The sequence below is a fragment of the Pseudoalteromonas pernae genome (assembly GCF_039831865.1).
Classification (GTDB): domain Bacteria; phylum Pseudomonadota; class Gammaproteobacteria; order Enterobacterales; family Alteromonadaceae; genus Pseudoalteromonas; species Pseudoalteromonas pernae.
The window spans coordinates 57,672-115,342 of record NZ_JBDODM010000002.1 but is presented as its reverse complement, the minus strand read 5'-3'; the positions used below and the strand labels follow the sequence as shown (position 1 = coordinate 115,342).

50 protein-coding genes, 6 tRNA genes and 1 other RNA gene (2 of these 57 cut by a window edge) are annotated in these 57,671 nt (G+C 45.2%); 42 read left to right on the top strand and 15 right to left on the bottom strand.

The window, feature by feature from the left end; genetic code table 11:
- Positions 1 to 302, bottom strand: the beginning of a protein-coding gene (locus V1358_RS04620) for a GGDEF domain-containing protein (RefSeq protein ID WP_347390806.1). It extends 676 nt beyond the left edge of the window; the window shows 302 of its 978 coding nt (coding positions 1–302); the start codon lies at positions 300 to 302; its stop codon lies beyond the left edge, outside the window.
- A 139-nt stretch (positions 303 to 441) separates the two neighbouring features.
- On the opposite strand from V1358_RS04620, the gene V1358_RS04615 reads away from it, so the two are divergent.
- Positions 442 to 2,415 carry a monovalent cation:proton antiporter family protein gene (locus V1358_RS04615; RefSeq protein ID WP_347392757.1) on the top strand — a complete coding sequence of 658 codons (1,974 nt, stop codon included), beginning with the start codon at positions 442 to 444 and terminating at the stop codon, positions 2,413 to 2,415.
- A gap of 162 nt (positions 2,416 to 2,577) precedes the next feature.
- On the opposite strand, the gene V1358_RS04610 is transcribed toward V1358_RS04615, so the two are convergent.
- Positions 2,578 to 3,717, bottom strand: a complete 1,140-nt coding sequence (locus tag V1358_RS04610) for a patatin-like phospholipase family protein (protein ID WP_347392756.1) — start codon at positions 3,715 to 3,717, stop codon at positions 2,578 to 2,580.
- Between the two features lie 145 nt (positions 3,718 to 3,862).
- Here V1358_RS04610 and V1358_RS04605 point away from each other — a divergent pair, with 145 nt between their 5' ends.
- The 9 genes from V1358_RS04605 (at position 3,863) to V1358_RS04565 (ending at position 15,415) form a co-directional block, all read left to right on the top strand.
- Positions 3,863 to 4,720, top strand: a complete 858-nt coding sequence (locus V1358_RS04605; RefSeq protein ID WP_347392755.1) for a DUF3014 domain-containing protein — start codon at positions 3,863 to 3,865, stop codon at positions 4,718 to 4,720.
- A 169-nt stretch (positions 4,721 to 4,889) separates the two neighbouring features.
- Positions 4,890 to 4,986, top strand: an RNA gene (ffs, locus tag V1358_RS04600) — signal recognition particle sRNA small type.
- A 240-nt stretch (positions 4,987 to 5,226) separates the two neighbouring features.
- Entirely contained in the window at positions 5,227 to 6,147 is a 921-nt protein-coding gene (locus V1358_RS04595) for a GGDEF domain-containing response regulator (protein WP_347392754.1), read from the top strand.
- A gap of 139 nt (positions 6,148 to 6,286) precedes the next feature.
- Complete coding sequence (locus V1358_RS04590; RefSeq protein ID WP_347393164.1) at positions 6,287 to 7,555, top strand: ABC transporter substrate-binding protein; 1,269 nt, start codon at positions 6,287 to 6,289, stop codon at positions 7,553 to 7,555.
- A 9-nt stretch (positions 7,556 to 7,564) separates the two neighbouring features.
- Positions 7,565 to 9,835: a hybrid sensor histidine kinase/response regulator gene (locus V1358_RS04585; protein WP_347392753.1), complete on the top strand. Its 2,271-nt coding sequence runs from the start codon at positions 7,565 to 7,567 to the stop codon at positions 9,833 to 9,835.
- A gap of 45 nt (positions 9,836 to 9,880) precedes the next feature.
- On the top strand, positions 9,881 to 13,357 hold the full coding sequence (locus V1358_RS04580; RefSeq protein WP_347392752.1) for an ATP-binding protein: 3,477 nt from the start codon (positions 9,881 to 9,883) through the stop codon (positions 13,355 to 13,357).
- Between the two features lie 125 nt (positions 13,358 to 13,482).
- Positions 13,483 to 14,118, top strand: a complete 636-nt coding sequence (locus V1358_RS04575) for an energy transducer TonB (protein WP_347392751.1) — start codon at positions 13,483 to 13,485, stop codon at positions 14,116 to 14,118.
- Positions 14,119 to 14,168: 50 nt separating this feature from the next.
- On the top strand, positions 14,169 to 14,792 hold the full coding sequence (locus tag V1358_RS04570; protein ID WP_347390798.1) for an RNA polymerase sigma factor: 624 nt from the start codon (positions 14,169 to 14,171) through the stop codon (positions 14,790 to 14,792).
- Positions 14,789 to 15,415, top strand: a complete 627-nt coding sequence (locus tag V1358_RS04565) for a hypothetical protein (RefSeq protein ID WP_347392750.1) — start codon at positions 14,789 to 14,791, stop codon at positions 15,413 to 15,415. The genes V1358_RS04570 and V1358_RS04565 overlap by 4 nt, the downstream gene beginning before the upstream one ends.
- A 94-nt stretch (positions 15,416 to 15,509) precedes the next feature.
- Here the strand turns inward: V1358_RS04565 and V1358_RS04560 are convergent, their stop codons facing one another.
- From V1358_RS04560 to cmoA, 5 genes are all read right to left on the bottom strand, one after another.
- Positions 15,510 to 16,307, bottom strand: coding sequence for a DUF3108 domain-containing protein (locus tag V1358_RS04560; protein WP_347390796.1), 798 nt, complete (start codon positions 16,305 to 16,307; stop codon positions 15,510 to 15,512).
- Positions 16,240 to 16,911 (bottom strand): phosphoribosylglycinamide formyltransferase, encoded by a 672-nt coding sequence (purN, locus tag V1358_RS04555; protein ID WP_347392749.1) that lies wholly within the window; start codon positions 16,909 to 16,911, stop codon positions 16,240 to 16,242. Before purN ends, V1358_RS04560 begins: the two co-directional genes overlap by 68 nt.
- Entirely contained in the window at positions 16,911 to 17,963 is a 1,053-nt protein-coding gene (purM, locus tag V1358_RS04550; RefSeq protein WP_347392748.1) for a phosphoribosylformylglycinamidine cyclo-ligase, read from the bottom strand. The genes purN and purM overlap by 1 nt, the downstream gene beginning before the upstream one ends.
- Positions 17,964 to 18,063: 100 nt before the next feature.
- Entirely contained in the window at positions 18,064 to 19,032 is a 969-nt protein-coding gene (gene cmoB / locus V1358_RS04545) for a tRNA 5-methoxyuridine(34)/uridine 5-oxyacetic acid(34) synthase CmoB (RefSeq protein WP_347390793.1), read from the bottom strand.
- Positions 19,033 to 19,043: 11 nt separating this feature from the next.
- Positions 19,044 to 19,769: a carboxy-S-adenosyl-L-methionine synthase CmoA gene (cmoA, locus tag V1358_RS04540; protein ID WP_347392747.1), complete on the bottom strand. Its 726-nt coding sequence runs from the start codon at positions 19,767 to 19,769 to the stop codon at positions 19,044 to 19,046.
- A 233-nt stretch (positions 19,770 to 20,002) separates the two neighbouring features.
- Between cmoA and V1358_RS04535 the strand changes: the two genes are divergently transcribed.
- Positions 20,003 to 20,683 carry a DUF3334 family protein gene (locus V1358_RS04535; RefSeq protein WP_347390791.1) on the top strand — a complete coding sequence of 227 codons (681 nt, stop codon included), beginning with the start codon at positions 20,003 to 20,005 and terminating at the stop codon, positions 20,681 to 20,683.
- On the opposite strand, the gene V1358_RS04530 is transcribed toward V1358_RS04535, so the two are convergent.
- Positions 20,680 to 21,537, bottom strand: coding sequence for a DUF72 domain-containing protein (locus V1358_RS04530; protein WP_347391117.1), 858 nt, complete (start codon positions 21,535 to 21,537; stop codon positions 20,680 to 20,682). The two genes, V1358_RS04535 and V1358_RS04530, sit on opposite strands and share 4 nt — an antisense overlap.
- Positions 21,538 to 21,730: 193 nt before the next feature.
- Here V1358_RS04530 and aspS point away from each other — a divergent pair, with 193 nt between their 5' ends.
- The 19 genes from aspS to V1358_RS04435 all read left to right on the top strand — a co-directional run bounded on the left by aspS (position 21,731) and on the right by V1358_RS04435 (position 37,946).
- Complete coding sequence (gene aspS, locus V1358_RS04525; RefSeq protein WP_347392746.1) at positions 21,731 to 23,518, top strand: aspartate--tRNA ligase; 1,788 nt, start codon at positions 21,731 to 21,733, stop codon at positions 23,516 to 23,518.
- A 170-nt stretch (positions 23,519 to 23,688) separates the two neighbouring features.
- Entirely contained in the window at positions 23,689 to 24,210 is a 522-nt protein-coding gene (gene ruvC, locus V1358_RS04520; protein ID WP_347390789.1) for a crossover junction endodeoxyribonuclease RuvC, read from the top strand.
- Positions 24,211 to 24,223: 13 nt separating this feature from the next.
- A complete protein-coding gene (gene ruvA, locus V1358_RS04515; RefSeq protein WP_347390788.1) occupies positions 24,224 to 24,844 on the top strand; it encodes a Holliday junction branch migration protein RuvA in 621 nt (206 codons plus the stop codon).
- Positions 24,845 to 24,869: 25 nt separating this feature from the next.
- Positions 24,870 to 25,877, top strand: a complete 1,008-nt coding sequence (gene ruvB, locus V1358_RS04510; RefSeq protein ID WP_347390787.1) for a Holliday junction branch migration DNA helicase RuvB — start codon at positions 24,870 to 24,872, stop codon at positions 25,875 to 25,877.
- A gap of 774 nt (positions 25,878 to 26,651) precedes the next feature.
- Positions 26,652 to 27,353, top strand: a complete 702-nt coding sequence (gene tolQ / locus V1358_RS04505; RefSeq protein WP_347392745.1) for a protein TolQ — start codon at positions 26,652 to 26,654, stop codon at positions 27,351 to 27,353.
- A complete protein-coding gene (gene tolR, locus V1358_RS04500; protein ID WP_347390785.1) occupies positions 27,340 to 27,765 on the top strand; it encodes a protein TolR in 426 nt (141 codons plus the stop codon). The genes tolQ and tolR overlap by 14 nt, the downstream gene beginning before the upstream one ends.
- A gap of 1 nt (position 27,766) precedes the next feature.
- Positions 27,767 to 28,699, top strand: a complete 933-nt coding sequence (gene tolA / locus V1358_RS04495; protein WP_347392744.1) for a cell envelope integrity protein TolA — start codon at positions 27,767 to 27,769, stop codon at positions 28,697 to 28,699.
- 9 nt (positions 28,700 to 28,708) lie between these two features.
- A complete protein-coding gene (tolB, locus tag V1358_RS04490; protein WP_440589866.1) occupies positions 28,709 to 30,064 on the top strand; it encodes a Tol-Pal system beta propeller repeat protein TolB in 1,356 nt (451 codons plus the stop codon).
- 122 nt (positions 30,065 to 30,186) lie between these two features.
- Complete coding sequence (gene pal, locus V1358_RS04485; RefSeq protein ID WP_347392743.1) at positions 30,187 to 30,717, top strand: peptidoglycan-associated lipoprotein Pal; 531 nt, start codon at positions 30,187 to 30,189, stop codon at positions 30,715 to 30,717.
- Between the two features lie 17 nt (positions 30,718 to 30,734).
- A complete protein-coding gene (gene ybgF / locus V1358_RS04480; RefSeq protein ID WP_347391115.1) occupies positions 30,735 to 31,508 on the top strand; it encodes a tol-pal system protein YbgF in 774 nt (257 codons plus the stop codon).
- A gap of 186 nt (positions 31,509 to 31,694) precedes the next feature.
- Positions 31,695 to 31,770: transfer RNA gene (locus V1358_RS04475), tRNA-Lys, on the top strand.
- A 27-nt stretch (positions 31,771 to 31,797) separates the two neighbouring features.
- Positions 31,798 to 31,873 (top strand) — tRNA-Lys (locus tag V1358_RS04470).
- A gap of 22 nt (positions 31,874 to 31,895) precedes the next feature.
- Positions 31,896 to 31,971, top strand: a tRNA-Lys gene (locus V1358_RS04465).
- Positions 31,972 to 31,992: 21 nt separating this feature from the next.
- Positions 31,993 to 32,068: transfer RNA gene (locus tag V1358_RS04460), tRNA-Lys, on the top strand.
- A 35-nt stretch (positions 32,069 to 32,103) separates the two neighbouring features.
- A tRNA-Lys gene (locus V1358_RS04455) sits at positions 32,104 to 32,179 on the top strand.
- Between the two features lie 156 nt (positions 32,180 to 32,335).
- Positions 32,336 to 33,379, top strand: coding sequence for a quinolinate synthase NadA (nadA, locus tag V1358_RS04450; protein ID WP_347390782.1), 1,044 nt, complete (start codon positions 32,336 to 32,338; stop codon positions 33,377 to 33,379).
- Positions 33,380 to 33,485: 106 nt separating this feature from the next.
- Positions 33,486 to 33,576, top strand: a tRNA-Ser gene (locus V1358_RS04445).
- A gap of 339 nt (positions 33,577 to 33,915) precedes the next feature.
- A complete protein-coding gene (locus V1358_RS04440; protein WP_347392742.1) occupies positions 33,916 to 34,884 on the top strand; it encodes a GGDEF domain-containing response regulator in 969 nt (322 codons plus the stop codon).
- Positions 34,885 to 35,087: 203 nt separating this feature from the next.
- On the top strand, positions 35,088 to 37,946 hold the full coding sequence (locus V1358_RS04435; RefSeq protein ID WP_347392741.1) for a M16 family metallopeptidase: 2,859 nt from the start codon (positions 35,088 to 35,090) through the stop codon (positions 37,944 to 37,946).
- A gap of 51 nt (positions 37,947 to 37,997) precedes the next feature.
- On the opposite strand, the gene V1358_RS04430 is transcribed toward V1358_RS04435, so the two are convergent.
- The 5 genes from V1358_RS04430 to V1358_RS04410 all read right to left on the bottom strand — a co-directional run bounded on the left by V1358_RS04430 (position 37,998) and on the right by V1358_RS04410 (position 43,068).
- A complete protein-coding gene (locus V1358_RS04430; protein ID WP_347390779.1) occupies positions 37,998 to 38,936 on the bottom strand; it encodes a LysR family transcriptional regulator in 939 nt (312 codons plus the stop codon).
- Positions 38,937 to 38,997: 61 nt separating this feature from the next.
- Positions 38,998 to 40,692, bottom strand: coding sequence for a bifunctional isocitrate dehydrogenase kinase/phosphatase (aceK, locus tag V1358_RS04425; RefSeq protein ID WP_347392740.1), 1,695 nt, complete (start codon positions 40,690 to 40,692; stop codon positions 38,998 to 39,000).
- A 65-nt stretch (positions 40,693 to 40,757) separates the two neighbouring features.
- Positions 40,758 to 41,243, bottom strand: coding sequence for a DUF4124 domain-containing protein (locus tag V1358_RS04420; protein ID WP_347390777.1), 486 nt, complete (start codon positions 41,241 to 41,243; stop codon positions 40,758 to 40,760).
- Positions 41,244 to 41,360: 117 nt separating this feature from the next.
- The gene (locus tag V1358_RS04415; protein WP_347392739.1) at positions 41,361 to 42,851 is read right to left on the bottom strand and encodes a DUF3413 domain-containing protein; all 1,491 of its coding nucleotides are present in this window, start codon (positions 42,849 to 42,851) and stop codon (positions 41,361 to 41,363) included.
- 4 nt (positions 42,852 to 42,855) lie between these two features.
- Positions 42,856 to 43,068, bottom strand: coding sequence for a YejL family protein (locus tag V1358_RS04410; protein ID WP_347390775.1), 213 nt, complete (start codon positions 43,066 to 43,068; stop codon positions 42,856 to 42,858).
- 65 nt (positions 43,069 to 43,133) lie between these two features.
- Here V1358_RS04410 and yejK point away from each other — a divergent pair, with 65 nt between their 5' ends.
- Positions 43,134 to 44,141: a nucleoid-associated protein YejK gene (gene yejK, locus V1358_RS04405; RefSeq protein ID WP_347390774.1), complete on the top strand. Its 1,008-nt coding sequence runs from the start codon at positions 43,134 to 43,136 to the stop codon at positions 44,139 to 44,141.
- Positions 44,142 to 44,381: 240 nt separating this feature from the next.
- On the opposite strand, the gene rne is transcribed toward yejK, so the two are convergent.
- A complete protein-coding gene (rne, locus tag V1358_RS04400) occupies positions 44,382 to 47,615 on the bottom strand; it encodes a ribonuclease E (protein WP_347392738.1) in 3,234 nt (1,077 codons plus the stop codon).
- Between the two features lie 635 nt (positions 47,616 to 48,250).
- On the opposite strand from rne, the gene rluC reads away from it, so the two are divergent.
- Both rluC and V1358_RS04390 read left to right on the top strand, forming a co-directional pair.
- On the top strand, positions 48,251 to 49,210 hold the full coding sequence (gene rluC / locus V1358_RS04395) for a 23S rRNA pseudouridine(955/2504/2580) synthase RluC (protein WP_347392737.1): 960 nt from the start codon (positions 48,251 to 48,253) through the stop codon (positions 49,208 to 49,210).
- Positions 49,197 to 49,844, top strand: coding sequence for an HAD-IA family hydrolase (locus V1358_RS04390; protein ID WP_347392736.1), 648 nt, complete (start codon positions 49,197 to 49,199; stop codon positions 49,842 to 49,844). Before rluC ends, V1358_RS04390 begins: the two co-directional genes overlap by 14 nt.
- Before the next feature lie 41 nt (positions 49,845 to 49,885).
- Here V1358_RS04390 and V1358_RS04385 read toward each other — a convergent pair whose 3' ends face one another.
- Positions 49,886 to 50,473, bottom strand: a complete 588-nt coding sequence (locus tag V1358_RS04385; RefSeq protein ID WP_347392735.1) for a Maf family protein — start codon at positions 50,471 to 50,473, stop codon at positions 49,886 to 49,888.
- A 120-nt stretch (positions 50,474 to 50,593) separates the two neighbouring features.
- Here V1358_RS04385 and yceD point away from each other — a divergent pair, with 120 nt between their 5' ends.
- From yceD to mltG, 9 genes are all read left to right on the top strand, one after another.
- Positions 50,594 to 51,118 carry a 23S rRNA accumulation protein YceD gene (gene yceD, locus V1358_RS04380; RefSeq protein ID WP_347390769.1) on the top strand — a complete coding sequence of 175 codons (525 nt, stop codon included), beginning with the start codon at positions 50,594 to 50,596 and terminating at the stop codon, positions 51,116 to 51,118.
- Between the two features lie 10 nt (positions 51,119 to 51,128).
- A complete protein-coding gene (gene rpmF, locus V1358_RS04375; protein WP_105190738.1) occupies positions 51,129 to 51,299 on the top strand; it encodes a 50S ribosomal protein L32 in 171 nt (56 codons plus the stop codon).
- 11 nt (positions 51,300 to 51,310) lie between these two features.
- Positions 51,311 to 52,348 (top strand): phosphate acyltransferase PlsX, encoded by a 1,038-nt coding sequence (gene plsX / locus V1358_RS04370; RefSeq protein WP_347392734.1) that lies wholly within the window; start codon positions 51,311 to 51,313, stop codon positions 52,346 to 52,348.
- 73 nt (positions 52,349 to 52,421) lie between these two features.
- Entirely contained in the window at positions 52,422 to 53,348 is a 927-nt protein-coding gene (gene fabD, locus V1358_RS04365; protein WP_347392733.1) for an ACP S-malonyltransferase, read from the top strand.
- 11 nt (positions 53,349 to 53,359) lie between these two features.
- Positions 53,360 to 54,106: a 3-oxoacyl-ACP reductase FabG gene (gene fabG / locus V1358_RS04360; protein WP_347390766.1), complete on the top strand. Its 747-nt coding sequence runs from the start codon at positions 53,360 to 53,362 to the stop codon at positions 54,104 to 54,106.
- Positions 54,107 to 54,349: 243 nt separating this feature from the next.
- The gene (gene acpP, locus V1358_RS04355; RefSeq protein WP_010374019.1) at positions 54,350 to 54,586 is read left to right on the top strand and encodes an acyl carrier protein; all 237 of its coding nucleotides are present in this window, start codon (positions 54,350 to 54,352) and stop codon (positions 54,584 to 54,586) included.
- Between the two features lie 81 nt (positions 54,587 to 54,667).
- Positions 54,668 to 55,906: a beta-ketoacyl-ACP synthase II gene (gene fabF, locus V1358_RS04350; RefSeq protein WP_347392732.1), complete on the top strand. Its 1,239-nt coding sequence runs from the start codon at positions 54,668 to 54,670 to the stop codon at positions 55,904 to 55,906.
- Positions 55,907 to 55,988: 82 nt separating this feature from the next.
- Entirely contained in the window at positions 55,989 to 56,792 is an 804-nt protein-coding gene (pabC, locus tag V1358_RS04345; RefSeq protein WP_347392731.1) for an aminodeoxychorismate lyase, read from the top strand.
- Positions 56,789 to 57,671 carry the 5' portion of an endolytic transglycosylase MltG gene (gene mltG, locus V1358_RS04340; protein ID WP_347392730.1) on the top strand. 107 nt of this gene lie beyond the right edge of the window, so only the first 883 of its 990 coding nucleotides appear in the window; its start codon is at positions 56,789 to 56,791; its stop codon lies off the right edge, out of view. The genes pabC and mltG overlap by 4 nt, the downstream gene beginning before the upstream one ends.

Genomic DNA, 57,671 nt, shown 5'->3' with positions numbered 1-57,671 from the left:
TGGCCAAGATGTTCGCCTTCAACTTCAATATCGAAACGATTGGCAACGTTGGCGCTTCGGCTTTTAGTCATTTCGTTGACACCTAAACTAGAGTGAAGCTGTAAACCACAAAACGTCGCATAAGGGCTAACATACTGAGCAAAGATATCGAGCAAGGTGATCAACTCTAAACTGCGCTGCAATTGTTGCGTTAGACCCGTTGCGTTGAACGAGCTTTGGGTGCGGAAAAAATGTGCCGCTTTTGCTGCATCGTTGCTCGATTGACTGTGGTCATATGTCAAAATGTGGACGTTATCCATCATATTCACTCCAAGACTAAATTCGTATATAACCTATGCGATAAACGTGCCAAAAATTTAAACTGGCCATAAAACAAGCTGTTGCTATAGTTATTTGTAGGGTTTCAGGTCCGAGTCAAGCTGTTGACGCTTAAGGAGTGCCATGCAGGAGCTGTTTATTGAAGTGTTTGGGCTGTTACTCAGCGCCGTAGCGTCAGTGTGGCTATTCAAACGGCTTGGTCTTCCGGTTATCTTAGCCTATCTGGTAACGGGGATTATGGCTGGTCCCCATGGCTTTGATTGGCTTGCCAATGAATCTCAAATGCAGGCGATTGCAGAACTGGGCATTGTGTTTTTGCTTTTTAGCTTGGGGCTAGAGTTCTCGCTTCCTCGATTAATCGCCATGCGCAACATCGTATTTGGTGTGGGGCTACTGCAAGTCCTTTTGTCCTCTGGTGCATTTTTTATATGTCTGCTGATTTTCGGTTTCGATAAGCTCAGTGCCTTTGCTGTAGCGACGCTGGTGGCGCTTTCATCTACGGCTGTCGTGGTTAAATGCCTAAAAGACAGTGGCCAACTACAAAAGCGGCGAGGGCAACTTGCCGTTGGTGTGCTGCTGTTTCAAGACTTAGCCGTAGTGCCATTGCTCATAGCAATTCCGTTGCTTGCTAGTAACACCGATCAATCCTTATTTGTGAGCCTTGGCTTTGCTCTTCTCAAGGGTGCGCTGGTATGTGCGTTGTTATGGGCCATTGGTAAATGGTTATTGCCGCTTATCTTCAATGAAGTGGCACGCATGCGCAATGAAGAGCTTTTTGTGCTCACCACTTTGTTAGTCACGCTGTTTGCAGGCGGACTTACTCACTGGTTTGGCTTGTCCATGGCATTAGGGGCATTTTTGGCCGGGATGATGCTGGGTGAGAGCCAATATCGCCATCAACTTGAAAGTGATATACGACCCTTTCGGGACATCCTTATGGGCTTGTTTTTTGTCACTGTAGGAATGCAGCTAAGCGTCATTTACGTGTTTTCACATCTGCATATTGTGCTCGCTTTGCTGGTCATCATGATGGTGTGCAAGTGCCTGATTTTAGCTGTGGTTGCACAAGCAATGGGAGAGCGTAAAAATGACGCTGTAAGCGCTGGCTTGATGCTGTGTCAGATGGGGGAGTTTGGTTTCGTCTTGGTGGCGCTGGCGAAATCATATGGCATTTTAGACTCGGAATTGTCTTCCTTACTGATTGCGCTTGGCGTGTTATCCATGGCCATCACTCCTTATTTAATCGATTGGGCGCCAGTCTGGGTGAGTCGTTTAGTTTTTGTGCCCGCCGAGCACGTTGATGACCTTCACAGCACCCACGATGAATTATCTGATCATGTGATCGTCTGTGGGTATGGTCGTGTTGGCCAGAATATTAGCCGCTTTTTACAAGCAGAAGCGCTGCCCTTTGTGGCGATTGATCTTGACCCATACTTAGTTCGCCAAGGTCGTCACGCCAATTATCCATTAATGTTTGGCGATGTGACGCAAAAAAGTATTTTAGCAGGCGCCGGTGCCGCGCAAGCGCAATTAGTTGTGATCACCTTCACCGATCTCAACAAAGTGAAATTGGTCACAGAGGTAATCAAAGAAGTCGCGCCCAAGGTGAACATTTTGGCACGCATGCCAGATGACGCGCACTTGGACGAGCTTAAAGAAGCGGGTGTATCTGAGGTTGTGCCGGAGTCTTTAGAGGCCAGTTTGATGCTCGCATCCCATGTGTTGTTTATGAGTGGCGTGCCAATGAAACGCATTATTCGTCGCGTAAGCCAAGAGCGAGAGAATCGTTATTCGTTATTGCACAGTTTTTACATCAGCGACGAAGCGCCTCATAGAGAGGGCAGTACAGATATGTTGGAGTATCTGCATGTGATGGCGTTAGCTGACAACGCCTATGCGGTGGGCAAAAAAATATCAGAGCTAAATCTGACTCAACGGCGGGTGAGTATCACTGCCATGCGCCGAGGGGGGCGCGAAGTTGAAAACCCCAGTTTAGATACTATTTTGCTCGGTCAAGATGTGCTTGTGTTGCGAGGTAAACCTAGGCGGGTAGAGCGCTGTGAGCGTTTTTTACTTAATGGTGGCGAAGCGTTATGAAAACGATCTGAGCCCCCAGAAAGTTGTCGCACTGGGATTGAGTTAAGTGTTTGGCACAAAATTGAGCGTTAATCAAAAACTAGAAATAAAAGCTGTTTGCTGTGTCTGTTTTGCCGCATCTTAATGAGCAAACTGAAAAATAAACTCGCCGTTCGGAATTTATTAGTCCAAACACAAAAAGTGGCGTAATTCCTTTAAGTTGGCGAGGCCATCTTGGTACCCAAGTTCAATGAGATGCTGGGTGTAGCGCTTCTCAAATAACAGGTAACTTGGCAAGCTTGACTCACTGTAACGTTTTACACCTATGCCACGCAGTAAGGTGCGAATTGCTAATGGCATATCATCGTAATACTCACTGCTGATAGCATTAAAGTTATGTGATGGATTAATCACAAAGGTATCGATGTGCTTTAACTCTTGGTGTCTGTCTTTGGCATTGATTAATCCCACCGTACGATTAATACGTTCAACACGCTCTAAATCTGCTTGTATGGTGTCGGCGAACACACTATCTAACAAGTGGCCAGCGATATGCGAAATACCAGGGTAGTGGGGCGCATATTTACGATTTTCATCTTTGGGTTGTTCAACACCAATCACGAAAATACGCTCAGCACCTAAGTGAATGGCGCTCGATAATGGCGACATTTGGTGGATAGAGCCGTCGCCATAGTATTGATGGCGAATTTTAACGCTTGGAAACACCACTGGAATGGCACTGGATGCCATTAAATGTTCAAGATGAATGCGTGTTTTTACGCCTCGCCGTTTTGCTCGTTTCCATGGTTGAGCATCACTACTTTGAAAAAATGTGATTGAGTCGCCAGTGCTGTAGTTAGATGCAGTTACACCCAAGGCATCAATAACGCCACGGTGAATATTGCGATCGATACGCTCCATTGGGAGAACCTCAGCCAGTAACTTCCTCAAGGGGGAGTTGTTGAAGAGGCTACCTGGGGCATGGTTAGCGTGACCGGAGCGAAAACTAGACAGCACATTGCGCAGAATATGCCCATAGACATGGGCGAAATCGCTGCGATAAACATGCGAGGTATGAAATTGCCCCCAAACAGCATCAAGCTTTCGACTAGCAAGATGTGCGCATGAGGCCCAACACGCAAGAGCGACTGAATTTATTGCCCCAGCTGAGGTCCCAGTAATAATACGAAAAGGCAGCGGCGCTGTGCGCGGCATACTATGGGTCAGGGCTTTTATCACGCCGGCTTGATATGCAGCTCGGGCGCCCCCACCACTTAATAATAATGCCGTGCCTTTTCGGCCGCAATTCGTTTGCTTTCGCATAGTATTTGCACTTAAATGGACACTTAACTTAAATGTAAAATATTCTTTAGTAAAAAGAAACGTATAGAAGAAATCTGCTATACCTGAATCGACAAACCGAGAACTATGTGGCACTTTTTATTTACTGTTTACAACGGAGCCTTCAATGAACCAGCAGCCCCATGACCAAGAGACCAAAAAACCAAATCGCAACTCATTACTCTTTGCAGCCATAGTTGTTATTGTCCTTGTCGTAGTAGTGATCATTGCACTAAGTAAACAACCGGGGGAAACTTCAGAGCCGGTAGTAGAGAAGCCCGCGCCTGTCGTTGTGATTGAACCTGAAGATGTACAACCAGAACCTGAACCTGAAGTAACTCAACCTATCGAACAGCCTGAAGAAGTGATGCCCGAACAGCAAACTCAAGAGCCTGTTATTGAGGAGCCGCCACTTCCGACTCTTGACGAAAGTGATGCTGTGGTGAGCGAGCGTGTTGAACAATCACTCGCGCAGGCCAGTGCCGAATTATTAGTAAACGACGACTTGATCCGTCGTACAGTCGTCTTTGTGAATAACCTTGCTGAGGGTAAGGTAGCAGCCAATCACTCACCAGTAACTAAGCCTGATCAACCATTCACTGTAGCGGAAGGTGAAGTGTTAACTATGGACCCTGCCAGCTTTAAGCGTTACGACCCTTATGTTGATATTTTAACTTCATTACAAACGGAGCAACTGGTGAGCTTGTACGAGCGCTATGAACCTTTGATTGAACAGGCGTATGGTGAGATTGGTGCGCCAAATAGCAGTTTTGAAGAACGTTTAGCGCAAGCGATTGACTTACTTTTAGATACACCTGAAATGACGACGCAAATTCCGCTACTCAAAGATTCAGTAACATATAAATATGCGTATTCGGAGTGGGAAAACCTACCACCGGCACAAAAACAGTTATTGCGTATGGGTCCTGAGAATGTCGCAAAGGTGAAAGCCGTACTTAAAGAGCTGCGCAGCCAACTCAATTAATTACGCAAGGCAAGCTAACGGATGGATTAGCTTGCCTCTTTTCCTACTGAATCACTGAAATCTGATTGATTACTAAGCAACTAGCGCATATTTATGGAATTTCCCTTGAAACCCAAGGGTAAAGTCGGGATAATCCATCCTGCGCCCAAGAGGCCCACTATGGTGGCCTTATTGGTCCTCTCGCAACACTAGCAGGTGAACCTGGTCAGGCCCGGAAGGGAGCAGCCACAGCGTGTGATGTGTGTGCCGAGATGTGGCTGGTAAGGCTACCACCCAATTCTTAAAAGAGCATTCAGCTTCTTCTTCAATTCTTCTAAGTTACTATTTAGTCAGCAAATAGACATGTTTTTAAGCCGATATTGGTTATACAAGTCGCACAAAATCACGCTATACTAAAAAAGCTCAAGGCTTTGAAATCACAGCAATAAGCGTTATGACGTCATTATCGTGACTAACAATGCATGAGTAAAACACATTTATAGCCATTATAATAAGCAAGGGAAATCATGCATTTAGACTTAAAGCCGCTCTCAGAATGTCGCGTACTTGTAGTCGATGATGAAGAAGTGAGTCGCATCACCCTGCTAACCCTACTCGGGGAGCATTATACTGTCGAAGCGCTTGTCGACGGTAATCAGGTTATCCCTTATTGCGAACGCCAAAAACCCGACCTTATTTTAATGGACGTCAATATGCCCGGTGTATGTGGCTTGGACGTATGCAAAACATTGAAGTCTCGGGAAGATCTTGCTGATATTCCAGTTGTTTTTGTGACCGCAACTTTTGACCTTGATGCTCAAAATGCGTGTTGGGAGGCCGGGGCTACAGATTTTATCAGTAAGCCGGTCGCAGCCTCCACCTTGATCCATCGCACCCGAAATCACCTTGAAAACAAACTGCATGTTGACCAATTGTTGAAACTCACTTTCAGAGACTCTCTGACAGAGCTATACAATCGCCACTATCTAAATGTGGAAATTGAAAGTGTCATAAAACAGGCGGTCAGAAGCCAAGAACCCATAGGTGTATTGATGATGGACTTGGATTACTTCAAAGCCTATAACGACCATTACGGGCACCAACAAGGTGATCAATGTTTGCGCCAAGTCGCAGCCTGTATCACTAATACAATCCGCCGCCCCCAAGACATTGCAATTCGCTACGGTGGCGAAGAATTTTTGGTTGTCTTGCCGTTCACCAATGAAGAAGGTGTGTCCTGCGTTGCTCAGCAAATATTAGATGCAGTGGCCCAACAAAATATTGCCCATGAAAAATCTCCCCTCAATCGCGTTTCGATTAGTATCGGTGGCGTGTGTTGTACCAATGCGCATGAGTACTCATTATTTCAATTGATCTCAATTGCTGACAAAGCCCTTTATAACGCTAAGCATGAAGGCAAAAACCAAAGCCGAATTAGTCTAGTTTAACTCTACCAATAGAATGCCAATCCATAGTGAATGAGTCATTGTTGGCAGATGAATTCTCCTCTTTGTGTGCATTAATCTAGGTGATTGAAATACCTTGACTATACTTAGTGTCATCGTGATCACACAAGATGGCTTTCGGATGGATAAAGGTATCAATCGTCGACACTTTTTACGTACCCTTGGCACGGGCGCTGCGGTATCTGCAGTAGCGTTAAAGGCCCCTTATGTTTTTGCTAAAAAAACGGTGACCTTGCGAGTGATGGGCACCCATGTAACGCTGCAAGAAGAATTGCGCCAACGGGCTATGCAAGAGTTGGGCATTAACCTCGAATTTACCCCTATGGGCAGTGCAGCGGTGCTAGAAAAGGCTGCTTCTGACCCAAGTAGTTTTGACTTATACGAGCAATGGTCAGACTCAATTAATATTCTTTGGCAAGCGGGCGCGATTCAACCCATTGAGGTCGAACGTTTAACCTATTGGGATGAAATAAACTCCCTCACTAAAACAGGTAAGCTGACCCCCCAAGCAAAAGTAGGCGCTGGCGATGCACCTAATAAAATTTTGTTTATTCAAGAAGATGGCACCTTAGGAAGTAAACCCACTGAGAAAATCAGTTTTATGCCATATGTGCATAACGTTGACTCTTTTGGCTACAACACCCAGCACATAAAGAAAGGCAAGGCCTACGACACAGAATCTTGGGGTTGGTTACTTGATGACACTAATCAGGGCAAAGTGGCGCTCGTGAACGCTCCCACTATTGGTATTTTCGACGCCGCTTTGTCAGCCCAGGCCAATGGTTTAATGACATTTAATGACATTGGCAATATGACAATCGACGAACTGGACACGCTTTTTGCCATCTTGATGCAGAAAAAACAACAAGGGCATTTTGCCGGGTTCTGGACCTCAGTGCCGCAATCCGTTGAATTTATGGCCAGCAATCGTGTGAATATCCAAAGCATGTTTTCCCCAGGTGTAACAGCATGCAGGGGGCAGGGTATTCCGGTCGTGTATGCCTCACCCAAAGAGGGTTATCGCGCTTGGCATGGAGTGATGTGCTTATCTACGAATGCTCGAGGTGCCGTCAAAGACGCTGCCTATGAGTACATGAACTGGTGGCTTTCGGGTTACCCCGGTGCGTTTATTGCGCGCCAAGGTTATTACATCTCTAACCCTCAACGCAGTCGTCCGCTTATGAGTGATGCCGAATGGCAATATTGGTACGAGGGCCAAGAAGCGAGTGTAGCGCTAAAAGGCACGGACGGCAATATTTCTATTCAGCCTGGTGAGCGTCGAGATGGTGGCAGCTATATACAACGATTCTCTAATATCGCTGTGTGGAACACAGTAATGGAGAATTACGATTACAGTTTGGACAAATGGTATGAATTACTTAATGCCTAGGGAATAACGGTGTTTTTTGTAATTAAACGCTCTATCGCTGCAAAAGTGCTGATCATGTTGTCTTTACTCATGGTCACGCTTTTAAGTGTGTATTTGATGCTCGAGTATCGAATAAAAACGATAGAGCAGTCGGTGCAAAGTACCTTAGACATTTCCAGTCAAACCGTGAATATTCTTAGAATTAACAATGATATTGTACAGCTCCAAAGAGATGTGTCGGTGTATGGGTCATCCGGTAGTGAAGCGATTTTTTCTAAGATTGAAAGCAGCTATGCCAGTATTAAATCCCGATTGGAGCAGATCACAGGTCTTGCTCAGCAAGACGATGATATCGCATTATTTACCGCCATGGAGGTGTTGGTGACGCGCTATGGTGAGAACCTCAAGGTGTTACCTCAGCGCTACGAAGTTAAATCCAATCTCATTGATGTTGAGTTGCCGCAATATTACCAAGACATGCTGCTGCAACTAGAAGATTTGGCTAAGAATACCTCTACCAACCAAGACAAACTTTCACTGCTAGAGGCAACTAACACCTGGCACACCATGCATTACAATGCTGGACTGTTTCTCAATAAAAAAGAGTATGCAAAAAGGCGCTATGTACAACAAGCTCTCAATGAATTAGCTAAGCTTGAACAACAGCTGAGCCCAGCATTTGTCACTGGCAATCAAGAAACTCTCGCCAGTGTTGTTGAGGTTATCAAAAACTATCGCGCAGCATTTTCGCAAAGTGTGCAGGCTAATCGCAATTACCTCACCTTAGTGAATGTTGTCATGGCGGGTGATGCCATAGAGTTTACCAATTTAGTCGACACGATAAGGGAGCGCTCACTTGAACGTTTGGATACGATTCAGCAGCAGGGCGCGGCCAATATTATCCGTACTGAGCAAGTGCTTAATGTTTTAGCGTTCGCAGCCATCATTCTTATTATTGCCCTAGGCTACTTCTTCCACACTCACATAACTCGGGCTATCCGTCGCTTAACGACAAGCTTCAAAAGCTTTTTACAAGGTGACTTGTCTGCGCCGATTTATGACACCGATCGGGTTGATGAAATTGGCGTTTTGGCAGGGGCTGCACATCAGTTTCGAGAACTCAGTGAAGATCTTATTGAGGCCAAACAAGAAGCAGATAAAACATCACAAGTTAAGTCTGAATTTTTAGCCAATATGAGTCATGAAATACGCACGCCAATGAACGGCATCCTAGGGATGGTTCATACCTTAGGAACCACCTCATTGGATAAAGAGCAACAACGCATGCTCGAGGTGATTGCCTCGTCAGGTAGGAGCTTGCTGGTTATTCTTAACGATATTCTGGATTTGAGTAAAATCGAAGCGGGTAAAATTGAGTTAGAACAGAGGCCCATAGACTTGGAGGAGTTACTGTATGAACTTCGTCAACTATTTAAAGAGCAAGCGCAGCTCAAAGGCATCGAATTGACTCTTGCCGAGCAATTACCCAATGCTGTCACGACTATTCACACAGATGAAACACGCTTAAAGCAAATACTCATTAATTTGCTCAGCAATGCTATCAAGTTTACGGAGCAAGGCAGTGTGAGCTTAGACATTCATGCGGTCGCCCGTCACGGTGAGGAAGTGACCCTTGAGTTTAATGTTAAAGATACCGGTATCGGTATTCGTGATGAGCAATTGCACACTTTATTTGAAGCATTTTCGCAGGCTGACACATCCATAACTCGGCGATTTGGCGGCACGGGATTAGGGCTCACCATTTCCAGCAAAATGTTGTCATTGATGGGCTCCAAGCTGCACGTTGAAAGCGAATTTGGTAAGGGGTCGCGGTTTTATTTTTCACTGACGTTACAAGCCAGTGAACAGCCAATGCAAAAACAACAGTTCTTAGACGATGTTGATAGCATTGCTGATTTTTCAGGTTTGACGATTCTTGCTGTTGAGGACAACGCAGTTAACCAGTTGGTATTACAGTCATTATTGGAAGAAGCAGGGATTAACAATATTGTGCTTGCCGATGACGGCCAGCAAGCAGTGGAAAAATGCCAACATCAGATGTTTGATTTAATTTTTATGGACATGCAAATGCCAGTAATGGATGGGCCGCAAGCAACCAAGCTCATCAAAGCGATGCCAGCGTTCAATGCGGTGCCTATTGTCGCCCTGACTGCAAATGTATTGGACAGTGATAAACAGGCCTGCTTGGATGCGGGCATGGATGATTTTTTAGCTAAGCCGGTGGAATACAGTGCGTTATTAAAGGTATTGGATCACTGGTGTATCTGTACCCAACCATGATTTCAACGATGCTTTGCTAAACCATAATCAGAAGAGAGTGAAACCGTGACTTATAATCGCAGTTCAGCAATTGCTAAAACAAATCTTACGCTGTTAGGCGCTCTTGTCATTGTTACAGTGTTGTTTACGTTAGCTATCGTCGCTTTTGAGTCGCGGGTCAAAAATAGCGTCTTAGAAGACACCCAAGCACATTTGACTGACACCACATCACAAATGCGAGAGTTGGTACACAATACCATTGCCAACGCCCATGCCGACCTACGCTTTTTACATGCCACACCGCCCATATCAGGTTTGCCACGTGCTCATTATAATGATGGCATTGACCCCTACGATGGCACTGAATATAACCAGTGGAAGAATCGACTGGAGACCATTTTTACAGCGTTTATGCAAAACAAGGCAAGCGTTGATCAACTGAGAGTGATTTCGTCGGTGGGGGAAGGCAAGGAGCTAATTCGAGTTGAGCGTCGCGGCGGTTTAATTGAGGCAGTTCCTGATTACGGTTTGCAGGTCAAACGCAATTCAACCTACTTCTTACCCAGTTCACAACTAATGGCCAATCAAGTTTACATGTCACGGCTAAACCTAAATCGTGAAAATGGTAAAATTGAGTTTCCATATCGTCCAGTCATACGCTATTCGATCCCGATGTTTGCTGTAGATGGACGAAGATTTGGCTTCTTAATTATGAACGTCAATGCCAGCAACTTGCTTGCTGAATTGGCCCAAAGTGTACCGGATTTCGGCGAGCTAGTAATTACTGCGGCAGAGGAGGATATTATCTATCATCCACAGGAAGCCTATCGTTTCACTCGCGACACCGCACCCGAAATAAACTGGGGTTCTTTGTATAAGCCACCAATCAAAAATGATTCAATTTATGTTGTTGAAAGTCAGTTAGATGCCCAGAAAAAGTGGTATGTGCTCTCCAGCCAAGTGGTTACCCGAAACACCGAAGAATCTGGTTATATTAATCTGAATGTCTTTGTTCCTGAATCTTATGTTTTTGATATTATTAATGAAAAAAGGATTACAGTTTATTCTTTTTTGATTGCGGCATTGAGCATTACAGCTATTGTCATGTTTAACTTTCACCGCAGTGCTGTGCGTAGTCAGTTATTAGCTGAGGCTCGTCGAGAGTCATCAGCCATTGTTGAGGGCTCTATTGATGCGATTATAAGTCTCGATATGGCAGGAAGGCTCACTACAATGAACCATGCGGCCGAGGTATTGCTAGGCAGTACAGTGAATGTGAGTAAAGGATTGCACTTTGAGCAAATAGGCTTTTTAAAGCATTTACCCATTTCTACTTACACTCAAGCCTTATCTCACTCTGCACAAAGAGTCACGGATGATTGGCATACCACCACTGATGATGTTGAGCGCTTCTATGCCATATCAGTTAGCCCGATGCGAGCGGAGCAAAATCAGCTTGATGGCATCGCGCTTATCATTCGTGATATCACCAAAGAAAAGCAAGCCGATAAAAGCATCAGAAAGCTCAACGCAGATCTTGATCAAAAAGTGCGGGTGCGTACTGAACAGTTAGCGCATGCCAAAGACGAAGCGCAAAAAGCCAGTGAAGTAAAAAGTGCTTTTATTTCTAACATCAGTCATGAGATGCGTACACCATTAAACGGCATTATTGGTACGCTGGGCTTACTCAAAAGAGAAAAACATTCTGAAAAATCAACGCGCTTTTTGGAGATGATGGAGCTCAGTGCTACTAACTTAAACGTCCTCATTAATGACATTCTTGACTTGTCGAAGATTGAGGCTGGCAAATTAGAAATTAATCCTAAACCTTTTAATCCCGTGGCATTAATTGAAAGTGTGGTGGTGTCATCGGCGGTCAAGGCCTTTGATAAAAACTTAGAAGTGTTTGTTGATACCAAAGAATTGCACTGCCAAGAGGTGATCACCGATCCACATCGCTTCACACAAATTATAAACAACCTCATTAGCAACGCGATTAAGTTTACCGAATACGGTCATGTGAAAATTACCGCCAAAGGAGAGGTCGTCAATAATAGTCAATATGAGCTCTCAGTAAGCGTTGCAGATACCGGAGTCGGCATTGCCGAGGAGTCCCAGGGCAAATTATTCAGTGCATTTACTCAGGCAAATTCGGGAGTGGCTGCAAAATATGGTGGCACCGGCCTGGGGTTATCTATTTGCCGGCAGTTGAGTCAATTATTAAATGGCGATATACGTTTTAAATCACAGCTCAATCAGGGTAGTGAGTTTACCTGCCATATTACCTTGTCACTAGGCTGCGTTAAACTACGCGGCCACTCTAAACAATTAAGTGCCTTTAGAGCGCTTATTTTTACGGATAACCTCGCGCTAACCCTACACCTTCGTGAGGTCTTGGTGTTTGACGGAGCACAGGTGCAAAGTTGTGAACTAGCACAAATTGATGCGTCTAGCTTATCTACATACGATATGATTTTTATTGATAGCAAAGATCAAGGAGTAGAGCGTTTAGAGACTATACTCAGTAAACACCCCAAACTTAAACTGCCTCCGGTGGTTGCATTGCAGTCTGCAAGTTGCCCGGTTGTCAATAGCAAGGTTATCCGCACTTTAAAACTTAATAAGCCGATAATCCGCTCGGAGTTATTGCGCATGATTGCTGATCCTGAACAGGCAAAGGCCATTAGTAGTCACGCAAATATCACTGACAACAACGCTATCACGCCACCAGAGAAAATTAAAAAGTTGGTTGGTAAAACGGTTCTGATTGTTGATGATAACGACATCAATATTGAGGTTGCCGTGGGTATGTTATCGTCACTACCCGTAGACTTTGTCCGTGCAAACAACGGCCAAGAGGCGATTGATGTGCTTAACCACTTGAATGAGCGAGGTATTGTTGTTAGTTGTGTATTGATGGATTGTCAGATGCCCATTCTTAATGGCTATGACACAACGATGAAAATCCGTTCGGGCGCAGCGGGTATGCATAATTCTCATGTGCCCATTATCGCAATGACGGCAAACGCCTTGTTGGGTGAAAAAGAGAAGTGTTTGGCGGCGGGTATGAATGATTATGTGAGCAAACCGCTAGTGGTCGAGGAAGCAGAAGTAAAAGTAGTGAGGTGGATTTTGTCATATTCAGATTCGGATACAGATACAAATACAGAACAGAGCAAATCAGTTGGTGCTAACAACCCAGTTGAATTGTGGGACAGGGATGCAGCATTAAAGCGCCTGTTAAACAAAGAAGATTTACTAAACAAAATCTGTGCAATGTTTGTAAAAACAGCACCCAATAAAATGGCCATTCTCGAAGAGGCCGTTGCATCGGGAGAGTACGATAGTGTGCGCCAAGCTGCGCATGCCTTTAAGGGCTTGTGTGGTGAGATTAGTGCAGTGCCTTTGCACAGTTTGCTTGCTCAAATTGAAGATGCGGCGTCCAACAATAGTCTCGCTGTTGAGCCGCAGCTTAAAGCGCTGCGCGCCTATGTACCACAATTAATTGAAGAAGTTGAGGTCGAACTCGCGCAAAGTGAATAACGAACTGGTAACTGCAAGGTTCGTGTCAAAAAGTGAAAAAACTTTCACCCCTTTTCTGATCCCCAGACGTTGTATGAGTAACACATAATCAAATGTGTTGCTCATTCAGTTTTAAGGGGAATCCTATGCAAATGACCATGAACCATCAATCACAGTGGTTGAAGCCAAGTCTAAAAATCACTTTGTGCTTGGTTGCAGCATCTGTAATAACAATTGCTACCTTTAGTTTTATGGTGTCGCTGCTAAATCAGCCCGCGCGTACTCATGATCAAGAGTTGGAAGATATTTCGGTTGTGATCATGGAGCAGCCTCAAGACATTAAAGTCATTGAAAGAGAACGCCCGGTACCACCTAAACCTCAGGAACGTCCGCAAACACGTCAAGAAATGCCAATGGAACCAGGGGGGGAGACCGGTATCATACCATTTGATATGCCGAGCATTGATACGACTGCCCGTGAGACCTTTAATTTTGGTCAAAACGGATCAGGACAGGCGATGCCCTTGGTTCGTGTTCCGCCACAGTACCCCGCAGCGGCAGCTCGAGATGGCATCGAAGGTTATGTGGTTTTGAGTTACGATATTTCTGCCACTGGGCAAGTGATCAATGCTAAAGTCATCGACGCTGAGCCCAAACGCACTTTTGATAAAGATGCACTAAGAGCACTAAAGAAGTGGAAGTTTAACCCCATGGTAGTCGATGGTGTAGCAAAGGTTCAGAGCAATCAACAAGTAAGACTAGATTTTAATTTACAACAGTAACAGTGCAAGGAGCGGCACACTTTGAGGTGCCGCACAGCTAAGGAGTAACGATGCTTAAAGCAGTGGCATCTAGGCTATTTGCGCCATTGGCGCCTGATGTACGCCAATTAAGTAACGAAGAACTTGCCCTGCGCGCACCAGATAGTGCTAAGGCGAAGGAGGAGTTAGTTACGCGCCTCAGTGACGATGTGTTGTACTTCCTAATTGCGCAGCTCAAAAGCGTGAAATTTGATAGTTACAGCCAGCGTCAATGCGCATTGGATTTACTGCAAGAAGTCTGGCTCACGTGGTTAGCTAATCCTGCTCGATTTCGCGTTGATGCACACAGTAATTTTAAAGCCTGGCTATTTAGTGTCGCCCGCAACAAGCTCATTGATCTACTGCGTAAGCAAAAACCTGAGCTGGCTTGGGAAGACGCTGATTCTTTTGTGCAAATGCGCATCGATGATGATTATGCGCAGCAATTAATAGACCAAGCGACGAGTGAGCACTTGGCTAAAGCGATACAAGACTTGCCTTATTTACAACGCGAAGCGCTGAGTTTGCAACTCGAAGGGTTTAGTGTGCAAGAGATAGCTGATATCACTCACACGGAAAAGGAAAGCATTAAGACGCGGTTGCGATATGCTCGAGGAAAAATTGCAGACGCCATGCACGTAGGAGAGAGCCAATGAACCACAGAGAATTTGATAAACTCAAGCAGGCTCATGAGTATGAAAAGCAACAAAACAAATTAACGGGCAGCGAAAAACGTGCGCTGTTAGCGATGTTATCTAAAACCGATAGGACTTCTAGCACACGCAATTGGTGGCAGCAAAGCCAGTGGCTTGTTGCTTGTTGCGCACTGATCACCTTAGTCTCAATCACCTTGCTTGAATTTCGCAGTGACAAGCAGGCGCTTTACAGTGTGGTGGCGTATGAGCACATTGAGATTTATGATGAAGTAAATGGGCAACAGCGAGTACGGGTATCTCAGCAGGTGCCAAAAAACGTGCGCAGCATTAATAGCGCGGAGCAGCAGTTAGCAAACAATTTGCGGGTGCAGCAACAAGCGTATTCAGCGCTTGGTAGTGAACAGCCTGTTCGTGTTGCGAGATTGGTGCAGCGAGAAGGGGATTGGTTACTGGCTGATTGCCGTCAGCAGGTACTGATTGCGTTGAGTGAAGACCTCGCAGACAAGGTTGTCCGTGAATCAGACTTAAATGCGCAGCCAGGTGCTTTGTTAGCATTAACTTTTAGTGCGCAAGGTCAATTGCTCACGGTGAGCCAGACGGAGCAAGCAAAGCAATGCTCTTAATTGCGGTTCACTGGCGCCCATACGCCGGTGACTGCAGTAACAAGAACAGTGAATAAAAAAAGCGCCCTAGGGCGCTTTTTCTAAACTCAGGATATTAGTTATTTGCTGTGTAAGTAGCCAATTCTACTTGGAATTGCTCTACGCCATCTTTACCTTTAAACATTCGCACCATCATGTAATTCATGCTCGGTGCAAACCAAACCATAGCTTGTCGTTTATCATTGTCGTAGACGCGTTTTACTTTGATGGTCTCAACATTGCCAATTGGCAATGTAATGGTTTCAGTACCTAGGACTTCAAATTGGTACTCCCGAGTGTTCCCTTTTTTGTCAATAATGGGGTAAGAAAACTTGGTCTCACCATTGGCCAACCCTTTTCGTAGGGCAATCTGGTATGACAATACGTCTTGGTAATCGGGATTCCATGGGCACTCTACTGCGTACTTTGATTGGTTTGAGAACACTTGTTGCTCTGCATGATCAAAGCTAATTTTGTAGGTTTTATCTGGACCTGTGCCTGTGCGCTCTAGCTTGTAATCAAGAGGCGTTACATCACCGTCGATATATTCGAAACGACTACTTTCTTCACGTTCATCGGAAAACACCATCCACTCAATTTCACTGCGATAGCTTAATTCGTAGGTGTTATCGCCTACTTTTTGTAACGATCGTTGTGCTTCACCGTGTCGTTCGCCTTGGCGAGTAACATAGTAGGTGGCGTTGTATTCAATCAAAGAAGAAGGTGTTGCTGTGGTCGCATTTGTGTCTTGTTGTGCAAATGCTGAGGATACAGTGCCGCAACTTAATGCTGCGGCAAAGAGATACTTAGCTGCCCAAAAACGCGTTGAGATCGGCGCCTTGGCTTGGAAGGGTGTTGTTATCGAGCACTGCATAGTTATCTTCCATAGTCAGTCGTTGTTCGCTGAACCACTTAACCACCAACGGATAGATAATATGTTCTTGTGCATGTACTTTTTGTGCCAAACTTTGTGCGGTATCACCGTCTTCGATAGGAACTTGGGCTTGTACAATCACAGGTCCGCCATCAAGTTCTTCAGTCACAAAGTGAACACTAACGCCATGCACTTTATCGTTCGCATCTAAAGCACGCTGGTGGGTATTCAGCCCTTGGTACTTAGGCAACAAAGAAGGGTGAATGTTCAACATTTTTCCCTTAAATTTTTGCACTAAGCCAGCACTTAGAATACGCATAAATCCAGCTAATACAACACAGTTAGGTGAAAAACTGTCAATGAGCTCACCTAATGCAGCATCATAATCCTCGCGTGACTCGAACGCTTTGTGGTCTAAAACCTGAGTTTCAATCCCCGCGTTTTTGGCACGCTCAAGGCCATAGGCATCGGCCTTGTTACTGATCACCGCACAAATTTGTGCAGGAATTTCACCTGCTGCAACGGCGTCGATGATCGCTTGTAAATTAGAGCCACTGCCCGAAATGAGTACAACAATTCGGGCAGGCGTCTGGCCGTGCGTCATTATTGCGCACCACCTGTGATTTCAACTTGCTCTTCGCCTGCAGCAGCATCTTGGATTTCACCAATGTGCCATGCATTTTCACCAGCATCTTTAAGAATGCTAAGGCTTTGCTCAAGTTTGTCAGCTGGAACAACAAGCACCATGCCTACGCCACAGTTGAACGTGCGGTACATTTCGTGCGTTTCGATGTTGCCGTTTTCTTGCAACCAGTTGAACACTGCAGGCCACTGCCAGCTGTCACCTTTGATGACTGCTTTTGCAGACTCAGGCAATACGCGTGGAATGTTTTCCCAGAAACCACCACCAGTGATGTGAGAAAGCGCGTGAACGTCAACTTGCTTAAGTAGCTCAAGTACAGGCTTCACATAGATGCGGGTCGGCTCAAGTAGGTGTTCGCCTAACGTTTTGCCTTCAAACTCGCTGTTTGTATCTGCACCAGATACCTCTAATACTTTACGAATTAGTGAGTAACCATTTGAGTGAGGACCACTTGAAGCAAGTGCAATTAGTTGGTCGCCAGCGGCAACTTTTGAACCGTCAATGATGCCTTCTTTTTCTACAACACCCACGCAGAAACCAGCCATGTCGTAGTCATCGCCTTCATACATACCAGGCATTTCAGCAGTTTCACCACCGATAAGTGCACAACCAGAAAGCTCACAACCAGCGCCAATACCAGTTACCACGTCAGCAGCTGTATCTACGTCTAGTTTGCCAGTCGCATAGTAATCAAGGAAGAATAGTGGCTCAGCACCTTGAACGATTAGGTCGTTTACACACATAGCGACTAGGTCGATACCAACTGTGTCGTGCTTTTTCAAATCTATAGCAAGACGTAGTTTGGTACCCACACCATCAGTACCCGCAACTAAAACAGGCTCTTTATACCCAGTCGGTAGCTGACATAGCGCGCCAAAGCCGCCGATGCCACCCATAACTTCAGGGCGTTTGGTCTTTTTCACAACGCCTTTAATGCGTTCTACTAGGGCGTTACCTGCATCAATGTCGACGCCGGCATCTTTGTAGCTAAGAGACTGTTTTTGTTCGCTCACGGGGTTTCCTCAAAATTCAATTTAGGGTTGCTTTGAAACGCCGGGCATTTTACAGCAAATGCCACGGCTTAGCTAGGAAAAGGAGGACCTTTGTCCTTGTTTACGCAGTTGCTACGATCACTGCACGCAGAGGTGCAGGGTAGCCTTCAATAGTTTTATTAGGATCTTCAGGGTCTAAGAAGTCAGCCAATGACTCATTTTCCATCCAATCTGTGCGGCGTTGCTCATCTAAAGAAGTCTGGTCGGTATCCACAACACGAATATCTTTGAAGCCAACACGACGCATCCACAGCATCAGTGCCTCAGTGCTGGGTATGTACCAGACATTGCGCATTTTCGCGTAACGATCTTCTGGTACCAGAACGGTATTTATATCACCTTCAACCACAAGGGTTTCGAGTACTAATTCGCCGCCTTTACGCAGTTGCGCTTTTAGTTGCGCTAAGAAATCGATAGGTGAGCGACGGTGATACAGTACGCCCATAGAGAACACGGTATCAAACGCTTTTAACTCGGGCAGTTGTTCTACACCCAAAGGCAGTAGATGCACTGCGGGGTCTGGATTGTAATGTTTGATAGTTTGAAACTGGCACAGGAACAGGTCGCTTGGGTCAATACCAATAACCAATTCAGCCCCTTCACCGCGCATGCGCCATAGATGGTAGCCAGAGCCACAGCCTATATCGAGGACCTTACGACCGTGCAGTGGGCTGATATGCGGTAGTACGCGGTCCCACTTCCAATCACTACGCCACTCGGTGTTGATGTCGATACCAAATAGAGAGAATGGACCCTTACGCCAAGGCATAAAACGCTTTAGTAAATGGGTAAGCTGTTTGCGCTGGCCGTCACTGATATCGTCTTCAGTGCCTACTTGCACGGCGTTTTTAATATCAACCTTTGATGCGTTTAATTCTGGCAGGTTGTTTAATACTTTTTGCCATTGTGGCATGTCGCCGTGACGAGCTTCGTCTTGCCAATGTTGCAATTGCGCAGGCAAGGTATTGAGCCAGTGACTCAGTTCAGTACAGGCGATATGGCGATAGAATTCGTTAAACCACTGATTCATCTTTATTCCGTTTATTTAATTGCAACCATAGAGCAGAAGTTAAAGCATTGATACCACACTTGAGTTTGGCTAAATCCCAAGCTTTGGAGGCGCTCAAGGTGAGTGGTCAATGTATCGGTGCGCATTACATTTTCAATTGCTGTACGCTTTTGGCTGATCTCCAACTCGGAGTAGCCATTTGCACGCTTAAAGTCGTGGTGTAAGTCAATTAGTAACTCATCAACTTCTTGGTTTTCACCACGAAGTTTCTCACTCAGCAGCAATACACCGCCAGGTTTAAGCGCGTTGTAAATGCGACGCAGCAGCGCTTCACGTTGCTCAGGTTCTATAAACTGCATGGTGAAGTTCATTGCGATTACTGAGGCATTTTCTAATTTTGCATCGAGGATGTCACCGAGCTCAACGCGCACGGGAACCGTTGAACGAAAGCCTTCAAGATGCAATCGGCAACGCTCAACCATAGCTTGTGAATTATCGATAGCGATGATTTCACAGCCTGAGTGGTTTAGGTTGCGGCGCATGCTTAAGGTGACTGCACCGAGAGAACAGCCTAAGTCGTATAAATTGCTGTTATCTTGCGCATATTTTCCTGCTAACTTCCCAAGCGTACTGACGATGGTGGCATATCCGGGCACCGAACGCTCAATCATATCTGGGAATACTTCGACTACTTTGGCGTCAAAGGTAAAGTCTTTTACGTGTTGTTCTGATGCGTAAATACTGTCTTTGGCTGACACTTTGCTAAGCTCTAGCTAGAAACGATGCCACTATTTTAACATTTTTGCGGGCGCTGTGTGGAGCTTTGCGAGTGATTTGTAGTGGGTTAATAGCATCTTTAATTCTCATAAACCTGCTATTGTTATATTTATCTATAAAAAACAATACCTAATGCTGGCTACAAGGGCTCCAGTCACACTCTTATCTCGACTGTAGAAAAATAGCTGGTGCACTTTCATTAGCGAGAATACCAATGAGTAGAAATAAAGTAATAAGCACCGAGGATATCCTTTCCACCTTGTGTCACTCAGTGACGGAGGTGTTATCCTCTGCCAGTGGCAACACCATAAGCTACTCAGCCATGGTGCAGAAGATTACTCGCACCTGCATGCGACCTGACATAGGGTGCTTTGTGTTGTTCGATGGTGGATTTACGGGTTTGGTGGTAACCAACTTTACCTCACAAGCGGCGATGGAAATCTACGGTGATTACATGAACAACATGGGCATGCCACCGGAAGAATTAGCAAAAAGCCATGTGTCAGATGATGTCGCCAATGTTCTTGGGGAGCTGATGAACCAAATTGTCGGTGATTTTACTAATAAAGTTCGCGAGCAGCTACACACTTCAATAACGCAGAATCAACCGAAAATGATGGCGATTAATAAGCAAGTGCAGATATCTGTTGATACCACGATGGACAGGCCACAAGCAAGGCGCGTGACCTTTACTACGCAAAATCAGAACATTTTTTATCTTGAACTGGCGATGGATAAAACAGAATTTATCAAACTTCATGAATTTGATATTACCGAAGCAATTGACCCTGACGACATCATTGCCAGCACCCGAGCGAAAAAACAAAGCGCACAAACCAAAGCGCAAAACGAACCAGATATTGACGACGATTTTATGGAAAATCTGGGCCTTTAGAAAAAACTCGTTTGTTGGTTACGCTCACCGGGAAAAGGATTGAGTACGGGGTGATGGTCACCATTAATCGCTTGCAAATCTAGCATAAATTGGCGCGCGAGCACAGGCGCGCCATCATTATCTGCAGTATGTAAAAACACAAAGGGGTGTTTGCCTTCTTCTAACCATTGCGTAATTTTTTTCAGCCATGGCGCATAAAAGGACTTATATTCATCATTCATACTGGCTATGACGAAACGAAGGATAGGACGCGGGCCTAATGCAATGGCATGTACAGGCAAATGCGGCTTCTTGTTTTGCGCGTCAATTATGGCTTCGTTGTAAGGGCTAACAGCAAATAATGCACGAGTATCCATGCAGATTCTGTCGAAGCCATGGTGGTGACAATACTGATTAAATTGTTTTTCAGTGTCGCTTTTGTCAAAAAAACGTGGGTGACGTACTTCAATACTGTAATTAAGCTCACTAGGCAGTTGAGCCATAAAGGAATGTAATCGACTCATGTGCTCTGGTGCAAAACTTGCGGGCAACTGCAGCATCAAAGAGCCCGTTTTTTCAAACAACGGCGACATTAACTGCAGCCACTGATTTAACGATTGTGAGTCTACTTGCAATGCTAATTCATGGCTAAAGCGTTGGGGAAACTTAAAGGTAAAACGAAAGCTCTCGGGTGTGGCGCTAACCCATCGGGAAATGCTCTGGGGGCTCGGATCAGCATAAAAAGTAGTGTTACCCTCAACTGAGTTAAAGACACTGGCATATTGCTCAAGCATATTTGCAGCCTGTGTTGCGGGTGCAAATAATTGACCTTTCCAAGCGTTGTTGGACCATTGCGGGCATCCAAGATACAACATATTGCCAAATAATCTCGTCATGTGTTTCGAATACCGCGATATGCTAGCACAATCTTAGCAATGCTTGTGTCGAATAATTGACCAACAAAGTGTTTGCTTCGTGACATTGACCGCCGTTTTTATATAATTGACGCAATTTATTTGGCCTTTGCGTGCAACTAGCCCACGCTACTACAATTAAAACAGGAATATTATGCGCTCTATTTATTGCGGACATTTGAATAAAAGTCATGTCGACCAAGAGGTTACTCTTTGTGGTTGGATCAACAAACGCCGTGATCTTGGTGGTTTGATCTTCGTCGACGTGCGTGACCGCGAAGGCCTAGTGCAGGTTGTTTTTGACCCTGAAGTTGAAGGGTTGATGGAAAAAGCGAACAAACTTCGTCAAGAATTCTGCGTTCAGATCAAAGGTATTGTTCGCGCTCGTCCTCAAAGCCAAGTGAATAAAGACATGGCTACAGGCGAAGTTGAAATCTTGGGTGTCGGTCTAGAAATTATTAACCGCTCTGAAGCATTGCCGCTTGATTTTAACCAACAAAACTCAGAAGAGCGTCGCCTTAAATACCGTTATCTAGACTTACGTCGTTTAGAAATGAGCGACCGTATCAAACTGCGCGCAAAAGCATCAAGCTTCGTGCGTCGTTTCTTAGACAGTAACGATTTCCTAGATATTGAGACGCCAGTACTAACTAAAGCAACGCCAGAAGGCGCACGTGACTATTTAGTACCAAGCCGTGTTCACCATGGCAGCTTCTACGCATTACCTCAGTCTCCACAGCTGTTTAAGCAATTACTGATGATGTCTGGTTTTGACCGTTACTATCAGATTGTTAAATGTTTCCGTGACGAAGACTTACGTGCAGACCGTCAGCCAGAATTTACACAAATCGATATCGAAACGTCATTCATGACATCTGATCAAGTACGTGCTGTAACTGAAAAACTAATCCGTGAAATGTGGTTAGAGTTATTGGACGTAGACCTAGGTCAGTTCCCAGTCATGGCTTACGAAGAAGCGATGCGCCGTTTTGGTTCAGACAAACCAGATCTTCGTAACCCGATGGAATTAATCGACGTAGCGGACCTAGTTAAAGACGTTGAGTTTAAAGTGTTCTCAGGCCCAGCAAATGACGAAAAAGGTCGTGTAGCGGTGCTAACAGTGCCGGGTGGCGCAGAGTTATCACGCAAACAAATCGATGACTACACCAAGTTTATCGGCATCTACGGTGCAAAAGGTTTAGCGTGGATGAAGGTGAATGACCGCGCAGCGGGTGCAGAAGGTGTACAATCACCGATTGCTAAGTTCTTGAACGAAGAAGTAATCACTGCCTTGCTTGAGCGTACTAATGCGCAAAGTGGTGACATCATCCTATTCGGTGCCGATTCGCGCAACGTGGTAAACGAAGCGATGGGCGCATTGCGCTTAAAGATTGGCTTAGACTTAGAGCTTACAGATCTTTCTAAATGGGCGCCGCTGTGGGTTGTAGACTTCCCAATGTTTGAAGAAGACGAAGAAGGCAACTTACACGCAGTACACCACCCATTCACTGCACCAAAAGGCGTGAGCCCACAAGAGCTTGAAGCAAACCCTGCGGGTACGCTTTCTGATGCCTATGACATGGTATTGAACGGCTACGAAGTAGGTGGTGGCTCTGTGCGTATCCACAATAGCGAGATGCAAGAAACAGCGTTCCGCGTATTAGGTATTGATGCGCAAGAACAACAAGACAAGTTTGGCTTCCTACTCGACGCATTAAAGTACGGTACACCGCCACACGCTGGTTTAGCATTCGGTCTAGACCGTTTAGTGATGTTGCTTTGTGGTACAGACAATATTCGTGACGTTATTGCCTTCCCGAAAACAACGCAGGCTTCTTGTCTTATGACAGAAGCACCTAGCCCAGCAAACCCAGATGCGCTTAAAGAGCTAGGTATCGCAATTGCACCAAAGGCAAATGCAGAGCAAGAGCAAGGCGAATAAGTTTTTGACTCTTGATATATAACAAAAGCGGCTTCGGCCGCTTTTTGTATTTTTAGCCCTCAGATTACCTGCCAGACATTACAAAGCAGCTTTTTCACGGTGATTGCCTTTACACTGGTCATCCATACAGTTACCATTATTCACAGCTAAAACAATAATAAGGTATGTGAGTGAGTATAATTTTGGGTATTGATCCCGGCTCGCGATTCACAGGCTATGGCGTGATACAACAACAAGGCCATAAATTTGCCTATTTAGGCAGTGGGTGCATTAAATTAGGCGACAATCCATTCCCTGAGCGCTTGAAAATGATTTTCCAAGGCGTGACGCAACTGATTAGTCAATTCAATCCAGACTCATTTGCTATTGAGCAGGTGTTTATGGCCCACAATCCAGACTCAGCGTTGAAGCTCGGTCAGGCGCGCGGTGCGGCTATTGTTGCGGCGACGATGGCAGATATCCCAGTGCATGAATACTCAGCAAGGCAAGTAAAGCAAGCGGTTGTAGGTAAGGGCTCTGCTGAGAAGACGCAGGTCCAGCATATGGTTAAACATATCTTAAAATTACCAGCAACTCCTCAGGCAGATGCTGCTGATGCGCTGGCGATTGCCATGTGTCATGGTCACTCACAACAGAATCTAATTAAATTGGCAGGTCAGGCACGTAAAACGGTGCGTGGCCGCTTAAGGTAACTCAGAGGTAGCAATGATTGGACGAATTCGCGGGGAATTAGTAGAGAAGCAACCACCAGAAGTATTGGTTGATGTCGGCGGTGTCGGCTATGAAATAAACTTACCAATGAGTTGCTTCTATGCCTTGCCAGAGTGTGGGCAACAAGTCACCTTGTTCACCCATTTTGTTGTGCGTGAGGATGCCCAACTGCTATTTGGCTTTAACACCAAAAATGAGCGTGCCTTATTCCGTGAATTACTCAAAGCCAACGGCGTCGGACCAAAGTTAGGGCTGGGTATTTTGTCAGGCATGTCTGCGGAGCAGTTTATTCGTTGTGTTCACCAAGGTGATGCAAGCACCTTGGTTAAGCTTCCTGGGGTTGGTAAAAAAACCGCTGAGCGTTTAGTGTTAGAAATGAAAGACAGGCTCAAGGACTGGGGCCCAGATTTATTCACGCCACACACCGATGCAGCAGCACTCTCTTTGGCTGGTGGTGATACACTTGTCCACGGAAGTGCTCAGGACGATGCAGTTGCGGCACTTGAATCTCTAGGTTATAAGAACAACCAAGCGGTCAAGGCAGTAAAAGCAGTTGCTCAAGAGACCATGACTTCTGAAGAAATTATTAAGCAAGCGCTTAGAGCGATGCTGTAACGAGATACTCTAACGAGACAAATACATGATTGAAGCGGATAGGTTGATAGAGCCTCAACAGCAAGGCAATGAAGACGTCGTTGATAGAGCAATACGTCCAAAACTGCTGGCGGACTACCATGGGCAACCGCATGTTAAACAACAAATGGATATTTTTATCGAAGCGGCTCGCTCACGCAGTGAAGCGCTCGATCATTTGCTCATTTTTGGTCCCCCAGGTTTAGGTAAAACAACCTTAGCCAATATTGTTGCCAATGAATTAGAAGTGAGCATCAAAACAACCTCAGGCCCAGTGCTAGAAAAAGCAGGGGATTTGGCAGCCTTGCTCACCAACCTTGAGGCTCATGATGTCTTATTTATTGATGAAATTCACCGCATGAGTCCGCATGTTGAGGAGATTCTTTATCCAGCCATGGAAGATTATCAGCTTGATATCATGATTGGCGAAGGGCCAGCTGCGCGGTCAATTAAACTGGATTTGCCACCTTTCACCTTAATTGGTGCGACTACTAGAGCGGGTTCGTTGACATCCCCTCTGCGCGATCGATTCGGTATTGTGCAGCGTTTGGAGTTCTATAACGTTGACGATCTTGCCTCAATTGTAAAACGCTCTGCCTTTCATCTTGGTTTGGAAATCGATGAACAAGGTGCGTACGAAGTGGCGAAGCGCTCGCGCGGCACGCCTCGAATTGCCAACCGATTACTACGCCGTGTACGTGACTTCGCAGAAGTAAAAGGTGATGGCTCAGTATGTGCGAGTATCGCAGCTCAAGCGTTGGACATGGTCGATGTGGATAAAAGCGGATTTGACTATATGGACCGTAAGTATCTACTGGCAATAATTGAAAAGTTTATGGGCGGCCCGGTCGGTTTAGAAAACTTAGCTGCAGCTATTGGTGAAGAGAAGGAAACCATCGAGGATGTCATCGAGCCTTATCTTATCCAGCAAGGGTTTATTCAACGCACACCAAGAGGGCGTATCGTATCAAACCATGCTTATGCGCACTTTGGTCTGCAAAAAGCGCAGTCGTAAAGTTCAATTATTATTTAGAAATACCCTGCCGAGCCTATGAGTTCGGCTTTTTTATGTCGATTAGTCATAAGTTGAGATGTGATTCACAAGGCATTAAGACTTCTGCGATTAGCATCGGTGGCGTTAAGGTAAAAAAAAGCCCGCTAGGAAGCGGGCTAAACAACAAGTTGAAGGAAGTAAATCCGAAAATACATCAGCTAATTAGTAGTAGGGCCAATTAGCTAATGGGTGAGGTGGGGAATCAGAAACCACCTCATGAACTGTGCATAAGAGCCATAGTTGGTTGCGCTAGCTCAGTACAGGGAGAATATTAAATCTCTCTGTAAAATTGTTCAAACTAGAAAAATTATTTTTTTCGGATAAAAAAAACTAATAGCGAATATTTTTTTAAAGATGATTATTTAATCATTTTGTATGGGGTTAACTCTTTTACACTGTGATTTATAAGGGTTTTTATCATTTTGTGCTTTTTTTGTTCTATTAGAATTACTATTTTTTAACTTTCTGCTGATTGATAAAATGACAGCTTATGCGACTAATTTGCATAAAACAGATGTTTTTTGAACTTTTTTTCACTATTTGCTGCCTTAATAAACAACATCTAGTTAAGTGTTAGGGTGAGTTGTATGCCATTCACCCAAGCATACTGGCAATTCATGGCAAGGCCATTGTCAGCTTAATAACGACTGGGTACACTAAGGTTCATTGTGTGTCGTACACTGTGTCGAGTACGGATACAGTTTATAGAAGTAACTGCGCTCTAGGAGAAAAGACGTGGATTCAGGATTAAATTTTATTGATCTTATTTTAAAAGCGAGTGTGCTAGTTCAATTAGTGATGCTCACATTAGTGGCTCTATCGGTAATTTCATGGGCTATTATCATTCAGCGCCGTAAAACCTTGAGTAATGCGCTGTCTAACGCTAAGAAATTTGAATCTCGTTTTTGGTCTGGTGTGGATTTATCCAAGTTATATAACGAAATCTCAGCACGCGGTGTGCAAAGCGAAGGTGTGGAATTGATTTTCACATCTGGTTTTAAGGAATTCGCGCGCTCTAAAAAGTCGGCAACCAGCCCAAGTGCAGTAGCAATCGACGGCCCACATCGAGCAATGCGAGTGGCATTATCTCGTGAGATTGAGAAACTAGAAAATGGCATCCCGTTGCTGGCAACCATAGGCTCAATTAGCCCTTACATTGGTTTGTTCGGAACTGTATGGGGGATCATGACAGCCTTTATTGCACTTGGTGCAGTAAAGCAAGCAACTTTGCAAATGGTTGCACCAGGTATCGCTGAAGCGCTTATCGCAACAGCGATGGGTTTATTTGCAGCTATTCCAGCGGTTATCGCCTACAACCGATTTGCTACCAAGTTAGAGAAAATTGAATCTTCTTATGCCAACTTTATGGAAGAGTTTGCCAATATTCTTCATCGCCAATCATTAACGCAAGAGGTTAAATCTCATGTATCAGCGTAAGAAACGCCGTCCGGTCGCCGAGATCAACGTCGTTCCTTACATCGACGTGATGTTGGTGTTGCTAATCATCTTTATGGCGACGGCACCACTTATTACTCACGGCGTTAAAGTAGACCTTCCTAAAATGGAAAAGTCGGATTTGGTTGAAACCAAAGACGCGCCGCCCATTATTGCCTCGATTGATGCACAAGGCCGTTATTACGTCAGCGTAGGGACAGACCCAGAAGCGCCGATGGATGCTATCGACGTTGCTGCGGTTATTAAACTCAAACTGGACCAAAACCCAGAAACACCAGTCATGATCAAAGGCTCAGGCCAAGTGAGCTATCAACAAGTACTGCTCTTAATGGACTTTTTGAAGCGTGCAGGTGTGCCTGAAGTTGGCCTGATGACGGAGTCGTTTGAGGATTAATATGCAGCAGTTTAAAACGCCCCTGATAATCTCACTTATTCTACACGTTGCGCTTGTGGCTGCTTTAGTAGGCGCAAGCTTTTTGCGTAGTAATGCACCTGAGGTTCTCAAAGTGACACTCAACGCGCCGAGCCCAGAAGAGACGCCAGAAGAAATCGTCAGTGCAGTCGCAGTGGATCAAAAGGAAGTGAACAAACGCATTGAAGACATGCGCAAGCAAGAAGAAGCCAAAAAACGCGCTGAGCAAGAACGTATTCGGGAGCTTGAAAGAAGGGCTGCTCAAGCAAAACGTGACAGCGCGGCAGAAGCAGAACGTATCAAAAAGTTAGAGCAGCAACGTAAAGCTAAAGAGCAAGAACGTAAGAAAGCTGAAGCTGAAGCGAACAAAGCTCGTGAGCAACAGCGCAAAGAACGAGAAAAAGCTAAGCAAGCGCAGTTAGAAAAGGAAAAGGCAGAAAAAGCAGCCAAAGCAGCTGCGGAAAAACGCCGTAAGGAAGAAGAAGCGGCTAAAAAGGCTGAGGAAGAGCGTAAGCGCAAAGAAGCTGAAGCCGCACGCAAAGCTGAAGAAGCAAGACAAAAAGCCATCGCTGAGCAAATGATGCAAGAGCAACTCGCTGCTGAGCAAGCGGCACGAGCAAAAGCACGTCAGCAACAAGTGATGACTGAAGTGGATAAATACAAAGCCCTTATCGCTAGTCGCATCCAACAGAACTTACTGATTGATGAGAGCTATCGCGGTAAAGAGTGTCGTTTAAACATCAAACTGGCATTTAATGGCCTAGTGACCAGCGTGAACTCACTTGGTGGCGATAAGCAAATGTGTGATGCGGCTGTGCGTGCAGTTCGTCGCGTTGATACGTTGCCAGTGTCAAAAGAACGCGATGTTTATGAAGAATTAAAAAATATTAACTTAACAGTTAGACCAGAGTTTTAGGGGATGAATATGCTAAAAGCTTGTCGAATGTTTGTGCTTTCTACGCTCGCAATGATGAGTATGTGGGCTCAAGCAGCATTAGAAATTGTTATCACGGAAGGTGTCGATAGTGCACGCCCCGTGGCTGTAGTCCCATTTACTTACAAAGGTACGGGTGAAATGCCACTGCGTATTAGTGAAGTGATTGCTGCTGATCTGCGCCGTAGTGGTAAATTCAAACCATTGGCTGAAATTGATATGCCGCAGCGTCCTACAAGCGACGCCGATATCGATTACAGTGCCTGGGTGGACCGAGGCGTAGAAGCTGTTGTTGTAGGCTCTGTTGAGCAACAATCTGGCGGGCGTTACCTGGTCAGCTTCGAATTAATAGATGTCTTACGCGGCCAAATTACTGGCGGTGAAACACGTGTACTGAATAACGGTCAATTGACCAAAAGCCAAGATCACATCCTCGACGCTCGTGAAACTGTGATCCCAGCAGGCAGCTTCCGCCGTTACGGCCACCGTATCAGTGACGTTGTGTATGAGGCGCTTACAGGGGAACGCGGCGCATTCTTAACTAAAATAGCTTATATCATCGTTCGTGATGAAGAAGCGAAACCATATCAACTCGTGGTTGCTGACTACGATGGTTTCAATGAACAAGTGCTGTTGCGCTCAAAAGAGCCGCTAATGTCGCCAGCATGGTCACCAGATGGCAACAAAATTGCGTACGTCACATTTGAGAATCGCCAAAGCCAAATTTTTGTTCAAGATATTTATACAGGTCAGCGCCAATTGATCTCCAGCCATCCAGGTATTAACGGCGCGCCACAGTTTTCACCAGACGGTTCTAAGCTGGCAATTGTGCTGTCTAAAGACCGAACAGGGGCAACTGAACTCTATTTATATGACTTAATTACTAAACAAGAGCGTCGTTTAACGCGTCATCGTAGCATCGACACTGAGCCAACATGGCACCCTAACGGAAAAGAGATTTTCTTTACTTCTGAAAGAGGTGGTAATGCTCAGATTTATAAGTTAAATTTAGACTCTGGCCAAGTGAAGCGTATGACGTTTGATGGCGATATGAACCTAAATGGGTCAGTGACTCCGGACGGAAAGAATTTGGTCATGGTTAACCGAACTCTCGGTCGCTATCATATCGGTAAGAAGGATCTTGAAACGGGCAATTTCAGTGTGTTAACGCGTACTCGTCTTGATGAGTCGCCAAGTATCGCACCGAATGGCTCGATGATTATCTACAGCACAATGCACAATAATAAAAATGTATTGGCTTTGGTGTCAATGGACGGTCGCTTCAAAGCGCGCTTACCTGTGTTAAACGGGCAAGTTAAATCGCCGTCATGGTCACCATTTTTATAATTCGCTAAGGTTATAGTCAGCTTTAGTCGCATAAACTTGATGTTTGTGTAACTCGCTTACTATAGTAAGAAAAATTGAAAATCAGGTGATGGTTTCACTTAATTATAATAGGAATCTACTCAATGCAACTTAATAAACTATTAAAAAGCCTGCTTGTAGCTGTGCCAGTAATGACGCTAGCAGCATGTAGCTCATCTACAGACCTTGACGATGGTCAAGCAAACCAAACAAACCAAGTTGAAACCCAAACTGATACAGTGGACGTTGAAACAGTTGTTCGTGAAAAAACGGCTGAAGAAAAACTTCGCGAGAAGTATGAAGAGCTTCGTCAAAACCAAATCGTATACTTCGATTTTGACCGCGCTACTATCCAAAGTCAGTACGCTGAGTTGCTTCAAGCACACGCACAGTTCCTTGCGCAAAACCCTTCAGTTAAAGTACTTATCGAAGGTCACGCAGATGAGCGTGGTACGCCTGAGTACAACATCGCGCTAGGTGAGAGCCGTGGTCAAGCAGTAGAGAAGTACCTAATGAGCTTAGGTGTGAACGCTAACCAAATGTCAGTTGTGAGCTATGGCGAAGAAAAGCCAATGATCAAAGCACGCAACGAAGAAGCGTTCGCTAAGAACCGCCGTGCGGTATTGGTATACTAATAAAGTAAAGAGTAATGATGAAGCCGAAAATTATTTTGGCAGCCTTACTCATGAGCGGGAGCACCCATGTTTGGGCTGCTCCCGCTCCTGTTTCTGAGGCAACTGCCAGCGAATCCAGTATTGAGCAGCGTTTAAGCCGCCTAGAGCAAATGATGCAGTCTCGCAATTTGCTTCAGGCGAACTTACAGCAGCAGCTTGATTTATTACAAGACGAAGTCAGCCAATTGCGCGGTATCACTGAAGAGCATAGCTACAAGCTCGAAAAAGTGCTGCAGCGTCAACGAGAGCTGTATCAAGAAATTGAGAACCGTGTGAGTGCGGCTTATACGCAGCAGCCTAGCTATGACAGCCAGACGCCAGCAATGAGCACATCTATGCCGGACTCATCGACGCCAGAGCCGACGATGAGCACTAATTTGTCTGAAAACGAAGCTTATGACAAAGCGGTTAAGCTCATTATGCAAGATAAGCGTTATGCAGCTGCAATTCCTGAGTTCCAAGCATTTGTGCAAACCTATCCAAATTCTGTGTATGTGCCTAACGCACATTATTGGTTAGGCCAATTGCTGACGATTCAAGGCGACACGGCTGGTGCGAAATCACACTTCGAAACGGTTGTGAACCAATATTCTGATTCAAGCAAACGTCCAGATGCATTATTGAAGTTGGGTACCTTGGAGCAGCAAGAAGGTCAATTGGCAAAAGCCAAGCAATTATTCAATGAAATAATTACACAATATCCAGATTCGACTGCTGCAAAACTCGCGATTGAGCGTATTAGTAAGTTGTAGAAAATGGTGTCTATTGTTATGTTTTAGACTGCTTTTTAGCTAAAGCGGTCTAAAATTAGGCAACTAAGCGGAAAAACTAAAAAAAACCGTTTATTTGTATTGCACTTGGATTTTAAATAAGTATTATAAGCGCCCGCAGCAGGGGATAACCACACGGTAATAACTTTGCTGCTAATATGATTAGATGGGTCATTAGCTCAGTTGGTAGAGCAGTGGACTTTTAATCCATTGGTCGATGGTTCAAGTCCATCATGACCCACCATCTTCATATTATAATTCGCACCGCGTTGGGTCATTAGCTCAGTTGGTAGAGCAGTGGACTTTTAATCCATTGGTCGATGGTTCAAGTCCATCATGACCCACCATTCGCGAATTCGATCTATAAGTGGGTCATTAGCTCAGTTGGTAGAGCAGTGGACTTTTAATCCATTGGTCGATGGTTCAAGTCCATCATGACCCACCACTTAGATTTCAACTTTATGTTGGGTCATTAGCTCAGTTGGTAGAGCAGTGGACTTTTAATCCATTGGTCGATGGTTCAAGTCCATCATGACCCACCATTCATAAAGTTATGCCTCGCTATCATATAGCAGATGGGTCATTAGCTCAGTTGGTAGAGCAGTGGACTTTTAATCCATTGGTCGATGGTTCAAGTCCATCATGACCCACCATTTGCTTTCTAAATATCGCACTCTTCTCAAGTTATTCCTTTTTCTAATTAGTTAGTTACTCTCAATCGCAGTGAACATCGGCGGTTTGCTTCTTTTTCTCAAGATTGTTTCGTATAATTGCAGCATTATTTCCAATGTAGAATTAGTTTGACCAGTATGGGTATTAGCGAACAGATCATGCCTGAGGATTATATTTTTCCTCCAAAGCCAGCTCCACTTTCAGATGATGAAAAGGTAGCGTACAAAGAACGCATCAAGAAATTGCTAGTTGAGAAAAAAGCAGTCTTGGTTGCGCATTACTACACCGACCCTGAAATCCAAGCGTTAGCAGAAGAAACTGGCGGCTGTGTAGCTGATTCATTGGAAATGGCACGCTTTGGTGCTCGTCAAGATGATGCCGAGATGATCATTGTTGCCGGTGTTCGCTTCATGGGTGAAACCGCAAAAATTCTTACCCCGAACAAAACCGTTGTGATGCCAACGCTAGATGCGACATGTTCACTTGATGTGGGTTGTCCAATTGATGAATTTAGTGCCTTTTGTGATCAGCACCCTGAACGTAAAGTGGTGGTGTATGCTAACACCTCAACAGCGGTAAAAGCCCGCGCAGACTGGATTGTGACATCATCGTGCGCACTGGAAATCGTAGAGCACCTAGATAGTGAAGGCGAGACGATTATTTGGGGTCCAGATAAGCATTTAGGTAGCTATATCCAAAAGAAAACTGGCGCTGATATGATCATGTGGAATGGCGCATGTATCGTTCACGATGAATTTAAAACTAAAGCATTGAAAGACATGAAGGCACTGCATCCTGACGCTGCGGTTCTTGTACACCCTGAGTCGCCTGCTGAGATTGTTGACTTAGCGGATGCGGTAGGTTCAACCAGTCAGCTTATTAAAGCGGCGCAAGAAATGGACAACAAAAAGTTCATCGTAGCTACAGATCGCGGTATTTTCTATAAAATGCAGCAGCTATGCCCAGAGAAGGAGTTTTTCGAGGCACCTACGGCAGGGGAAGGGGCAACCTGTAAAAGTTGCGCACATTGCCCGTGGATGGCTATGAACGGCCTTAAAGCAATTGAAGAAGCATTGATTGATCCAACAGGCAAAGAAGTATTTGTCGACATGGAATTACGTGAAGGCGCGTTACGCTCTTTGAACCGCATGTTGGACTTCACTGCAAGCATGTCGCGTTAATGTCGTTTATCTAACCAATTGATTTGATTTTGGTAAAAACACCTTGCAAGGCATACAGCGTTTGCTTAGTATAAGCGGCGCTGCACATGCAGCCCAGTTTTAGTGTGGAGAGATGGCTGAGTGGCTGAAGGCGCACGACTGGAACTCGTGTATACGTTAATAGCGTATCGAGGGTTCGAATCCCTCTCTCTCCGCCATTTATTCTCAAAGCCCCGTTATACGGGGTTTTGTCGTTTCTGGGCTACAGAGAATTGACTACATCTACCAACTGGTACAAAGGGTTGGTACAAATGGGTATTCTCGCTTCTTGATACACTCTTCAGAAAGAGGGGAGTCGTCACTTCATAATGAGAATCATGCTGGGATCGCCGACTCTTTTTGATAACCTGTGCTGCGTTGTTAACGCTGATGAGTGAATACAGGCATTTGATTCAACAGTACTGTGTTTGTATTGTTTTTAATTTGGCAATAATCGCCTTTCCTTTATCGTTTTGTGTCTATACTGAATTTATCGTTCACACTTTATGAGACGTACAGTGGCATTTCCAGCTGTTGAAAAGATAGAGGCACCACTCCCCGATGAGCAGCAAGTGCCCCCCCTGATTTATGTCGTTGATGACGAAGAAATTTCTCTTGAAATACTCAAAGAGTTACTGAAACCTTTAGGCGAGGTTGTTGGCTTTGCTGATGGTGCTTCCTGTGTTGAAGCCTGCGAGAAGAAATTGCCTGATATCATTATTATGGATGTTAATTTGGGGGCTGTGAGCGGCTTGCAGATTTGCAGAAAGCTAAAGTCTATGTCATCAACCAAAGACGTCCCAATTATCTTCATTACCGCCAGCCAGAACACTCATGCTGAATCAGAATGTTGGCAAGCGGGTGGCGCTGATTTTGTAAATAAGCCAGTCAATGCGATGACGCTGCAGCACCGTGTTCGGTCGCAACTGCGGTATAAACAGCAAGCGGATCAACTGCGTCAATTGACTTACGTTGATGAGCTCTGCGGGATTTATAACAAGCGATACTTAATAGACTCACTCACTCGTGATGTGCGTGCTGCAAAAAGAAGTCATAGTGCTATTTCTTTATTAATGGTCGATATCGATTGGTTTAAGCCATTTAACGATTTTTACGGGCATTTACATGGTGATACCTGTTTAAAGGAAGTGGCTCAAACCCTTAAAAGTTGCTTGCTTAGGCCTAATGATTACATCGCCCGCTATGGTGGAGAAGAGTTTACCTGTGTACTCAATGGTACTAACGAAGAAGAGGCGATTACGGTTGCGACCAGAATGATGGAGGCGATAGCTCACGCCAATATCAAGCACGAAAAGAGTGAATTCGGGCATGTCACCATAAGTATTGGTATTTTCTGTGCTCAGCGAATAGAAAACCTACAAGACAAAACTATTTTGCAGCATGCCGATAACAACTTGTACGAGGCTAAGCGACGAGGTCGCTCGCAAATTGTCAGCAGTTGCGACGGTGATCTTCTCTTGGTTTAGCACGGCGACTAGATAAAAGTCTTTTGTGCCGCCCATACGGGAAGTTTTGTGTTCTACGCTTTTGATTAAATGCCAACGAACGTACACAAATTATTGCACTTTAATTACCTACAATTGTGCCAAGTCGCTAGACACCGTTGATACATATTCGTACATTGTTGCCGACAAATATAATAAAAACACTCTATTAAGGATAATAGCGAATGAAATTCAAGCGCCTAACGCTCGCTGTTACTGCGGGCTTATTCGGCCTCAGTGCATCTATCTATGCAAATCAAGCGACTTCAGCCTCTCCTGTGATATCTGCAAACATCAATGTTCAATCGCAAGCCGTGCGCCTCGATTTTCAAAAGTTTCAGTTAGACAATGGCTTGGAAGTGATATTCCATCTGGATAGCTCCGACCCTGTGGTCGCGGTCACGCTTGCGGCCCATGTCGGTTCTTCACGCGAAAAACGCGGACGTACAGGCTTTGCGCATTTGTTTGAGCACCTACTATTTCTGGAATCAGAAAACCTCGGTAAGGGTGGTCTGGATAAGATGAGCGCGCGCATAGGTGGCTCTGGTGCAAATGGTTCGACGAGTCGCGACGTTACCAATTATATGCAAACCGTGCCAAACGATGCTCTAGAGAAAATGATTTGGGCTGAGGCTGACAAGCTTGGTTACTTTATAAATACAGTGACAGACCCTGTGCTGGCTAAAGAAAAGGAAGTGGTCAAAAATGAAAAGCGTCAACGCGTCGATAACCGACCCTACGGGCATGTTTTTGATGTAGTGAGTACAAACCTATACCCTGCGTCTCATCCATACAGTTGGCTGCCTATTGGTTCACTCGAGGATTTGCAAGCAGCGACGCTGCAAGACGTGAAAGAGTTTTACGCTCGTTGGTATGTGCCCAACAACACCACCTTAGTGATTTCAGGAGATTTTGACCCCAAACAAGCACGCCAATGGGTTGAAAAGTATTTCAACGATATCCCCAAAGGGACTGAAGTGCCAGCGCAAGTAAAGCGTGAGGTCAAACTTGGAAAAACCAAAAAGCTTTATCATGAAGATAAATTTGCGACAGTGCCTCAACTGACTCAGGTATGGCCAACTCCCGCAAAGTTTCACCCAGACACCTATGTACTCGATATTCTTATTAAGCTTCTAGTTGATTCCAAAGATGCCCCTTTGTACAACGAGCTGGTCGAAAAACAAAAACTGACTTCTGATGTGGCATTATTCGATTACCGTTCCGAGTTGGCATCAGAGTTATTTTTAATGGTAACCGCGTTTGATGGTGTTGACCTTGATATGGTTCACAATGCCATTAACCAAGGCTTTGAGCGCTTCGAAAAAGAGCAGTTTACTGATGCGGATATCGATCGAATTAAGGCGGGTCTTGAAACTGAGTTCTACCAAAACCTATCGAGTGTCGTGGGTAAAGGAATTAACCTTGCGGATTATAATCTTCTTGCTGATGACCCAGAAATGATCAACAAGGAAATAGAATTTATTCGTCAGGTGACCAAAGAGGATGTTTGGCGAGTGTATAACCAATACATTAAAGACAAGCATTACATTTCCGCGAGTTTCGTACCGCAAGGGCAGCTACCACTTGCGGTCGAAGGCGCAGAAAAAGCAAACATCACCGAAGAGGCAGTGGTGATGGGGCAAGAAGCGAGCTTTGACACATCCAAGCAGCAAAGTTACGCAAAGACACCGTCGAGCTTTGACCGTTCAGTGGAACCTCCTTACGGTAAAATGCCAGTTGTGCCTGTACCTGACGTTGTGGAATCACAATTGAGTAATGGCATGCGGGTGTCGTCAATTTACACTGACGAAGTTCCTCTGGTTGAGTTCAAGCTACGCATTGATGGTGGCATGTTATTCGATGCACGAGGTAAGTCAGGCACTGCGAACCTGCTTGCTGACATGCTCAATCGAGGTACTGCTTCGAAGAAGCCGGCTGAACTGGAAAAAGCGATTAAGCAACTGGGTTCTAAAATCGATGTATATGCAACTGAACAATCGATAACGGTCAATAGCAGTGCCTTGGCACGAAACTTTGATGCGACCATCGCGTTGGTTTCGGAAATGTTGTTGCAGCCTAGATGGGATGAACAAGAATTTGCTCTAGCTAAAAGCGCAGTTCAAAGCCAACTGCAACAACGACTTAGTAATCCTCAGGCGATTGCTGAGCAAAAAATGAAGGAAATCATTTACCCAGTTGGCCACCCTTTGAGTCACTCCCTGACAGGTGATGAGCAAAGCGTGCAAAATATTACGCTTGCAGACATACAAGCATTCCATCGCGAAAAAATTGCGCCACAACTCGCTAATATTCATGTTGCCGGCGCGGTGCAGCACGAGCAGATTGTTAAGTCATTAGCGAAATTACAAAAGTCATGGCCAAAATCGGCACTTGCGGCACCAAAAGTCGCACTTCCTAAAATGCCGCAGCACTCTAAAGTATATTTCTATGATATGCCGGGCGCAAAGCAGTCAACATTGTATATTGCGCAACCCGCTTTGTTAGCCACTGATAGTGACTTTTATCGCGCACAGGTGATGAACTATATCTTAGGAGGTGGTAGTTTTGCTTCGCGTTTGACTCAACAGTTGCGTGAGGGCAAAGGCTACACATACGGTATTGGTTCAGGTTTTGATGCTTCGCAACATGCGTCATTATTCATCATTAACACCAGCGTGAGAACGAATGTGACATATGAGGCTTTGGCGTTAGTCAAAGAAATTGTGGAGCAATACAGTAGTACCTTTACACCGACCGATTTAACCACAACACAAGAGTATTATCTCAAAAGTAATGCGCGACGTTTTGAAACCTTGTCAGCGAAAATAGGTGTGTTGACGAATATGGCTATGTTGGATTTACCTAAGAACTACGTGCAACAAAGAGCTAAACAAGTTCAAGCGCTTACAGTGCCTGAAGTGCAAAAGCTAGCGCAGCAACACATTCACCCAGATAAGTTGGTGTATGTAGTGGTAGGCGATGCGCAAACGCAATTAGCGGGCCTGTCTAAGCTGGGTCTAGGTGAGGTTGTTAAGTTAAATTAAAATTTAGTAGCGGCGCGATAAGTCAATTGCGCCGCTTATTATGAATCTTGGTTAGGCGAGTTCTTCGGCCACTTCCACCACTTTTTGGCGTAGCCAGATGTGGCTCACATCACGATGCAACAGTGGCGACCAAATCATATCAAGTTCAAACGGTGGGATAGGGAATGGCGGCTCCAGTATGGTTAACCCCGGATCATCCTGATAAATTTTAGCCGCTTTTGATGGCAAAGTAGCTACGAGGTTTTGCTCTTTCGCCAAGTGAATTGCCACGTGGTAGTTACGCGTGAAAGTCGCGATATTTCGGTGCTTACCAAAGTGCGCTAAGGCTTCATCTACCCATCCTAACTTTTGTACGTCCTTGGGATCCATACCGACACCCACGCCAAATCCCGTTTTACTTACCCAAATATGTCGAGCTTGAAGGTATTGCTCAAGGTTAAAGTTATTCTGGATAGGGTTGTCCGACTTTACTAAGCACGAGAAGCTGTCTTTCCAAATCCGTTTATGGTGAAAAGACTGTGGCAGCTTTTCAAAACGGTTGATGGCCATGTCCACTTTGCCATTTTCTACGTCATGGAAGTTAACATCACTGGGAGTCAAAATATCGAGTGTGGTGTCTGGCGCCTCTGCATGTAACTTACTTAAAAGTCTCGGGGCGAGGGTACTGGCCGCATAATCGCTGGCCATAATGCGAAACACGCGTTTACTGCTGGCTGGTTCAAAGTCACGATTCGGAGCCAGTGTTTCTTCTAGCGTCATGAGGACGCCTCGGATCACAGGCTGTAACTCTAATGCTCGTTCGGTTGGCACCATGCCTTCGCTGGTGCGTACTAGCAATGGATCGTTTAATAGATTTCTCAGCCTTTTCAGTCCATTACTCATCGCAGGTTGGGTGATACTGAGCTGATTTGCAGCTTTGGTTACGTTGCATTCACGTAACAAGGTATCGAGATAAACGAGTAGGTTTAAATCAATTTTGTTTATGTTCATTGCTTGCTGCCATTTTTATTATTTATAGTGATTGTAGCCTAACTTATCTCTGAGAAACACACTACCAAAGATGTATGAATCTTTGCTCCGGTGGATATGGGTAAACTTGTTTGTATTCACCTTGTTTGATTTTAGCCTGAGCTTGGCGCCAATAACTCGCGCTTGTAAGCTCCTTATGATATTGCAAAAAGACTTTTTTGTGTGCGGGATTGGGTAACACGAAAGTGGTTAATTGAGCAGGAAATACGTCATTGGGCGCAACAGAAAGTGTGCTTTCATCAAATCCGTCAAAGTCTCTAAACTGCATATCAGTGAGATATTGCACCTCATCGTAATCGTAGAACACAACCCTGCGATGCTTAGTTACGCCGAAGTTTTTTAGCAGCATGTCGCCAGGAAATATATTTGCGGCAATCATGTCTTTCAGTGCTTGTCCGTACTCCCGAATTGCTTGCTCCGCTCGCTGTGAGTCCACCTCTTGAAGGTACAGGTTAAGCGGGGTCATTCTGCGCTCAATGTAAAGGTGTTTGATTATCAGCATGTCGTCTTCAATGCGCATAGAATTGGCAATGCTGCTTTGTAAAGTACGCAGTAAATCCTCACTAAAGCAACTCAGAGGCAAAGCTACATCGGAATACTCGAGCGTATCTGCCATTCGACCGACACGATCATGGCGCTTTACTAATTGATATCGTTCCAACACGGTAGAGCGGCCAAAAGGTTTACTGGAGCCGAACTTGTCGCGAATAACTTTAAAGACGTAGGGGAAGGAAGGAAGGTTGATCACCATCATAACCATACCTGGCGTACCGGCGGCCAATTCAAAGCGTTCGTTCGAATGCTTCATATGCTCTAATAATTCACGGTAGAACTCTGTTTTACCTTGCTTGTGAAAACCAATGGCATTGTATAGTTCGGCCTTGGTTTTACCCGGCATAAGTTGATTTAAGAAATGTACAAGTGCCGATGGTGCGTGTGTTTGCACCATAAAGTAGGCGCGAGCAAAACCAAACACGACGCGCATCTGTGATGAGCGAGTGAGCAGAGCATCTATATATAAGCCTTTGTCTTTATTGTGTAAAACAGCAATAACAAAGGGTTGAGAGCCGGCTGCGGAGACGATTCTACCGACAATATAGGCGGCTTGGCCGCGATAGAAAGGTGCTTGCAGAATATCAAAGCGCATTTGATGGCTTTTTACATGGGTTTCGGGTGCTTGCTTAATAAAGGCTTTCATCAACAAGCGGATATCGCGGTCTAAATTGGCAAATTCGCAGCCAAATTCAAATTGTGTGATGATTTGCTTAATTGTTGGTTTTAGGCCATCTACCACGGGGAAATAGCTGCGATATTCAGCCTCTACAGGTAGTGCAGGAGCATCAGCGAGCGTTGCTTGCACGAAAATAAAGTCGTTATTGTAGTATTTCCGCTCGAACAAACGGCAAAAAACGGAATTGTAGAATGTTTCTGCGAGCTCGGCTTGTGGGTGAAAGACCAAGAATTGTTGATAACACGTTTTGGTTTGTGTCCATAACCTAGGTTGGGTAGATGGATCACTGACTTTTGCTTGCAGTGCCTCGACGGTTTCATTAACGCGTGCATCGTAATAGCTTATGCGCAAACTGGCTATTTCACGCATTAAGGCCCAATCACGCGTTGCAAAGGCTTGCGGTGCCTGCGCAGTGATTGATTGAAACAGTTTGTAGTGATTAGAAAACCCGTTAAGAATTTGCTGAGCGATTGCCTGCGCGTACACGTCCTTTGCCTATAGAGCCTATACTCTAAGCCAGAGTAAGCGATGGTTCTTTGCAAATGCAAGTATTATTGGAACTTTTCCAAGGACTTTTGCAGCGAAGCGAGGCTTCTTTCAGACTCTTTAATACGTTGGGTATAACGTTTTTCTATGTCCTTAATGTTCTTTTTCACTTCGACCTTGAGCGCCTTACGTTCATCGTCTGACATCAGACGTTCAAGTCGTTGCTCTTGTTCGAGAGTTTTGGCACTACGCTCACGCTTAAGCACCACAACTTTATGTTTGGTACTGCGAATTTGCAGCTCAATACTTTCGCGTTTACGGTCCTTTTCGAGCTGTGTTAACTGCTTGGAAAAGTCTTCCTTGGGCGCTTTAAGTTCCGGATTGGAGTGCTTTACTTCCAATTCTTCTGCGTTTTGTGCGCAAGGGAATTGACTAAAAACAGTCCCTTCAGATGTTTGGCATTTGTAGACAACCACATTGGCAAAAGTGGCTGTGGACAAGGTCGCGCATAGCGCGCAAATCCCCATTTTTAATGCAAGTAACTTAGTCACTGTGCTACCTCGTTGTTATTATTAGGTCTCATTCCTCGTTTCAAATATAGATTAACTGAAACTGAATGTCACGGACGTAATAAAAAGGTATTAAAAACAGGTAAATATAAAACGATGTTACTGGGCATTAAAGCGCTTAAGTTGTTTTATACCTTGAATTAAGAAAGGCACGTTGAGCTCTTGATCAACACTGAAGCCTTCGCTGGCCGAGATATGCTTGAAACTACCGTCACTGGAGAGCAAGGTGATTCTATCTTTCCTTAATGCGATGAACACACCATGTGAGTAGTTAACGTCAGCAAATTGCTTTTCGCCAATCATGTTATTAGCGATAAGTGCGCTTTGCGCCAGCTCGGAGCATTGCCAAAATTCACTTAACACAGTTGCAAGAATATCTTGTGGTTGGACAATGTGGTTGACTGAATTTAAACGCGGCGCGCTAGACCACAATTGATTTATGGTCGTAATTTGCTCACTTGAGCTACTTTGAGTGGTAAATGCGAACACTAAGCTATTTGCACGTACGGGTTCTTGTGAGTCCAAACTCACATTTACAAGGGCATTCTCATCGTTATGAATGAACTCGTATCCTTCGAGCGATGTACTTAAAGTTATAGGCGAGCGGCGCCACAACGGGTCGATATTGTCTTTTTGCATGCTCGTTCTGTAATAGCTTGGTAATCCATACAGAGCATTAAAAATGGTGTCTTGTTGATCGCGAGGATGCAAAATAGGGCCGACTAGTCTTATGTCGGCTGTGCTGTCTACAAATTTGTTCAGCGCTTCTTGGCTGCTAAATAAGCGAATGTCGATACCCGTGGTGGTCTCGTTAATTTCACAGCTTGGTAGCTGCGCAGGCATAACAAAACTCACGGTCGGGGCATTAACACTAACGGCACGAGCTTGTTCATAGCGCTCTAAATCCAACAGATCATGTTTAGCGAGTAAGGCTTTGGCCGTTGTTGGGTAGGACAAAGGCAACATGTTGTCTTGCTTCGTGATATCGAATTTTAATTCGGCATCCGCCCATATATGGATACTGTGGCTCAGTGCAAAACACACTACCAATACGCCCGATATCTTTTTACCAAAGCGATGACGTTTGAGCTCTGCAAGGTGGTGCCAAGCATAATTACTGACCAACAGTTGGTAGGCGAGAATCATCATGACGATGGCAAGTACTAGCAAAGTTGAAAAGGCAGGCGTATTACTCACATTGCGCCAAAATAGCGACAGAATTTCTCGCAGCGAGTCGAAATTGAGGTGGTAACCAAGGTTGTAATACACAAAAGCGTCGACAGCCAGTAGCGTCATGCCCGATGTTGCGATAATTGAAGCCATGCCTCTAATATGCCGCGGATACGGGAATATCAGAGACAGTGGAAAAATGGTTAAGACGAACGCTAAAAAAGTAATAAACGCAGTGTGGCTTAGCCAGGTGATGATCATATAGAAAGTGCCAATGGCGCTTGTGGGCGGGGCATCAGCAAATAAGTATGGCAAGCTCACGAGCAACGCGAGGCCGATATTGGCAAGGGTGAACCAATGGCCCCAAGCCAGCAATTGACTGGCCTTGGAGGAGAATGGGTTTTGCGTTGCTAAATTCATCAAGCTACTTGATTGAGTCTGTCAGGGCATTGGCAAAGTTTTGCGCGACTGACGCTCTTTTTGCTTCAGGCACATGCTCTTTAATAATATGCGTGATAGTATTGCCAAGACACATCAGGCTTAAATCAACCGGTGCTTTTTTGTCGGCAAGAACAGCGACAAGCTGGTCCACAAGTTGTTCTACTTCTTCATTTTTGTATTTAGATAACGCTGGCATCGGTGGATTCATTACTGATTTATATATGTCCTTGTATTTTAACACCGTAGGAGTGAAAAACAAAGATGACGACCGAGGTTAAGAAGCTGGTTGTACATTACGTAGATAAAGAAGATGAAAATACCCAAATTCACCTGCGTAATGACGAAATGCCTATCAACGAGCGTGTTAATATATTTATTGAGCAGCTACACCATGCCTACAATGGCAAACCAGGCAAAGGGTTCTGTGCTTTTAGTGAAGAAAAAAGCAGCGTGGTGGCAAGTTGTATGCAAAGTTACCGCAACCATGAAATGGGCTTTTGGCATGTCACTGAAAAAGCGGCAGATGTATTAAAAGAAGAACTCGATAAGTATGCGTTTAATGAGACCGGTTACCTTATTTTCTGTCATTATCAATATGTTGCCACAGATTATATTTTAATCGCACTTCTCAATATCAAAGAGCATTACAGCATCACCACCGAGCTAGACTTGGCTTCTTCTCGTCACTTAGATATTACCCGCATGCAGCTTGCGGCGCGTATTGACCTGCAAGCGTGGGATACCCAAGCGGACGAAAATCGTTATATCTCCTTTATCAAAGGCCGTGCTGGGCGCAAAGTTGCTGACTTCTTTCTGGATTTTCTCGGCTGTGAAGAGGGAATTGATCCTAAGCAGCAAAGCCGTTCTATGCTTACAGCGGTTGAAGATTACCTCAGCGACCAAGGATTGGACAAAGCAGAAAAAGATGAACGCCGTAAAGAGGTGTTTGATTACTGTAATGACAGAATCAACAGCGGCGAAGATGCCAATCTCGAAGAAATCGGTTCGGTGATCAGTAAAGATGACGAGTCGAGCTTTAATGACTTTTACCAGCAGCAAAATTACGACATTGCCGAATCATTCCCTGTTGATAAAAAGACAGTGACTGGCATGGTGAAATTGTCTGGTATGGGCGGGGGCGTGAGTGTTGGCTTTGAGCGAAAACATTTAGGCGAACGGGTTATATATGACCCTGTTAATGATACTTTGACCATCAAAGGTGTTCCGCCCAATCTTAAAGATCAATTGGATCAGCTTGATAAAGCCTGAGGCCATTTGCTTCAGTATAGAGTGAGTAATTAATAGAGGGCTAAGGCCCTCTTTTTTGTATCTCAGATTTTGCGCTCGTAAAGTTGAGGTACTGAGGTTTGTCTGCAATGCGCAACGTCGAGTCTTGTGCAATCACTATAGCGAGCGACAGCGTATCACACACTGCCAAGGTAGCTTTAATTTTAGAGCAATAAAAAAGCCGCTGTAATAGCGGCTTTTTTTATAACTGTTGAGTTTAGGTTACTCTTCAGTCACGGCCTCTGAGGCTTGCTCTGCAACAACGTTTGCTTTGGTAGTGCTTGGAATTGCAGCTTCTGCAAACGCATGACCAACCGGAGCGATAGAGCCTGGCTTTTGAGTGCTGTTTTGCACTGCAACGCGTTCCTCAACAGTCATTACTGTTGGCTGCTGCGCTGATGCGACCAAAGCAACTGCTTTTGGTTGCGTCATTGGTGCACTCGCGAAGCCAGTACCATGATTGATGGCAGTTGGCGTAACAACGTCCGTATCCTGTGCTTCATCAGTTGATGGCTCAGTAACATCAGCGGTCGTTGCTTGCACTTGAGCAGCGTCAACGGCTGCTGGCACGTCTACAACACTTGGTGCAACAGCTGTTTCAGTGTCACTGGTATCCTCTGCAGACTCAGTAACCTTGTCTTCGCTAGAAGGTGCTTCAGTAGTGATTACTTCAGCTTGGTGTTCTGGCGCAGCTACATCCGTTTCCTCAGTTGTTTCTTCTGAAACAGCATCGCTAGTCTCTTGCTCTGTCGTGTCAGCTTCGGTCTCAGCGACTGGCTCGCCGACTGGCTTGTCGATTGATGCCACTGCTGGCTCATCCACAGTTTCTGTTTCGACTACGTCAGCTGCTTGAGGTTGCTCAGTAGCGGCTGATTTATCGTCAGCTTGCTCTTGCACAGCATCTTGTTTTGCTGGCGTTTGCTCAACAACGACTTCTTCTTTATCAACATCGGTTTGAGTATCGGTGTTAGTAACAGAGAGTTCTTGCTGCGCTTCTTCTGCCATCGCTTGATCTGCGACTGGAACAAATGCTGCTTTTTCACCTTCGTTGTCTTGCTTGTCGCGACGACGACGTTGGCCTGCTGCACGTAAGTGACGAGGAGAGCGGCGAGTACGAGTACGGCCTTCCTTTTCACCTTCGGCTTGTTCATCGCTGCTTGGCTCTTGGGCATTTTCTAGCTCATTTTCAGCCTTTGCCTCAGCAACAACCTCTTCTTTTTTCTTTTGCGCTTTAGCTGGTTTAGCATCAGTTTGCTTTTGCTCTACTGGCGCTTCAACTGCTTCAACAACTGCTGGAGTCGCTTCTTCTACTTGAGCTTTTACATCAGTAGGTGTTTGCGATTCTTGCTCAGAGTTGTTGTTATCAACGCGTACTTTCTTACGTAAGTTACGACGTTGACGACGCTGCTTCGGCTTTTTAGCTTCTTGCTGCTCTTCTTTTACTTCAACAACGGCATCTTGCGTCGTTGCTTCTGTCGCTTCAACCGTTTCATTGTTGCCACGATTATCTCGACGGCGATTTTGTGAACGGCGACGCTTATTGCGGTTGTCTGAACGCTCGTTGCTAGAACGATTTTGTTCATTAGACTCATTAACGTCTTTGTCTTGCTTATCGTCAGCAGATTTCTGGTTCTGACCTCGGCCTTTATTGCGCGACTGATTGTTACGACGACGTTGGTTGTTATTGCGACGACGATCACCTGGGCGACGATCTTTGTTGTCATCTTTTTTCTTAGTCTGCTCTTGCTCTTCTTCACCAGCAAACAAGCTCTTCAACCATTTGCCAATGCGGCTCAACAAGCCTTCTTCGCTTTTAACTGGTGCTTTGCTAGGTTTTGCTTGTGCAACAGGTGCTGGCTCTTTTGGCATTAATACGCCTTTAAGCACTGGCTCTTCACGCTGAGGTGCAACAGGTGCGCGTGAGTACTCAATTGCTTCTGGTTCCGGCTCAATGATCTGCTCGTAGCTTGCCGCTTCAAGAGTTTCATCTTTGCGTAGGCGCACAACTTCGTAATGCGGTGTTTCCATGTGTTGATTTGGAATGATCACTACATCACAGTTATGACGTTTCTCAATGCGTTGCACACTGCGGCGCTTCTCATTCAACAAGTACGCACCAACGGCCACTGGCACTTGGGCATTAACTTGTGACGTGTTGTCCTTGATTGCCTCTTCTTCGATAAGACGAAGAATAGAAAGCGCGATTGATTCATTCGAACGAATCGTGCCTTGGCCGCTACAACGTGGGCAGGTACCTTGGCTTGCTTCACCTAGTGATGGACGTAAACGCTGACGCGACATTTCCAGTAGGCCGAAACGAGAGATCTTACCAATTTGCACACGTGCACGGTCTTGACGGGCAGCATCTTTAAGACGGTTCTCAACTTCACGTTGGTGGCGAGGTGGTGTCATATCGATAAAGTCGATAACGATTAGACCACCTAAGTCACGTAGACGTAACTGGCGAGCGATTTCGTCGGCCGCTTCTAAGTTGGTATTTAACGCCGTTTCTTCGATATCGCTACCTTTAGTCGCTTTTGACGAGTTGATATCGATAGATGTAAGTGCTTCCGTTGGGTCGATTACAATAGAACCACCCGAAGGCAAACGCACTTCACGTTGGAAAGCAGACTCAATCTGGCTCTCAATTTGATAATGAGTGAATAGCGGTACATCGTTTTGATATAGCTTTACACGGTTCATGAAATCCGGACGGAAACGCTCAATATGCGCCTTCGCTTCTTCGAAAACACGAGGCTTATCGATAAGAATCTCACCGATGTCACGACGTAAGTAGTCACGGATGGCACGGAAAATAACGTTACTTTCTTGGTGAATTAAGAAAGGCGCTTTGCCGCTGTCAGCTGCATCTTTGATTGCTTGCCAATGAACAAGTAGGGCACGCAAATCGTACTCTAACTCTTCAAAAGATTTACCCACACCTGCGGTACGTACGATGAGTCCCATACCCTTTGGAAGCTCTAAACGGCTCAGTGCTTCTTTAAGGTCTGCGCGCTCTTCGCCTTCGATACGGCGAGAAATACCGCCAGCACGAGGGTTATTTGGCATCAATACAAGATAGCTTCCCGCTACAGAGATAAAGGTGGTGAGTGCCGCGCCTTTTTGGCCGCGCTCTTCTTTATCTACTTGAACGATAACTTCTTGGCCTTCTTTAATTACGTCCTTGATATTTGGACGACCACTAAAGGTGTAGCCATCTGGGAAGTAAGTACGAGCGATTTCTTTTAGTGGTAGAAAGCCATGACGTTCTGCGCCATAGTCCACAAAAGCGGCTTCTAGAGAAGGTTCGATACGGGTAATTTTACCCTTATAGATGTTTGCTTTTTTTTGTTCGTGTCCAGGGCTTTCGATATCAAGATCGTACAGGCGCTGGCCATCAACCAGTGCAACGCGCATTTCTTCTTGCTGCGTCGCATTGATTAGCATGCGTTTCATATTGTTACTCTTAAATTCTGTACATAGTGCCAGACCTTCTGTGGTCTTTCGGCGCTCTTCTTATGTCTAAGGTGCAGTCTCACGACTGGGCTTTTAACGAAAAAGCTTAACGTTTTTGCTTGCTCTGGGGTGCACTGGTAACACTGAATAAGCATTACAGCACCTAAATTTTGCGCGGATAATTTATTGTGATTAGCCGCTTTTCATGCCAAAGCAATTGTCGTTCACCGAGACACCAACATGGTGGTCGATAGCATTATGATTCTGTTTAATTAAAGGTAGTCTGCGAAGGCGCTTTTGATCGTGTTGCCGCCTAGGCAAATTACCGAATGTTCTATTATTCGTTTCCTATAACGCCCTTATGGGCACATCACCTCTTGCGGTGGCAGTATTACTCACAATCTATTACGCGCATTGCTCGCAACTGCTCTCACGTGGTTTCTGGAAGATAAAGCTGTGGAAATACGAGCCCGAATCTGTATGATCGCCTTTCCCAGAATGTGTTGCACGCAAGTTTTGGCCAAAGCCAAAGGTGATGTAAAATCCTATGTTATGCACAGGTTTTACAAGGGCGATTATCCCACTAAAACCTCTGCATTAGCAACTAAATTATGACTCAAATCAGTGATTAGGCAATGAAAGAGACAATTGGCACCCAGGTTTGCTTTGTAACCGTTGATGAAGACTACAGCGGACAACGCATTGATAACTTTTTAATAACCAAACTCAAGGGTGTGCCAAAAAGTGCGGTGTACCGAATTTTGCGCAAAGGCGAGGTGCGCGTTAATAAAAAGCGTGTGAAGCCCGTTTATAAACTGCAAAGCGGAGATGTGATCCGTATCCCGCCGATAAAAATCGCAGAGCGAGAAGAGCAGCACATTCCTACTAATCTAGATAAGGTGAGCAAGCTTGAAGATGCTATCTTATTCGAAGATAAGTACCTTATCGTCATCAACAAACCTGCGGGTATGGCAGTTCATGGGGGCAGTGGCTTAAGCTTCGGTTTGATAGAAGCACTGCGCGCATTGAGACCTAATGACAAAAACTTGGAGTTAGTGCACCGACTAGACCGTGATACCTCAGGTTGTTTACTTATTTCGAAAAAGCGTTCTGTATTGAAATCATTGCATGAGCAACTTCGCGAAAAGACCATGGAAAAGAACTACTGGGCGCTTGTTGCAGGGCAGTGGGACGCGCAAGTGCGTAATGTAAATGAACCTCTCAATAAAAATACACTGCAATCAGGCGAGCGTGTTGTGCGTGTCGATCACGAGCGAGGCAAGGCATCGCATACGCGTTTTCGTGTTTTAGAGCGTTTTGACAATTGCTCGTTGGTGCAAGCATCGCCAGTGACGGGTCGTACACACCAGATTCGTGTGCATACTCAATGCAAAGGTCATCCGATTGCTTGTGATGACAAATACGGCGACCAAGCATTCGACGCACAAATGCGTTCCTCTGGTTTGGGACGTTTGTTCTTACATGCACGTGAATTGCGTTTCTTCCATCCAAAGAATGAAACCACCATGGCATTAGAAGCGCCATTAGATAAAGCCTTGGAAAACTGTTTGGAACGTTTGCGTGAAACTAGCTAATAAGCGTCTGATCATCTTTGATTGGGATGGCACTGTGATGGACTCGGTGCCAAAAATTGTTGCGACGCTGCAAAGTGCAGCGCGCGCGTTACGCGTCCCAGAACCAGACTATCACTGTGCCAAGAACATCATTGGCTTAAGCTTGGACACGGCAGTAGAAACCTTATTTCCCGAGCACTCAGAGTTTCATGAGGCATTAGCGAACGGATACAAGCATCACTACTTATCGGTTGATAATACACCCACTCCTTTGTTTGCTGATGTAGAACAAACGCTGATGGCTCTAAAAGACAGAGGGTATTTATTGGCTGTGGCGACCGGTAAAAGTAGAAAAGGACTGGATAGATTGTTAGCTGAAACGGGTTTGCATGCGTTGTTCGATTTTACACGCACCGCTTGTGAAGCCCAATCTAAGCCGCATCCGCAAATGCTCGAGCAAATTCTAACGCATTTCAGTGTCAGCGCTCGCGACGCCGTAATGATAGGGGATACACAAATTGACATGCAATTGGCGGCCAATGCCAACATGGATGCAGTGGGCGTCACCTTTGGTGTGCACGACAAGGATGAACTAGGGCAGTATAGCCCTGTCGTCACTGTGGATTCTTACAAAGAGCTGCTGGCGCTTTTTTAGTTGGTGTTCACAAGCTCGCTCAGGCGACCCCTACGCGAACCCTAAAGCGCTAAGGGGTCAATTTGCCAATCGAGTAACATCTTGTTTAACCGTAGCAGAGGTAAGCCTACTAATGCATTAGGGTCATCTCCTCTTAAAGCATCAAATAAACAGATACCCAGTCCTTCGCTTTTGAAGCTGCCAGCACAATTGAGAGGTTGTTCTTTGGCGATGTAATTACCAATTTGCGCATCGGTTAAATGGCGAAAATGCACCTCAAATGGTTCGACAATGACGTTATTTTTGCCCGTTTCTAGGTCTAAAAGCGCCAAAGAGGTTAAAAATGTGACTTTTTCGCCGCTGAATCGGCGTAATTGTTTATGGGCATTTTCTACCGTGTGTGGTTTCCCCAATATATCACCTTGATGAAGCGCGACTTGATCGCTGCCGATCACTATACCGGATTTGTATGTTTTGTGTGCAGTTTGTGCTTTTTCTAATGCCAGCCTGCGCACTAATTGTTCTGGTGATTCGTTTGTCAGTGGTGTTTCATCTATATCAGGAGCAAAATGACTAAATTGCGGGATAATTTTTTTTAATAATTGCTGCCTAAAAGGCGAACTTGAGGCTAAGATAAAAGCTGTTTTCATTGCCCGATCATCGAATTGTTGAATATCGACTCTAGAATACGGCGCAATCGGGCGAAAAACAAAAGGAAAGTCGAATTTTATTTTGACTCTAATGATAACTATCTATATGATGCAGCCCCTATGCAAAAGGTGAAGATTCCCGTCACCCTTGATCCGGGCAGAGCAGCACAACGCAAGTTAGAATATGACGGCGTAGTGATGTTTGACGAACTTTCTCGTTTCGAGCAAGTTGTGCTGGATGAAAGTGGTGAAGTAGCGGTAAAAATTCATTGCAAGCATGATGAACAAGGTTTAACAGTACTCACTGGGACTATTAAGGCCCGAGCTACACTTGTTTGTCAGCGTTGTAATGAAGAGTTTGGGTTGGATTTGGAGCAAGACTTTGCGTATACGCCAGTTGGCATGGGTGCAGAGTCCGATCATCTCCCTGATTACTACGATGTGGTGGAGCTTGATGAGAACGGGGAAGTCAATCTTCGACAATTAGTTGAAGACGAATTGATTTTAGCCATTCCTATCGTGCCTATGCATGACGAAGCATCTTGTCGTTACTCAGAGCAACAAAAAAGCTTTGGGAAAATCGATGAAAAAGATGAGAAACCAAATCCATTTGAAATTTTGAAACAACTTAAGAAAGATTCTTAGGAGAAGGCTAATGGCGGTACAAAAAAGCAAGAAGTCTCGTGCAAGACGTGGTATGCGTCGTTCACACGATGCAATCAGTGGTCCAGCTCTAACAGTTGATAAAGTGACTGGTGAAACTCACCGTCGTCATCACATCACTGCAGACGGCTACTACAAAGGCGTTAAAGTAATTTCTAAGTAAGAGATTGCTTTATGCAGCGCAGTCTAACCATTGCGTTAGATATGATGGGGGGCGATTACGGCCCCCGTTCATCTATCCCAGCCGCAATTGAAGCGGTCCATCTACACCCAACACTTACCCTGATCCTCTGTGGTAACGAAACGCTAATTCAAGAGCAACTTTCGCAACTCGATGCACTTCAGCACCCGCGATTAAAAATCCAACACTGCACTCAGATTGTCACTAACGCAGACGAACCCGCTTATGCACTTCGTAATAAAAAAGATGCATCAATGCGTGTGGCGTTGAATTTGGTCAAAAGCGGTGAAGCGCAAGCGTGTGTGAGCTCTGGTAACACAGGCGCATTATTCGCTATGGCGCATTATGTGCTAAAAATGTTGCCCGGTATCAAGCGTCCAGCGCTTATCTCGTCAGTGCCAACTGAGACTAAAAACCCTGTATATTTGCTCGATCTTGGTGCCAATGTGCATTGTGACGCGCCGACTTTATATCAGTTTGGTTTGATGGGTAGTGTAGTGGCCAGAGAAGTGCAGGGGATAGCAGAACCTAAAGTGAGCCTACTAAATATCGGCTCCGAAGATATCAAAGGCCATGAAGGCATCAAAGCTGCGGCTAAATTGATGACTCAGTGTCCTGCAATTAATTACACAGGTTACAGTGAAGGCAGTGATATCTTCAGTGGTAAAGCCGATGTTATCGTCTGCGAAGGGTTTGTGGGCAACGTGGCGCTCAAAACCTGTGAAGGGATTGCCAAATTGATTATGCATAAGATGACTAAAGCCCTGAAAAAGCATTTACTTTATCGCGGTTTGGCTCTATTACTTATGCCTGTGATAAAAAAACTCTATAAAAAGGTGAACCCCGACCAGTATAACGGCGCTTCTTTGGTAGGATTGCGCGGTATAGTGGTTAAAAGTCACGGAAATGCATCTTCAAGTGCATTTCTAGCGGCAATTAATGAGGCTGTTAAGGAAGTGCAGCGACAGTTGCCAGAGAAAATTCAAGCAGCCTTTGCTGAGAGTATTCCAAAGCAAGAAACGAACGACTAACACGTTCATTCCCACCTCATTAATGTCTGCTAAAATTCGCGAATATCGCTAAAACAATACGAAAGAGCAGCATATGTCTGAAAAAATCGCAATATTATTTCCTGGTCAAGGCTCACAGAGCGTTGGCATGTTATCTGAGCTACTTAACGAGTCTGAGGTTGTTAAAGCGACCTTTGCTGAAGCATCAGAGGCACTTGGCTATGATTTAGCAGCGCTTGTGCTAAACGGCCCAGAAGAAGAACTAAATCAAACTCACCGTACTCAGCCTGCATTATTGTGCTCGTCTGTGGCGATTTTCCGTCACTGGCAACAAAATGCACCAGAGAAAGAATTGGTGTTGGCGGGTCACAGTCTAGGTGAGTACTCGGCACTTGTATGTGCGGGTGTGATGAGCTTAGCGGACGGCGTAAAGTTGGTAGAAAAGCGTGGTCAATACATGCAACAGGCCGTGCCTGCTGGTGTTGGTTCAATGGCTGCGATCATTGGTCTAGATGATGATGTTATTGCTAAAGCTTGTGCTGATAGCGCGCAAGGCCAAGTAGTTGCACCAGTAAACTACAACTCACCGGGTCAAGTGGTTATTGCTGGCAATAAAGAAGCGGTAGACCGTGCCAGTGAAGCATGTAAAGAAGCAGGTGCAAAACGTGCACTGCCTCTTGCAGTAAGCGTGCCGTCACATTGTGAATTAATGAAACCGGCTGCAGAGCAACTTAAAGGTGATTTGGATGCACTTACACTTAATGCACCAAATGTGACTGTCATCAACAATGTGGATGTGGCTGCAGAGCAAGATATTGAAGCAATTAAAGATGCGCTTGTGCGTCAGCTATACAGCCCGGTGCGCTGGACAGAAACGGTTCAAGCTATCGCTAAGATGGGCGTAACACAAGCCTATGAATTTGGTCCAGGCAAAGTATTGACTGGCCTTGTAAAACGAATTGATAAAACTATCGGCTGTAGCGCTGCTAATGATAGCGCTAGTGTCGAAGAAGCAAAATAAGAGAATTAATAATGGCTAATTTATTTTCCCTAGAGGGTAAAGTCGTACTTGTAACGGGTGCCAGCCGTGGTATCGGTAAAGCAGTAGCTGAACAGCTTGTAGCGCAAGGCGCTAAAGTTGCAGGTACTGCGACAAGCGATGGTGGCGCAGAGAAAATCTCAGCTTACTTAGGTGAAAACGGTAAAGGTTACAAATTAAATGTAACAGATGCTGACTCAATCACTGAGACACTCGCGGCAATTAAAGAAGATTTAGGTGATGTTGATGTATTGGTAAATAATGCTGGTATCACACGCGATAATCTTCTAATGCGCATGAAAGACGACGAATGGCAAGATATCATCGATACTAACTTATCGTCGATTTTCCGTTTGTCGAAAGCTGTTTTACGCCCAATGATGAAGAAAAAGTCTGGCCGTATTATCAATATTGGCTCAGTTGTTGGCACTATGGGTAACGCTGGTCAAGCAAACTATGCTGCCGCAAAAGCGGGTGTGATTGGCTTCTCGAAGTCGCTAGCGCGTGAAGTTGCGTCGCGTGGTATTACGGTAAACGTAGTTGCGCCTGGTTTTATCCAAACTGACATGACAGACGAACTAACCGATGAGCAAAAAGCAGCAACGCTTGCAAATGTGCCTGCAGGTCGCCTTGGCCAGCCAAGCGAAATTGCAGCTGCTGTGTGCTATTTAGCCTCTGATGCAGCGGCGTACGTTTCTGGTGAAACTCTGCACGTTAACGGCGCGATGTACATGGTTTAAGGCTTTTTCAAAGCCAAAGTAGGTCACAAAAAGTCGCGTTTTTACATTGAAGTTTTTGTGATCTTGCTTTAAACATACTTGAAATCGCTGTGAAAATGGGCGATAAAAGGTCAACTTTACATAAGCAGAGGTTTGACCAGACAAAAATCTCTGGGCAAATCCTTGAACAAGACAAATATGCTGCGTAAACTACGCCGCAATCTGAAAAAATAACGCAGTAGCGTTTAAATAAAGGAAAGAAGAATGAGCGACATCCAAGAACGCGTAAAGAAAATCATCGTTGAGCAACTAGGTGTTAAAGAAGAAGAAGTAAAATCTGAAGCGTCTTTCGTTGACGATCTAGGTGCTGACTCTCTTGATACTGTTGAACTAGTAATGGCACTAGAAGAAGAATTCGACACTGAGATTCCAGACGAAGAAGCTGAGAAGATCACTACAGTTCAAGCAGCTATCGACTACGTTACTGCTCACGCTGAGTAATCAACGCATTTCTTTAAGGGCAGCATTCGCTGCCCTTAGTCTATCTGAGACCCCATCTTTTATTCCCTTTTGGAGGACACCGTGGCTAAACGTCGAGTCGTAGTTACTGGCTTAGGTATGCTTACGCCGCTAGGTAATGATGTAGCGTCAACCTGGCAGGGCTTATTAAATGGACAAAGCGGCATTGGGCCAATTACCCATTTCGATACAACAGACTTCGGTACCAAGTTTGCTGGATTAATTAAAGATTTTGATGCCACGAACTACATGGCGAAAAAAGATGCTAAGAAAATGGATTTGTTTATCCAGTATGGCATCGCGGCAGGTTTGCAAGCGCTTGATGACTCAGGCCTAGAAGTAACTGAAGCAAACGCAGAACGTATTGGTGTTGCTGTGGGCTCAGGGATTGGTGGTTTATCACTAATCGAAGAAAACCATGAAAAGCTTTTAAATGTTGGGCCACGCAAACTATCACCGTTTTATGTTCCTTCAACGATCATAAACATGATTTCAGGCCACCTTTCTATCATGAAGGGCCTGCGCGGACCGAACATTTCAATCGTTACGGCATGTACTACTGGCCTTCATAACATTGGTCACGCAGCACGTATGATTGCATACGGAGACGCTGACGCAATGGTTGCCGGTGGTGCTGAGAAAGCGTCTACCCCTATGGGTATGGGCGGATTTAGTGCAGCGCGAGCGCTGTCTACCCGTAACGAAGATCCGCAAGCGGCCTCGCGCCCTTGGGATAAAGACCGCGACGGTTTCGTACTCTCAGATGGTGCGGGTGTTGTTGTTCTTGAAGAATACGAACACGCTAAAGCGCGTGGCGCAAAAATTTATGCTGAGCTTGTGGGCTTCGGTATGAGTGGTGACGCGTACCACATGACATCGCCACCAGAAGATGGTGCCGGTGCAGCACTTGCGATGGCGAACGCGATTAAAGATGCTGGCATTAATGCTGAGCAAGTTGGCTATATCAATGCTCACGGTACATCGACACCAGCAGGTGACAAAGCTGAAACAAGCGCAGTGAAAAGCATCTTCGGAGCTGCGGCGGATAAAGTGATGGTTGGTTCTTCAAAATCAATGATGGGTCACTTACTCGGTGCTGCAGGTTCAGTTGAATCCATTATCACGGTGTTGTCATTGCAAGATCAAAAAGTGTCACCGACTATCAACTTAGATAATCCGGATGAGGGATGTGATCTTGATTACATCGCCCACACAGCGCGTGATGTGAAGCTCGATTACGCTTTATGTAACTCGTTTGGTTTCGGTGGTACTAACGGTTCATTGTTGTTCAAAAAGATCTAACGATGAAATCTAGTGCCTACCAGCGTAGACCTAGTAAGGCCTATGCTGGTAACATAAGCTCGGTTATGACCGAGCTTTTTTTATGACAAAAACAATTATAAACGGCAAGCCATCCGGCGTAATAGACATCAATGACCGTGGTCTAAACTACGGTGATGGATTTTTCACAACTGCAAAAGTGACGGCCGGTGAAGTACAACTTTGGCAATTGCACCGTCAGCGGTTGCAAGAATGTGCGCAGCGCTTGGGGTTTGGCGAATTAAATTTTTCTGCCATCGAAGACGATATTGCCACGTTACTTGCCCAAGCACCTGAGCAAACATTTGTGCTCAAAGTCGTTATTACTCGGGGTAACGGCGGCCGCGGCTATGCCCCTCCGAGTGATGTAGAGGCGACTCGGATAGTTCGTTTATTGCCTTATCCAGACACTTACCCGCACCTAGCAAAAACAGGGTTGAGCCTATCTGTAGCAAAAACTCGTCTTGCGCAACAGCCTTTGCTCGCAGGGCTTAAGACCCTAAATCGCTTAGAGCAAGTGTTGGTGAAGCAAGAAGCCGCACAACAACAATGCGATGATGTGTTGGTTTTGGACACTAATGACCACGTTATTGAAACCTCCAGTGCTAACTTAGTAATGTATCAGCAAGGCCAATGGTACACGCCAAGTTTGCAACAAGCTGGGATTCAAGGGGTGTATTTAGCGCATTTACAGCAACAGCTAAACATAGTGAGCCGCAATCTATCGCTGGCGGAATTGTTTTCAATGGAAGCTGTTTATTGCTGCAATAGTTTAATGGGACTTGTGCCTATTTCACGTATCGCTCACCATAACTACAACCTCGATATAAGTCACAGTGTAATGGCACAGCAGGGATTATCTCTATGATTAAGGTTATAGCGAGTGTATTGTTACTCGCTCTGGGCGTGTGCTCACTCGGTTATTATCAACTTGAAAAAACCATGGAAGCGCCGCTTGGTATCACGCAAACGCAACTAGTGGAAGTGCCCAATGGCACTGGCTTCAATAAGCTTTGCCTACAGTGGCAACAAAAAAACTGGGTACAGGACTGTTGGCGTTATCAGATCCTAGCTAAGTTGGATCCGAGTCTCACGGATATAAAAGCGGGTTTGTATGATATACAGCCCGGCACTGTGTTGGAGGCATTTCGCAAGATAAGCTTAGGGCAAGAACACGAATTTACGTTCACCATTATAGAAGGCGACAATTTGCGCCAAGTGCTCGCCCGTTTAGAGCAAGCAGAATATGTGAACAAGCCTATAAAATGGGGCGATGCATTTTTAGGCCAACCGTTAGACGAACAATTTGAAGGCAAGCTGTTTCCTGACACCTATCACTATCATGCCAATGAAACCGCTGAACAAATTCTGCTTCGAGCCTACAATAAGATGGATCAGGTTTTGGCTGACGTTTGGCAGCAAAGAGCTCAGGACACGCCGTTAACTAGCGCCTATGAAGCACTCATTTTGGCATCCATTATAGAAAAGGAGACAGGGGTTGCGTCAGAACGCCCGCTCATAGCCTCAGTGTTCGTTAATCGCTTAAACAAGGGCATGCGCCTGCAAACCGATCCAACCGTTATTTATGGGATTGGAGAGGCGTTTGACGGCAATATTACTCGCCGCCATTTACGCGAAGTGACGCCTTATAACACGTACAGAATTAACGGCTTACCGCCGACACCCATTGCGATGCCTTCGCACAAAGCGCTGCTTGCGGCGGTGCAACCGGCGCAATCGGACTATT

Bases quoted from the DNA above. Each gene is read 5' to 3' on its own strand.
- V1358_RS04615 (WP_347392757.1), top strand. From the start codon at position 442: ATGCAGGAGCTGTTTATTGAAGTGTTTGGGCTGTTACTCAGCGCCGTA.
- V1358_RS04610 (WP_347392756.1), bottom strand. From the start codon at position 3,717: ATGCGAAAGCAAACGAATTGCGGCCGAAAAGGCACGGCATTATTATTA.
- V1358_RS04605 (WP_347392755.1), top strand. From the start codon at position 3,863: ATGAACCAGCAGCCCCATGACCAAGAGACCAAAAAACCAAATCGCAAC.
- V1358_RS04595 (WP_347392754.1), top strand. From the start codon at position 5,227: ATGCATTTAGACTTAAAGCCGCTCTCAGAATGTCGCGTACTTGTAGTC.
- V1358_RS04590 (WP_347393164.1), top strand. From the start codon at position 6,287: ATGGATAAAGGTATCAATCGTCGACACTTTTTACGTACCCTTGGCACG.
- V1358_RS04575 (WP_347392751.1), top strand. From the start codon at position 13,483: ATGCAAATGACCATGAACCATCAATCACAGTGGTTGAAGCCAAGTCTA.
- V1358_RS04570 (WP_347390798.1), top strand. From the start codon at position 14,169: ATGCTTAAAGCAGTGGCATCTAGGCTATTTGCGCCATTGGCGCCTGAT.
- V1358_RS04565 (WP_347392750.1), top strand. From the start codon at position 14,789: ATGAACCACAGAGAATTTGATAAACTCAAGCAGGCTCATGAGTATGAA.
- V1358_RS04560 (WP_347390796.1), bottom strand. From the start codon at position 16,307: ATGCAGTGCTCGATAACAACACCCTTCCAAGCCAAGGCGCCGATCTCA.
- purN (WP_347392749.1), bottom strand. From the start codon at position 16,911: ATGACGCACGGCCAGACGCCTGCCCGAATTGTTGTACTCATTTCGGGC.
- cmoB (WP_347390793.1), bottom strand. From the start codon at position 19,032: ATGAATCAGTGGTTTAACGAATTCTATCGCCATATCGCCTGTACTGAA.
- V1358_RS04535 (WP_347390791.1), top strand. From the start codon at position 20,003: ATGAGTAGAAATAAAGTAATAAGCACCGAGGATATCCTTTCCACCTTG.
- V1358_RS04530 (WP_347391117.1), bottom strand. From the start codon at position 21,537: ATGTTGTATCTTGGATGCCCGCAATGGTCCAACAACGCTTGGAAAGGT.
- aspS (WP_347392746.1), top strand. From the start codon at position 21,731: ATGCGCTCTATTTATTGCGGACATTTGAATAAAAGTCATGTCGACCAA.
- ruvA (WP_347390788.1), top strand. From the start codon at position 24,224: ATGATTGGACGAATTCGCGGGGAATTAGTAGAGAAGCAACCACCAGAA.
- ruvB (WP_347390787.1), top strand. From the start codon at position 24,870: ATGATTGAAGCGGATAGGTTGATAGAGCCTCAACAGCAAGGCAATGAA.
- tolR (WP_347390785.1), top strand. From the start codon at position 27,340: ATGTATCAGCGTAAGAAACGCCGTCCGGTCGCCGAGATCAACGTCGTT.
- tolA (WP_347392744.1), top strand. From the start codon at position 27,767: ATGCAGCAGTTTAAAACGCCCCTGATAATCTCACTTATTCTACACGTT.
- tolB (WP_440589866.1), top strand. From the start codon at position 28,709: ATGCTAAAAGCTTGTCGAATGTTTGTGCTTTCTACGCTCGCAATGATG.
- pal (WP_347392743.1), top strand. From the start codon at position 30,187: ATGCAACTTAATAAACTATTAAAAAGCCTGCTTGTAGCTGTGCCAGTA.
- ybgF (WP_347391115.1), top strand. From the start codon at position 30,735: ATGAAGCCGAAAATTATTTTGGCAGCCTTACTCATGAGCGGGAGCACC.
- nadA (WP_347390782.1), top strand. From the start codon at position 32,336: ATGGGTATTAGCGAACAGATCATGCCTGAGGATTATATTTTTCCTCCA.
- V1358_RS04435 (WP_347392741.1), top strand. From the start codon at position 35,088: ATGAAATTCAAGCGCCTAACGCTCGCTGTTACTGCGGGCTTATTCGGC.
- V1358_RS04430 (WP_347390779.1), bottom strand. From the start codon at position 38,936: ATGAACATAAACAAAATTGATTTAAACCTACTCGTTTATCTCGATACC.
- V1358_RS04415 (WP_347392739.1), bottom strand. From the start codon at position 42,851: ATGAATTTAGCAACGCAAAACCCATTCTCCTCCAAGGCCAGTCAATTG.
- V1358_RS04410 (WP_347390775.1), bottom strand. From the start codon at position 43,068: ATGCCAGCGTTATCTAAATACAAAAATGAAGAAGTAGAACAACTTGTG.
- yejK (WP_347390774.1), top strand. From the start codon at position 43,134: ATGACGACCGAGGTTAAGAAGCTGGTTGTACATTACGTAGATAAAGAA.
- rne (WP_347392738.1), bottom strand. From the start codon at position 47,615: ATGAAACGCATGCTAATCAATGCGACGCAGCAAGAAGAAATGCGCGTT.
- rluC (WP_347392737.1), top strand. From the start codon at position 48,251: ATGAAAGAGACAATTGGCACCCAGGTTTGCTTTGTAACCGTTGATGAA.
- V1358_RS04385 (WP_347392735.1), bottom strand. From the start codon at position 50,473: ATGAAAACAGCTTTTATCTTAGCCTCAAGTTCGCCTTTTAGGCAGCAA.
- yceD (WP_347390769.1), top strand. From the start codon at position 50,594: ATGCAAAAGGTGAAGATTCCCGTCACCCTTGATCCGGGCAGAGCAGCA.
- rpmF (WP_105190738.1), top strand. From the start codon at position 51,129: ATGGCGGTACAAAAAAGCAAGAAGTCTCGTGCAAGACGTGGTATGCGT.
- plsX (WP_347392734.1), top strand. From the start codon at position 51,311: ATGCAGCGCAGTCTAACCATTGCGTTAGATATGATGGGGGGCGATTAC.
- fabD (WP_347392733.1), top strand. From the start codon at position 52,422: ATGTCTGAAAAAATCGCAATATTATTTCCTGGTCAAGGCTCACAGAGC.
- fabG (WP_347390766.1), top strand. From the start codon at position 53,360: ATGGCTAATTTATTTTCCCTAGAGGGTAAAGTCGTACTTGTAACGGGT.
- acpP (WP_010374019.1), top strand. From the start codon at position 54,350: ATGAGCGACATCCAAGAACGCGTAAAGAAAATCATCGTTGAGCAACTA.
- pabC (WP_347392731.1), top strand. From the start codon at position 55,989: ATGACAAAAACAATTATAAACGGCAAGCCATCCGGCGTAATAGACATC.